We start from the raw sequence: 47241 nt of genomic DNA on the forward strand, positions 1-47241 counted from the left end.
CAATGGTGCCGATGTTGCAGTGCGGTTTACTGCGCTCAAACTTTTCCTTAGCCATCTCGGGCGCCTTCTAATTTTGGTGGGGCCACATTGGCCCGTTTTCCTCTACCGCGCGCGACATATGGTGTTACGCGCCAAAAATCAAGCGTGCATTATCCCTGGCTCGCTTGTTGCTCCTGCAGCCGTTGCCGCATTTCCTCGTTCTTGTTGTCTTTCCAACACTTGGCGAGGTCTGCCGCCGCCACATCATCCACCAGACAGGCGCTGTTTTCATGCATCCACTTTTCGATCTGCCGCGCCGCATTGTAGGTCAGGTTGGCCATCTGCTCTTCCGCGGTCATCGAGAAGCCGCTGGAGGCGATCAGCGAGGAGCCCGTGAAGGATTCCAGCACAAAGATTTCCTTGGCCTCTTCGTTGAACTTCGCTCCGGCCCGGTCATCCCAGGCGGTCACGGTGATGATGATCGCAGACTTTGGCTGCAGGATCAGCGGCACGCCCTTCTGGGCCAACGCATAGCCGTTGATGTTCACGCCAAAATGCACCAGCCGCGTGCCATTATAGCGCGACGCGCCCATACGGGCATCGATGGCATTCTTCATGCTGGCAATAAACGCCTCAGTGTCCGCTTCACGCGACAGCGGCCCCTTCTGGATGTCCGGCGCGACCACGATGTTATGGCCCAGCACAAAGTCGCCCAGATCCAGCGGCTCGTCGGTGACCTCTTTGGTGGGCGCCGTACAAGACACCAGCGCGGCCAACGCCGCGATGCATGCAACCAGTCTGAACATGGGCATTATTCTCCGCCACTCTTCCTCAATAAGTTGCCGTTGGCATATCGGATTGCCTGTGTCCGCGCAATCAAAGGCTTTGTGCACTCTGATCCCTCGCCTATTCTGCTCCGTAAGGAGAACCATGATGTCTCATCTCGCACCAGCCCCTGACGCCCCAAAGCGCCCGCTGCCCGTGCATGCCGCCTTGGCCACCGAGCCACTGGGCCTGTTTGGCTCGCTCAAAGCCGCCCGCAGCAATCTGCTCTCGATCCTGCCGGAACTCGCCGTGCGCCAGCCCATGGTTTCCGGCCGCACCGGATTGCGTTGGCACATGGTCATGGACCCGGGCGCGATCCGCCGCATTCTTCTCGAAAAGGTAGACGACTACCCAAAGTCCAAAGCCACCAAGAACATCCTGCGCCCGGCTATTGGCGACAGCCTGTTCATCGCCGAAGGCGCCCATTGGCGGTGGCAACGCCGCGCCGCAGCCCCGGTGTTCACCCATCGCAACATTGCCAATCTCGCCCCAGTCATGGCACAGGCCGCCGAGCGCGCCGCCAGCCGTATCGCGGACCAAGCCCCCCACGCCGTCGATATGATGAGCGAGATGGTGCAGACCACCTTTGACGTGATCAGCGAAGTGACGTTCTCCGGCGACGGCAGCTTTGACAGCTCCAAAGTGCATCAGGCCATCGATGACTACATCGCCGAGGCCGGCAAAATCTCGCTCCTGGATATGCTGGGTGTGCCCGACTGGGTGCCGCGTCCCGGCCGCATGATGTCCGGCAACGCCGTGGGCGACATGAAGCAGGTCGCCGACAGAGCCATTGAAGCCCGAAGGGCGCGCGGGGCCAAAGACACGCCAGACTTACTTGACCTGCTGCTCGCCGGTGTCGATCCGGAAACCAAGAAAACCATGAACACCGCAGAGCTGCGCGACAACCTGCTGACCTTCATTGTGGCAGGCCACGAAACCACCGCGCTCACCCTCGCCTGGGCGCTTTATCTTTGCGCCTTTGACCAAGACGTTCAAGACAAGGCCCGCGCCGAAATTGCCGACATCTGCGATGATGGTGCGATTACCGGCGACCAGGCCATGCAGCTGACCTATGTGCGCCAAATCATCGACGAGACCCTGCGCCTCTACCCACCGGCGGGCATCATCTCCCGCACCGCGCAGACCAATGACATGCTCTGCGCCCGCGAAATCCGACCCGGCGACACCGTCATGATCCCGATCTACACCTTGCAACGCAATCGTCTGCTCTGGGACGATCCCGACGCCTTCAAGCCGGAACGTTTTGCCGACCGCAAAGCCATCGACCGCTACGCCTACCTGCCTTTCGGCGACGGACCCCGCATCTGCATCGGCGCCAGCTTTGCCATTCAGGAAGCGGTGATTGTGCTTGCCACTCTCCTAAAACGCTTCCGCTTTGATCTGGTTGAGGGCAAACCGCCCAAGCCAGTGATGATCCTCACTCTGCGCCCCGAAGGGGGCGTTTGGCTGCAAGCGTCTCCACTCGACTGAACACACACCCCTTGCCGGATCACCATCCCTTACCGCACACTCATTGGTAAGGGAGGCCCATGTCATGACATCCGAGACCACCAAGCCCAGCGCGCCGGAAAAGCTGCCCCCACGGCCACAGCTCATCCCCGGCACCAACAAACTGTCGGCGCAAGACGTCACTGACGCGCTCAAATCCGGGTTTGACGACTTCCTCGCCCATCCGGTGATGAGCGGCTTTTTCGGCCTGTTTTATGCCGCCTTCGGCATCCTCTTTGTCTGGTGTCTGGCGTGGCTTGGCAAAATCTGGATGATCATCCCGGCCTCGGTTGGCTTCCCTCTGGTCGCACCCTTTGCCGCCGCAGGCCTCTATGAAATGTCACGCCGCCGCCAAACAGGGCAAAGTTTCACCTGGTCCGACATCTTCACCGTCATGGACCGCCAGCGCAAACGCGAGATGGGCTGGATGGCCTTTGTCACGCTCTTCATTTTCTGGGTCTGGGTCTACCAAGTCCGCCTCTGGCTCGCGATCATCCTACAAGACGCGTCTTTCTCTGACTTCGCTGGCTTTCTGAACGTGGTCTTCCTCACGCCTGAAGGCTGGACCTTCCTCGCCATCGGCACCTGCGCCGGCGCCCTGCTCTCCGCCGCGCTGTTTTCGGTGACCGTAATCGCCATGCCGATGCTGTTAGATCGCGAAACCGATTTTGTGACCGCTATGCTGACCTCTGTGCATGTGGTCAAAGAGAACCCCGTGGTCATGCTGACATGGGCCGCAATCATCTCCGCCACCATGCTGCTGTCGCTGGTCCCTGCATTCTTGGGGTTAATCTTCACATTGCCAATTCTGGGCCACACCACCTGGCATCTATACCAACGGGCGGTGGAGTCACAATAACCTTGAAGCCACGCAAATTCCGTTCCGACAGCACATTGTATCCATAGGAAAGAACTGCATACATACAGAAAACCATCCATAGATATGGAGCACTCAAGTGACACCCCCAAGCGTGGACAACATCATGAGAGAAGGCGGTCGGTCGCTGCGTGGCCCCCTTCGATGGGGCAATTTGACTGCCTTATATGCCTTTCTTGCTGGATGCATCGGCTTCCTTGTGAACCAGTTTGGCTACAATTTTCTGCTCCATGCTGACTACACCGACAGCACCCTTTCGAATGTGGTTCTCACAGGAGCTGGCGCGGTGGGTCTGTTCGGTGCGTCTTTCGTTGTCTTCTTTGATCGCAGGGCGCACAATGGACGTTTTTCTTGGCACCCCAAAATGCTTGTCCTGACCGTGGGCATATTCCTTATGTACAGCTTAGGCACCAGGGAACTTTTGCACTCTGGCCTGCTGGCGTCGGCCGCAATTAATGGCAGCACTGTTTCACACGAGCATATTGTGACTGGAAAAATCCGAAGCCAAAAAACGTGCAAGAGAGGACTGACATTTGACGATCTCCCCGCGTTCTGGAACCGTCTTTGCGGTGTCTCTGAAGATCAGTGGAATGCAATTGAGGTCGGCCAAAAACTCATCGTGACAGGCACCGGAAATCAGTTCGGAACCATTCCCAAAACCTTCCGTTACGCCAACTGAAGACCACATAAGGCTTGTATGCCCCTCAAGCACACTTATGCCCCTCAAGCACACTGCCAGGCACTCAACCCAAACGCGCAGAATCGCTACAATTCGTAGCCGCACCGACCGTTGCGCCCGTCGCTTTTCATCAAAAACGCGCACCTCCGCAAAACAGTCGTGATACCGACACAATACCGACGTGACATTTCAATGAAAAACGGAGGCGCAACGGCCCCCGAAATTTATTTGTCGAACTTGTAGTCTTTGGGGAAGCCATAGGGCGCTTTCTTGCCCACCCCGGCCCGTTTCCCAAGCCAATCTGACAGGTCTGGCTCGTGCCGCGTTTTGCCACTGCCGCCCATCGACCAGGTCAGACCATTTTCCCATTCAAAGGTGGTGATATCGGACAGCCCGCCGTCCAGCTCCAGCGTACCCTGACGCCCGCGCGCCATGTTATACTTCTGAATTCGCACACCTTTTCCGCGCCCAAGCTCTGGCATCTCGGAAATCGGGAACACCAAGAAACGGCCGTTTTTGGACACCACAGCCACATGATCACCCGACACAGGCTTACAGATCATCGCGCGAATGTCGTCTTTCACGTTTAGCACCTGTTTGCCCGTCCGCGTCTGCGCAATCACGTCTTTTTCCGGCACCACAAACCCGTCACCCGCGCTGCTGGCCACCAGCAGCTTGCGATCCGGCTTATGCACAAAAATGTCAATGATTTCAGCCTCATTCGGCAGATCCACCATCAACCGCACAGGTTCCCCCATGCCACGCCCGCCCGGCAAATTCGCCGCGCTCAGCGTGTAGAACCGCCCATTGGAGCCAAACATCAAAAGCCGGTCCGTCGTCTCCGCATGGAAGATGAATCGCGGCCCGTCACCATCCTTGAACTTCAGCTCCCGCTTCAGATCAATGTGGCCAGACATGGCGCGAATCCAGCCCATCTGAGAGCAGACAATCGTCACCGGCTCACGGTCGATCATCGCCTCAATCGGCACCTCTTCAACTTCCGCCGCCTCGGCAAACACCGTGCGCCGCGCACCAGCTTCATAGCCCTTGCCGAAGGTCTTCTTCGCTTCTTTCAGCTGCTCGGAAATCCGCTCCCACTGCAGGTCGTCGCTGCCCAAAAGCGCAACGATTCCAGCGCGTTCTTCCTGAAGCGCATCCCGCTCCCGGATCAACTCCAGCTCTTCAAGACGCCGCAAGCTGCGCAGGCGCATGTTGAGGATCGCCTCGGATTGCACCTCGGTCAGCTGGGTGGCACCAGAGCCCGGCAACGGAGATTTGTAGTCCTTTTCATCCAGCGCGCGTGGGTGGTCCTGATCCCAGTCCTCCGCCATCAACGCCTGCTTCGGCGCATCGTCATAGCGGATGATGTCGATCACTCGGTCCAGGTTGAGGAAGGCGATGATGAAGCCTTCCAAGACCTCCAGACGGTGGTCAATCTTCTCCATCCGGTGCTTGGACCGGCGAATGAGAACCTCGCGACGGAAGTCCAAAAACGCCCGCAGAACCTCTTTCATGGAGCAAACTTTTGGCGTCACCCCATCAATCAAGACGTTCATATTCAAAGAGAATCGAATCTCTAGATCACTGCTGCGATAAAGCATGTTCATGAGCACATCCGGCTCAACATTCTTGCTCTTCGGCTCCAGGATCACGCGAATGTCATCGGCCGATTCATCGCGCACATCCGCAAGAATAGGCACCTTCTTGGTCTGGATCAGCTCCGCCAGCTTTTCGATCAGCTTGGACTTCTGAACCTGATACGGGATCTCAGTGACCACAATCTGCCACTGCCCGCGCCCAAGGTCTTCTTTCTCCCACTTACAGCGCAGCCGGAAAGAGCCACGCCCCGTGCGGTAGGCCTGCGCAATGCTTTCAGGCGGCTCAACAATCACGCCCCCGGTCGGGAAGTCCGGCCCCGGCACGTAGTTCAGCAACGTGTCATCGCGCACATCCGGCGTCTTGATCATGTGCAAGCAGGCGTCGCACAGCTCGCTGATGTTATGCGGCGGAATATTGGTCGCCATACCCACCGCAATCCCGGAGGCACCGTTTGCCAGAAGGTTCGGGAAGGTCGCCGGCAGAACCACCGGCTCGCTCAGCGTGCCGTCATAATTCTCTCTGAAATCAACAGCATCCTCATTGAGGCCTTCCAGCAAGGCTTCCGCCACAGAGGTCATCCGCGCCTCTGTGTATCGGCTCGCCGCCGGGTTATCCCCGTCGATGTTGCCGAAGTTACCCTGCCCGTCGACCAACGGATAGCGCACGTTGAAGTCCTGCGCCAAACGCGCCATCGCGTCATAAATCGCCGCATCGCCGTGCGGGTGATAGTTGCCCATCACGTCGCCGGAAATCTTCGCCGATTTCCGGAAGCCGCCCGTCGCGCTAAGCTTTAGTTCACGCATCGCATACAGAATACGGCGGTGAACGGGTTTTAGCCCGTCCCGCGCGTCCGGCAGCGCCCGGTGCATAATCGTACTCAGCGCATAGGTCAGGTAGCGATCGCCAATCGCCCGCCGCAGCGGCTCAGTAACATTCTGTGTAGGGAGTTCGTCGTCATCGATCAGGTCAGTCATACCCCGCTGATAGCTTTTGCCGATGCGCCGGTAAAGCAGATGCGAGGGAACACTCGCGAATTTTTCCCCGACGTGTTATGATGTGCGCAGTGTAAACCTTTGTTTGATCCTGTAATGCGACAGTGTTGTGAGTACGGGTGATTCTCTCGGGGGTTGATTAAGTGAACAAGTTTGTAATTATCAGTTTTGCATTTCTAGGCTTTGTATTTTGGGAGCTCAGCGGCGGGTCAGATTTCGAACCCAAAACGCGGGTTCAAACGGCCGACAAGAAGGCTCCACAGCAAGTTGAAGACGCGCCGGTTGTGGCGCGGGCGGCTTTGTCTGTGCCGATCATCAAGGCGTCTGCCACGCCTGCAGATACACAAAGCGCTGCCACGCCTGTCTTGTTGTCTGCAGAAGCAACCAATTTGCATGAAGCCGACACAACGCAACCGGCGCAACCGGTTGTCGTGGCTTCGCTTGTTACGGGACTTGAGTCTTTTGCCACACCGGGCGCGCCAGTGCTTGTGAAACCGACCGTGACCGACGCCGACGTGCAGGACACGCTGGCCTTGGCTCTGGAATCGCAAAGCGCACCCGACCTACGCCGCGTACGTGGTTCTCGCGTTAACATGCGCGGCGGTCCAGGCACATCTTACAACGTGCTCGTGGTCCTACCGCGTGATCGCGAAGTGGAAGTCTTGCGCGAGAATGGCTCCGGCTGGGTCAAGCTCAAGGATAGCGAAACAGGTCGAATCGGCTGGATGGCCAGTAAAATGCTGGTGGCATCGAACTGAACTGCTCCCTAAGTTGCAAAAAACTCATTTTGCGACGGGGCGTCGATGTCACAGAAATCCATTTTAATCACCGGCTGCTCGTCCGGAATCGGCCTGGCAGCAGCACATAGCCTGCGCGCCCGTGGTTGGCGCGTGTTTGCTTCGTGCCGCAACCCCGACGACTGCAAACACTTGGTTTCGGAAGGCTTTGACAGCCCCCGCATTGAATTGCGCGATGCTGAAAGCATCCACGCTGGCCTACAAGAGGTTTTGGCGTCCACAGGGGGCACGCTGGATGCCCTCTTCAACAACGGTGCCCGCGGCATGCCCGGCGCAGTCGAAGACCTCCCTGCCGATGGCCTGCGCGACCTCATGGAAAGCAATGTCATCGGCTGGCATGACCTCACGCGCCAAGTGATCCCCGTCATGCGGGCGCAGGGCCATGGCCGGATTGTTCAAAACTCTTCGGTCCTAGGCTACGTCTCGATGCGGTATCGCGGCGCCTACGTGGCGAGCAAACATGCCATCGAGGGCCTCACTGACAGCCTGCGCATCGAGCTGCGCGACACACCCATCCACGTCAGCCTGATTGAGCCCGGCCCGATAACCTCTGACATGCGCAAGAACAATGCGGCGCAGTTCTTTGAGTGGATCGATTGGGAAAACTCCGCCTTTGCGGAGGACTACAGACACGGGCTGGTCAAACGGTTCACCGAGAAGCAGGAAGGCCTGGACCCGTTTGAGCTCCCCGCAGAGGCCGTGTGCAAGAAACTGATCCACGCGGTGGAGGCTAATCGCCCGCGTGCGCGATACCGCGTTACTACCCCCGCCCACATCATGAATGTGTTTCGACGCGCCCTGCCAACGTCCTTCCTTGATTGGGTGATCGCCAGGGCTTGATGCGACGTAGTGTCAGAGGTGGTTCAGTTTTGGGCAATGACCCGCTACACCAGTGCCACCGCTGAACATGGAGACCCCTATGGCAAACGATCCCCTCTTCTGGCTTATCGCAGTCACCTGCCTGGCCGTGCTGTTCATCCTTCTGGTTGGCATCGGAGGATTTGCCAAAGGTGGCGAGTTTAACAAAAAATATGCCAACAAAATCATGCGCCTACGTCTACTCGCGCAGTTCATTGCGGTCATTCTGATCGTTGGTTTTGTCTGGCTACGCAGCGGAGGCTGAGCACATGGTTGTTCTCAACAAAATCTACACGCGCACCGGAGATAAAGGCACCACAGCCTTGGGCAATGGCGACAGAGTCGCCAAACATGACGCACGCGTGGCCGCCTATGGCACCACCGACGAGCTCAACGCTTTCCTCGGTGTCGCTCGTCTGCATGCCGAAGGTGACATGGACGCGGCGCTCGCTCGCATTCAGAACGACCTGTTTGATTTGGGCGCAGATCTGTGCCGCCCCGACATGGCCAAAGATGCCGAGGCCGAGTACCCGCCGCTGCGGGTGGTTGCCAGTCAGGTCTCCCGTCTTGAAAACGAAATTGACGACATGAATGCCCAACTGGAGCCTTTGCGCAGCTTCATCCTGCCCGGCGGCTCTGCACTGGCTGCCCAGCTGCATGTGTGCCGCACGGTTGCCCGACGTGCAGAACGGTTGTCCGTAGATCTGGCGCAATCTGAGGACATCAATGCTGATGCGGTGACCTATCTCAATCGCCTCAGCGACTGGTTCTTTGTGGCAGCGCGCATCGCCAACCATGAAGGCCGTGCCGACGTGCTTTGGGTTCCTGGCGCGAATCGCTAGATGGTTGAGTGAGGCCGTTAGCGCCAACAAGGTAGTTGACGCAAATTCCCCTTACGTAACTTTTCTGCGCCGCGGAAACATTCTTGCAAAAAACGTGGCGTGAAAACGCTGATACGCGACGTCGTTGCGCCTAAACGTGACGATTTTGCTCTGTTTCGCCAGCGTTGCACACTATATCAACGCGGTGAGAGCATTCCGATGAGCTGCCTTTAGGCGGCTTTGACAAACTTTGAGGAGTCCTACGCCCATGAAGGTACTAGTACCTGTCAAGCGCGTGATTGACTACAACGTGAAGGTCCGCGTGAAAGCGGATGGCACAGGTGTCGATCTCGCCAACGTGAAAATGTCCATGAACCCGTTTGATGAGATCGCCGTTGAAGAGGCCATCCGTCTGAAGGAAGCGGGCAAAGCGGACGAAATCGTCGCAGTTTCCATCGGTGTGAAGCAAGCTCAGGAAACCCTGCGCACCGCTCTTGCCATGGGTGCCGACCGCGCCATTCTGGTTGTTGCTGCTGACAGCGTTGACCAGGACATCGAGCCACTGGCCGTTGCCAAAATCCTCGCCAAAGTAGTTGAGGAAGAGCAGCCAGGTGTTGTGCTCTGTGGCAAGCAAGCGATCGACAACGACATGAACGCCACCGGCCAGATGTTGTCTGCGCTGCTGGGTTGGTCCCAGGCGACCTTTGCTTCCGAAGTCGACATCGACGGCGACAAGGCTGTTGTAACCCGCGAAGTGGATGGCGGTCTGCAGACCATCAAGGTCAACACACCAACCATCATCACCGTGGACCTGCGTTTGAACGAGCCGCGTTATGCGTCCCTGCCAAACATCATGAAGGCGAAGAAAAAGCCGCTGGATGAGAAAACCGCTGCCGACTACGGCGTGGATGTCACTCCGCGTCTGGAAGTTGTGAAGACTTCTGAGCCATCTGAGCGTGCCGCCGGCATCATCGTAGGCTCCGTCGACGAGCTGGTTGAGAAACTCAAAGAAGCGGGGGCTGTGTAATGGCTGTTCTTCTTCTCGCAGAAGTCAACAACGGCGAACTGGCGTTGGACGCCACCGCCAAAGCTGTCACCGCTGCCAAAGCACTGGGTGATGTAACCGTTCTGGCTGCTGGTGCCTCTGCTGCCGCAGCTGGCGAAGCCGCTGCCAAGATCGACGGTGTTGCCAAGGTTTTGGTTGCCGAAGACGCATCTCTGGGCCACCGCCTGGCGGAACCAACAGCTGCGCTAATCGTTTCCCTCGCGGGTGACTACAGCCACATCGTGGCCCCAGCGACCACCGACGCCAAGAACGTGATGCCACGCGTGGCCGCGCTTCTGGACGTGATGGTGCTGTCGGACGTGACCGCAGTGGTTGACGCAGACACTTTCGAGCGTCCGATCTACGCCGGTAACGCGATCCAGACCGTGAAGTCTAACGACTCCACCAAAGTCATCACCTTCCGGACGTCGACCTTCGACGCGGCAGGCGAAGGCGGTTCCGCTTCTGTGGAAACCGTTGGCGCAGCCGACAATCCAGGCCTGTCCGAATGGGTTGAAGACAAAGTGGCCGAAAGCGATCGTCCAGAACTGACCTCCGCAGGTGTGGTTGTCTCCGGCGGCCGTGGCGTTGGTTCTGAAGAAGACTTCAAAATCCTCGAAGCCCTGGCTGACAAGCTGGGCGCAGCTGTTGGTGCATCCCGTGCCGCGGTTGACTCCGGCTACGCACCAAACGACTGGCAGGTTGGCCAGACCGGTAAGGTGGTTGCACCAGAGCTTTACATCGCAGCGGGTATCTCCGGCGCAATCCAGCACCTGGCCGGCATGAAAGACTCCAAGATCATCGTTGCGATCAACAAAGACGAAGAAGCGCCTATCTTCCAGGTTGCTGACTTTGGTCTGGTTGCCGATCTGTTTGAAGCAGTGCCAGCGCTGACAGACAAACTCGGCTAAACTCCGGCCACTCACAAGACATGAAGGCCCGCCTTTTCAGGCGGGCCTTTTTCATTGGGCGTGTGGCGTGGTCTTAGGTCAGCTTCGCCAGCGGCTTTTGCAACGCGTCAGCCGCCTCCTGATGGGCTGAAACACCCAGCATCCGTTGCGCCGCGACACGTTCCATATCTGTGCATTGCATACCTGTGATGCCCTGCGCTTGCGCGTCCTCGCTCACCACCACTTCGACAATGTCATCCACCATAGGGCGCAGTTCTTCGATCATCAGCCGGTCTACAAACAAGGGGTCTGGTCCCAAACCGCTTGTCCCCATGGCCGTTTCCGGCGCATGGTCCGCCACCCAGAGCAGGACAATCTTGCCGCCAATCGTGTTCAGCAACAACTTCATACGTGCGCTCCACGCCATGCGCAGTTCGTCCCGCACCATGGCGTAACGGTCCGGCGCCCGCGCGCACAGTGTACCCAGCATATGTCGGGTAAAATGGAACTCGCTAAAGTCGATCTCGTTGAACACCATCTGCATCATGTTGGAAGCGCCAATAAAGCGGTCGTTCCGACGCGGGTGCACCTTGTAATACCGGTTGGACATATTCTGCGCGCCCATGACCTGAACAACGGTCACTTCGGATTGCTGCGCAATATGCAACACCGACGGCTCCGCAAGAAACGCGTCGATACCCGCATTCACATACCCAAAGTTCACACAATTGATCGGCAGCGCCTCATCCAGCAGACTGACAAACGGCTGCGGTACAAACTTGCCGTAGGTTTCCGTACCCCCAAGAAACGCAACAAAGGGCTCGTCGAGCGCCTTCTGAGGACCACGAAACAATAATCGCGATTCCCCGTATTGGCACGGCTCATAATTGAGCTCGGTGCCAGACATCTTTTCGTAAGACATTTTCTCACCACTAATTTTCTCACCCAGTAGAGAGAATCGCCGAAAGCCCTTGCGAAAAAGCTAATGCGCGATTTTGTGGCAAGTTTTAAAGGCCTTATCCACTTGCAGCTACTACGTGCGCGGGCCTATGGTCAGCCAGGGATTTTGAGAGGATTTCACTTATGGACATCAAGTCGATTGGCGTCGTTGGAGCAGGCCAGATGGGCAACGGTATCGCGCATGTAATGGCGCTGGCCGGATATGATGTTCTTCTGAATGATATCAACCAGAACGCGCTGGAAGCAGCCGTTGGGCGCATCGACAAAAACCTCGAACGGCAGGTGAGCCGCGAGATGATTTCCGCCGAAGAAAAAGCCGCCGCAATGGGGCGGATAGAGACCACATTGGAGCTGCCAGCACTTGGCGGAACCGACTTGGTAATCGAAGCGGCCACAGAGCGTGAAGAGATCAAGCATCAAATTTTTGATACTTTGAAGCCCCACCTTGGCCCCGATACCCTCCTCACGTCAAACACATCATCAATTTCCATCACGCGACTCGCGTCTCGTACGGATCGTCCGGAACGCTTCATGGGTTTCCACTTCATGAACCCGGTGCCGATGATGAAACTGGTCGAGCTGATCCGCGGCATCGCCACCGACGAAGACACCTACCAGACGTGTCTGGGCATCGTGGAGCGCCTCGGCAAGACCGCCGCCAGCGCCGAGGACTTCCCGGCCTTTATCGTGAACCGCATCCTGATTCCAATGATCAACGAAGCCTGCTACACGCTCTATGAAGGCGTTGGCAATGTGGCTTCCATCGACAACGCAATGAAGCTGGGCGCGAACCACCCGATGGGCCCTTTGGAGCTGGCCGACTTTATTGGCTTGGACACCTGCTTGGCGATTATGAATGTGCTGCACGACGGCCTGGCGGACACCAAGTACCGCCCATGTCCTCTGCTTACCAAATATGTCGAAGCGGGATGGCTTGGCCGCAAAACCAAACGCGGTTTTTATGACTACAGAGGCGACGTACCGGTGCCAACGCGCTAACACAAAACCAAAAGCAAAAACGCGAGGTTCCGACCTCGCGTTTTTTTGTTTTGAGCCATCTAAAGAGAAATCAGGCGTTCTTTCCGAGGTCCAGCGTGTGCTGGCGCAACCACGCCATAAATCCACGTGGATCAGATTGGAGCTGCTCCATTTGCTCATCTGTCAGCGGCGCACCAACGACAGGTGCCTGCGGCTTGTCGCAGGATCGAACAATCTCGTGTAGCAGCAACCCCTGCCGCAGAATTGGCGATAGTTTGTTTGCGATCTGATAGGCACGGCTGTTTTGACCAGGGTAGAAAATCGGAACCACGCGTGCGCCAGAACGGCGGATCATCTGCGCAGTGAAGACGTTCCACTCTTGTTCAATGGCCGGTCCAAACCAGGTGTCCGAGCTCATGACAACACCCGAGGGGAACAGTGCAACGACGCCCCCGTCTTTCAAGTGCGCCATCGCCTTGCCGCGCATTTCAACCATTTTGCGCTGCGCGTCGGGGTCGTGCGGAAAAGGCACTGGGATCATGAAGCTGGACGCGGCTTCATCAAGCCCGGTCAGCACGGAGCGCGTCAAAATACGATAATCTTGGCGTACACGGCCGATCAAATCCGCAAAAATCATGCCGTCCACCATCCCGTGCGGGTGATTGGCCACAACCACGACAGGACCTTCTGACGGAATGTTCTGGAGTTGCTCGAGCGGCGTTTGCAGCTCAATACCCATCACATTGAGCGCGCCACGCCAGAACTTCTGGCCGCGGTATTTCTCATTGTCGCGTTCAAACTTGTTGACCATGCGCAAGATTTTTAACTTGCCGGTCATCCACTCGATTGCGCGAATTGCAAACGAGGTCCAGCGGTCATCAAAGGAATTGGCATAGGTCAACGTGCGGCGATCATAGACCTGACCTTCCGTCTCTGATGCAGGCTTTGCGACCTGCGCCTCTGGCACCGTATCTACCAAATTCGTCTTCCTACGCCGTGGCCCTTGTCAGAATCCTTCACCGAACTTGTCTGCGACAAGCGCCTCAATGGCATCGGCCAAGGCCTGTGCATCCGGCCCGCTGGTTTCCACTGCAATGCTGGTACCCTTGGAGGCCGCCAACATCAGCAACCCCATAATACTGTCACCACCCGCACTCAAGCCATCCTTTGACACTTCTGCCGAAGCGTCAAAGCCTTCGACAACCTCAACAAGCTTTGCGGATGCGCGTGCATGCAGACCTTTTTCATTCACGATTTGCATCGTGCGTTGGATGACATCACTCATCTGCTTACCCTGTTTGAATATTTTGGCTATCGATATATTTGCGGCCAGCTTCCAGCGCCGCTCTGACCGCATCCGCTACGTCCAAGTGGCGGCTTTTGGCCAGTTTAATCAACATCGGCAAATTTGCACCATAAAGGATGCGCCGATTGGCTGGGGCACAGGCACGCAAGCTCAGATTGGACGGCGAGCCACCAAACATGTCTGTAACCACCACAACGCCGTCCCCGTGGTCCACGGCATCGGCCGCGGCACAGATTTCACGCTGTTTCTGGCTGCGATCATGATCGGGCTCAATAGTAATCGCGCTGACGCCGTTCTGGGCGCCAACGACATGTTCCATGGCGGCCAAATATTCATTGGCCAAACCACCATGTGCCACGATCACGATACCGATCAAGCTATCTATTCCCCATCTTCTGCGATCTGCGGACGCGCGCTTAGCACTGCGTACCGATTGAGTTCGCGATGTCTTATAGACACCCGCCAGCCCCTATTTGCAAGGGATTCGGCAATTGTCTCGGTCATGAATACGGAGCGGTGTTTGCCACCAGTACACCCAAAGGCGACGTGAAGATGACTGCGCCCCTCGCGAACATAGCCAGGCAACGCGTGCTCCATCATATCCTTCAGGTTGGAAACAAATGGAGCGTAGCCCGGATCGGTCGCTATGTATTCGCCAACGGGCTCATCACCACCATCCATGACGCGAAGTTCGGCTTGCCAATGCGGATTGTGCAAAAATCGGCAATCAAAGACCAAATCTGCCCCCTGGGGAATGCCACGTTTGTAGCTGAAAGACTGAAGCGTCAGACCAATCGCCTGATCATCTTGTGGCGCAAACCTGCTTTGCACAGCATGGCGCAGTTCATGTGGTGTGAGCTCCGAAGTCTCAATCAACACGGTGGCCCTGCCCCGCACCTCTTGCAGCAACGACAGCTCAGTCTCAATTCCCGCGTTGGGATCTTCCTGCCGATCCAGAGGATGGCTACGCCGGGTCTCATTATAGCGACGGCGCAAGACTTCCGCGCGGCAATCCAGGTACAACAACTCCGGCGCCACATTGGGCAACTCATCCACCAGTTCCAACGCGTCCAGAATGGCCGCCGGAGAAAAGTCCCGATTGCGGACATCCAGGCTCAGCGCCATAGGCCGCTTGAGCGGTTGACCGGACAAAAGTCTCGGCAGCAACCCCAACGGGAGATTGTCAATGGTTTCAAACCCTGCATCCTCTAGTGCTTTGATTGCCGTAGAGCGCCCGGCACCTGATGGACCAGTGAGCAGCACCAAAGGTACTGTGTCCTGCGTGATGTCAGAGATCATTCAGGCGTTCCTTCCATGACGCAACAGCTGCAATACGGCAGCGGCAAAATAAGGGGCATCTACCCCCAAAAGCATGGGAAGTTCCTGCCCCAACACTTGAACTTGCCTTGGATGCGGCAACCTCTGGTCTTCCGTTTGGTCCAAATCGATCACCAAGTGCAATGGAATATCCTGCACAGGATTAGCGCGCAAAATTCCCACTGACCGCGCCTCGATCAATCCGCGAGTGGTATCTGGTGCTGACGCCAGAAGTCGCCCTTCAGAGAGACGAACAACGGTTTGGTCATCCGACACAAGCTCCGCACCATACGCCATGAGCTGCAGCGCCAGGCTCGATTTTCCACGACCCGCAGCCCCCCTTATCAGAACTGCACGCCCGTCATCGGCCACGCAGGACGCATGCAACAGGGTTTCTTCAACGGCGATGTCCGACTGTGCAGAGAATAGATCGTCCGCCTGCGTCATGGCTTACACCGGCAACCCCACAACGAAACGTGCGCCAAGAGGCTCCGAGGTCACATCCGCATCGGTTGGCCGGATGTTCTCCGCCCAAATGACGCCGCCGTGCGCCTCCACAATTTGCTTAGAGATGGCCAGCCCCAAACCGGAGTTATTTCCAAACTGGGATTCAGGCCGATGTGAATAGAACCGGTTGAAGATTTTGTTCAGTGCCTGCTCTGGAATACCTGGGCCAGTATCTTCCACAACCACCAACACACGGTTTTCGCGCTTGCGGGCCCACACACGGATTGCGTCCCCGTCCTCACAAAAACTGATCGCGTTGGTGATCAGATTCACAAAGACCTGCGCAAGACGCGCCTCCAAGCCGGTGATGTCAATCGGCGCATCAGGCAAGTCCGTGATGAAGTCGATACCTTTTCCTTTGGCATCTTCGCCCAAATACTGCGTCAGATTGCCAACCATCCCAAGCAGGTCGAAGGTCTCTTCTTCTTCCTTGACCAGTTCGCTGTCCAAGCGCGATGCATTGGAAATATCGCTCACCAACCGATCCAAGCGGCGTACATCATGCTCGATCACATTGAGCAGCTTTTCCCGGTGTTCTTCCTTTTTGACCATACGGAGCGAGCCAACCGCAGACCGCAAAGACGCCAATGGGTTTTTAATTTCATGGGCAACGTCAGCAGCGAACTGTTCGTTACTGTCTATCCGTTCATAAAGGGCTGAAACCATGCCGCGCAAAGCTCCAGACAAACGTCCGATTTCATCTGGTCTTGCCGTTAAATCCGGAATGCGCACACGGCCCGGATTCACTTTGCGGCTATCGCTGTCTCTGCCCAGCTCTGCCGCAGCTGCCAGATCAGAGAGCGGGTTTGAAATGGTGGACGCCAACACCATGGACAAGCCCACAGACACCACTGTGGCGATCAGGAACATCTGCAAGACGCGTTCCCGCTCGGAACTCACCATGCGATCAAGCTCACCGGAGGCACTTGTCAACACCACTGCGCCAACGACACTGTCGTTTTGCTCAATGGGGACAGCCATCGCGAATACATGTCCACCATCAGCCGCGACAAGCGTCTCCAAGGTTTCCTTGCCGGCCACGGCAGCCTGAGCCATCGTTTGAAGCTGACTATTCAATTGGTCCGCCGAAGCTTCCGCAGCACCGTCCTTGCCAGAAATCGAACTCCAAATCTTATTGAGCGCAGATGTGAGCGGCGCGCCTTCTGGGCGCTCTGCCAAAACCTCGGCCGCCTCCGCAGACGCTTTGCCTTCTTTTGAACCAGCCGTTTTTCCCGCCGCGTCATAGACATGCACGGTTGTGCCAACTTGCAGCGGCAGCTTTTCAAGCGTTGAACCAACATCAACACCGTCATTTGTGGCGAGGTTGACAGGCGCGCCTGACGGCAACTGGGCCTCGAAAGCTCCAGCAATCAGCCTAGCCTCGGTCACAAGCCCAGTGGCGCGCTGCACCGCGAAGCTGTCACGGGCGCTGTTGAGAAATAGAATACCTGCGACCAACACCAAGAGTGCGATCATATTAAAGGTAATAATTTTGCGTGTCAGCGGGGACTTCCCCAGAGGTAAAAGCCGGCGACGTTCGCGCCGGCCTTGCAACTCATCTTCGACGTTGGCTTCAGGGGCGACCCAATCATCGCCCAAAACAACGTCCCCGTCCCGCCCTTGGGCCATGTCTTGCACGTTGGTCCTTCCGGCCTTGTGTCGTTACTCTTCGTTGTACCTATAACCGATGCCGTACAGCGTCTCAATTGCGGAGAAGTCACGATCTACGGTCCGCATTTTCTTGCGAAGACGTTTGATGTGGCTGTCGATCGTGCGGTCGTCAACATAGACTTGATCATCATATGCGACGTCCATCAATTGGTCGCGGCTTTTCACAAAACCGGGTCGTTGCGCAAGCGCCTGCAACAAAAGGAATTCAGTCACGGTTAGCGTGACATCCTGCCCCTTCCAACTCACCGAGTGGCGCAGCGGATCCATGGTCAATTCACCACGTTCCATGATTTTTGTGTCTTCGGTTTCGCCAACAATATCGCCATCGACGGCTTCTTGGCGGCGCAACAGCGCGCGAATGCGCTCCACTAGCAAACGCTGGCTAAACGGCTTTTTGACGTAGTCATCTGCGCCCATGCGCAATCCCAGCACCTCATCGATCTCATCGTCTTTGGAGGTCAGGAAGATCACCGGCATACTGGTCTTCTGACGCAGACGCTGTAACAGATCCATACCATCCATGCGCGGCATCTTGATATCCAGAACAGCCATATCCGGGAGTTTTTTGTTAAATGCATCCAGCGCCTGCTGGCCGTCATTATATGTCTCGACTTCAAACCCCTCCGCCTCAAGGGTGATAGAAACCGACGTCAGGATATTCCTGTCGTCATCCACAAGGGCAATTTTCGACATGGGATCGGTCCTTATTACTGCTCTTATTATGTCTGTTTTTTGCGGCATTATGCGCAATTCAGACTGGGGCAATCAACGTAAAAGTGCGATTCGGGTAACAAACCGGACTTATTTGGCCAGAAATTCCTTGAGCAATGGCTAAATTGTCTCACTTTTGGCGACAATCGCAGCACGCCCTTTCCTATCGGAACACTTGATTGCGCTAACCTGCATTTGGTTGCGCTAACTGCGCCAAACCGTCCTGTTCTTATCAATAATTGGCATGTTATGAGGCCCATGTCGCACTTCGGGGTGTTTTGACGCGCAAGAATATTTCGCCCCGAGGACTTTCAAGGACCGCCGCAACAGGACACGCGGCTACAGGAGTAAGATAATGACATTTGGACGGGTAAACCCGCAATTCCGCCTGCAAGATCAAGGGATCGAAGGTCTGGGAAATGTCTATTACAACTTTATGGAGCCTGCCCTCATCGAGTCCGCGCTGAAGCGCGGAGAGGGCACTCTGGGCAACGGCGGCACCTTTTTAGTGAGCACCGGCGAATTCACCGGCCGGTCTCCTAAAGACAAGTTCACCGTCCGTACCCCGATGACTGAGGACACCATTTGGTGGGAAAATAACGCCCCGATGGAGTCCGACGCCTTTGATCGCCTGCATGCCGATATGTTGGAGCACATGAAAGGCCGCGACTACTTTGTACAGGACCTGACCGCAGGTGCAGATCCGACGCACGCCATCAATGTTCGTGTTGTGAACGAACTGGCGTGGCACAACCTCTTTATTCGTCACCTGCTGCGCCGCCCGGATCGTAACGCACTGGACAGCTTCGTGGCGGATTACACCATTATCAACTGCCCAAGCTTCAAGGCAGATCCTGCGAAGCACGGATGCCGGACCGAAACTGTGATTGCTGTGAACATCGAGAAAAAGATGATCCTGATCGGCAACACTGAGTACGCCGGCGAAAATAAGAAGTCTGTCTTTGGCCTGCTGAACTACTTGCTGCCGGAAAAAGGCATCATGCCGATGCACTGCTCCGCCAACCACGCTAAGGACAACCCTGTCGACAGCGCTGTGTTCTTCGGCTTGTCCGGCACCGGCAAAACCACGCTGTCCGCTGACCCGAACCGCACTCTGATTGGTGATGACGAACACGGCTGGTCCGATCGCGGCACCTTCAACTTCGAAGGCGGCTGCTACGCAAAGACCATCGGCCTGAACCCGGAAGCCGAACCGGAAATCTACGCCACCACAAAGATGTTCGGCACCGTCATTGAGAACATGGTTTTCGACGAAGAAACCAAAGAGCTCGACTTTGAGAACAAAAGCCTCACCGAGAACATGCGCTGTGCGTACCCGCTGGATTCGATCCCGAATGCATCGGACAATGGCCTTGGTGGTCACCCTAAAAACGTGATCATGCTGACATGCGACGCCTTTGGTGTGCTGCCGCCAGTGGCCCGTCTGACACCAGCGCAAGCAGAGTACCACTTCCTGTCCGGCTTCACCGCCAAAATGGCAGGCACCGAGCGCGGCCTGACGGAGCCAACGCCAGCCTTCTCCACCTGCTTTGGCGCGCCGTTTATGCCGCGTCGCCCTGAAGTTTATGGCGCACTGCTGCGTAAGAAGATCGCTGAGTTTGGCACCACATGCTGGTTGGTGAACACCGGCTGGACCGGCGGCGCTTACGGCACCGGCTCTCGCATGCCGATCAAAGCCACCCGCGCGCTGCTCACTGCGGCCTTGGATGGCTCGTTGAACCACGTGGAATTCCGCAAGGATGCCAATTTTGGCTTCGAAGTTCCGGTCTCTGTGCCAGACGTAGACGACACCCTGCTGGATCCACGCGGCACATGGGCAGACAAAGACGCCTATGATGCGCAGGCCACCAAGTTGGTCGGGATGTTTGCTGACAATTTCGAGCAATACCTGCCCCATATCGACGCTGACGTGAAAGCAGCGGCTATCGGTTAAAAGCTCTAAGCGCCATTTTTTTGAAAGCCCCGACAGCCGTCGGGGCTTTTCTTTTGCCGTGCAGATTGATGCGCGCTCACGCCCAAAAGCCTTAAGTCCATTGCCGTCGCGCTTTCGTTTTTGACGCAAGCTTCAAGAAACAAAAAACCTGCTCTTTTGATGCGATTTCTCTCTTGACCCCACCCCAGGAAGAGCCTAAATCGCACCTCACTTACGGCGGTATAGCTCAGTTGGTTAGAGCAGCGGAATCATAATCCGCGTGTCCGGGGTTCAAGTCCCTGTACCGCCACCAAGAATTCCAAAGCCCGGATGGATCGCCATCCGGGCTTCATTTTTTGTACATGCGCACACGAAAAAAGGCGGCGGACATTTCTGCCTCACCGCCTGCCTATTTCAGTCGAGCCGCTCTCAGACTTTCGCCGACAACATGGTTTCCAGCATCATAGCACTCTTGCGTACGCCCTCCGCGGTTTCCTCGCGCACAATGCCATAGCCGCGAATTTCCTTCGGCGCAGTCAAAAGCGCCCAGCACGTGTCGCGGTCCTTTTCGCTGTATCCGCGCTCGACGAGATCCAATACGCACTCAAACCACTCAAGCAGCTCCTGATCCAGTTTTCGGTCCGCACTGAAACGGAGCGGATCCAGGAACGACCCACGCAACCCACGCGCCTTGGAAAGCGCCCCTAGCAGGGGCTGCATCCATGGCCCCAGCTTGACCTTTTTAGGACGCCCTAGTGCATCACGGCCCAAAGGCAGCATCGGGGGCGCCATATGGTAGTTCACTTTGAAGTCACCTTCGAACTCCTCGTTCAAGCGAGTGGCGAACGCTGCATTCATATGAAGGCGCGCAACTTCGTACTCGTCTTTGTAGGCCATGAGCTTAAACAGAGACTTTGCCGCCTCAATCAGCAGATCCTCTGGCAGCACTTGTGCCAGTTTCTTCATGCGGGCCTCAAACCGCGCGGCATATTTGGCATTTTGGTAGTCGGCCAAAAACGCACCCCGCTTGGCAATCAAGGTGTCCGCCGTTTCCGCAACACGGGGCTTTTCCAGCGGGATGGCCTCAGGATCATGTGCCAAAACACGGCCTATATCGAAAGCCTTGGCATTTTTCTCCACAGCAACACCATTGAGCAGGATTGCCTGCTTCAAGGCCACTTCACTCACTGGCACCAATCCCCGCTGATACGCAAATCCAAGCATCATCACGTTGGCAAACACGCTGTCGCCCATGACCTTTTCAGCCATTTTGTTCGCGTCCAGCGCGCGCACATTGTCGGTGCCCACTGCTTTGCGAATGACCTCTTCTCGCACGCCCACTTTCAGGTCGGCGTCTCGGTTCAGGACCAGATCACCGGTTGGCATCTCTGCGGTGTTGAGCACCACCTGCGCGCCTTTGCGATAATGCACACTGGCTTTGGGCGCAGAGCTCACAACCACATCACAGCCGATAACAGCATCAGCCGCGCCGCTTTCAATACGCACCTGGTTGACTGCAGCAGGGCTCGTTCCGAGACGGATATAGCTCAGCACTGTGCCAAATTTCTGCGCGAAACCAGTGAAGTCGAGCACCGAACTGCCCAGCCCTTCCAGATGCGCTGCCATGGTGATCAAAGCGCCGACGGTCACAACCCCTGTGCCGCCTACACCGGTCACCAGAAGGTCAAATGGCTTGTCCAGAGAAGGTACGCTGGGCGTGGGGACGTTAGACAGCAGGCCAGCGACATCGACATTCGCGCCATCCTTTTTGCGCCGCTTGGCGCCGGTCACAGTCACAAAGCTTGGGCAAAACCCGTCCACGCAGGAGAAATCCTTGTTACAGGTGCTCAGGTTGATCTTCCGCTTGCGCCCAAACTCGGTCTCTACCGGCTCCACGCTCAAACAATTGGACGCTTTGGAACAGTCACCGCAGCCCTCACAAACCAACTCGTTGATGAAGGCAAACGTATCGGGGTCTTCCATCTTTCCGCGTTTACGTCGGCGACGCTTTTCCGTGGCGCAGGTTTGCTCGTATATAAGCAGGGTCACGCCTTCGATGTTACGCAGTTCGCGCTGCACGGGATCCATATCCCTGCGATCGTGGAAGGACGTGTCGGGCGGGAAATCCGCTTTGGAAAACTTGGAGATGTCGTCACTGACCAAGGCGATCCGTGCAACACCTTCGGCGCGCGCATTCCAGGCGATGCCGTGTACTGACACCGGACCGTCCACAGGCTGGCCTCCTGTCATGGCAACCGCATCATTGAACAACACTTTGTACGTGATGTTAGCCTTGGCGGCGACAGCTTGACGGATCGCCAGGGAGCCCGAGTGATACCATGTGCCTTCTCCAAGGTTCTGGAAGATGTGTTTGTTGCCGTTGTACTTTTGCGCAACCGCCACAGGCACGCCCTCGCCGCCCATCTGGGCATAGCCGCCCGTCTCCCGGTTCATCCAGCTGGCCATAACGTGGCAGCCAATGCCGCTCATGGCTTTGGAGCCATCCGGCAGCTTGGTGGATGTGTTGTGCGGGCAACCGGAACAGAAATATGGCGTGCGGTTTGCTCCCGAAACATTCAATACAGGCGGCTTTTCCTCGGTGAGCGCTGCGGCCTTCTCAAGCAGACCTTCATCTGGGAAAAGACGCGCCAGACGTTCGGCCACCACCGGCACCAGCATCTTTGGAGAGAGCTCCCCAGTCCAGGGCAAGAGCGGATCGCCAACGGCGCGGTGTTTGCCGACCATCTTCTCCGGTTTATCACCAGGCCAATCGTAGAAGTATTCCTTGAACTGGCTCTCAATGATGCCGCGCTTTTCCTCTACCACCAACACCTCGGTCTTGCCGCGCACAAAGGCCAGTGCATCGCGGCGCGCCAGTGGCCAAACCATGCCAACCTTATAGATGTCGATACCAAGGCGACGACAAGCCGCCTCGTCGAGCCCCAAGAGACGCAGCGCCTCCATCAAGTCCAAATGGCCCTTGCCTGTGGTCACGAACCCGAACGTAGCCTCCGGAATGTCATAGATACGCTGGTCAATTGGGTTCGCTTCAACAAAAGCCTCAACGGCACGCAGCTTGTGCCCAATTCGGGTCTCGATTTCAGGGCTGGGCAGATCACTCGGGCGCACGTGCACGCCGCCCGCTGGCATGTCGAAATCTGGCGTTACGAACTTGCGGTCAGCTTGCAACTCCACAGACCGGCCTGACTCGACCGTCTCAGAAATCGCCTTAAAGCCAACCCAGGTGCCACTAAATCGGCTGAGCGCAATGCCGTATTCGCCAAAGGCAAGGTATTCGTCCACGCTCGCCGGGTTCAGCGTTGGCATAAACCAAGACATGAAGGCCACATCCGATTGATGCGGCATCGAGGAGCTGACACATCCGTGGTCGTCACCCGCCACAACCAGCACTCCACCTTTGGGGGAAGAACCATAGGCGTTGCCGTGTTTGAGCGCGTCGCCAGAGCGATCAACGCCTGGGCCTTTGCCGTACCACATGGAGAACAGCCCCTCGACGTCGCAATTCGGGTCCAGCGTGGCTTGCTGGGCTCCCAAAACGGCTGTGGCGCCAAGGTCTTCATTCACGGCGGGCATGAAGGTGATGTTTTGCTCTTTGGTGCGATCGCGCTCCCGCCAGAACTCCAAATCCAACCCGCCCAAAGGAGAACCACGATACCCGGACACAAAGCCACCGGTGTTGAGCCCGGCGTCGCGGTCGCGCCGCGCCTGATCGAACATGATCCGCACAAGGGCTTGCGTGCCGGTCAGAAACACCCGCCCCTCTGTTTGGTCATACCGATCCGATAGGGCATAGCTTTGAAAATCGTGGCTGGCTTGGGTCATCGCGCGCTCCTCCTGAATTGTGGTATTCTCTCACATGACAGGCGGTTTCCCGTTTCAGTTCTCCTAGATTCTGACCGAATAACGAATTACTGTTTCGCATGGAGTCGGAAAATCGGAACTGAATGCCATGAATCTCGATTCGAAAGATCGCAAACTGCTCGCCCTGTTGGAAAAGAATTGCCGCCTATCCAATGCAGATTTGGCAGCCGAAGTAGGCATGTCGACCTCCGCGTGCTGGCGCCGCATTCGCGCCTTTGAAGAGGCCGGCTTGATCGAAGGATATGGCGCGCGCCTCAGCCAGGAAGAGCTCGGCTTCACGTTCCACGCCATTGTGCATGTTCAACTCACCCGCCACGATCCCGCGAACCTAAAACGCTTCATCGAAGCGGTGACCGCACGCGAGGAAATCCGCATGTGTTTTGCCACCACAGGCACCGCAGATTACCACATGCGCGTGCGCTGCACCGACATCGAGGCCTACAACCGCTTCCTCGAGGACTTCCTCTTCACCCTGCCTGCGGTAAGTTCGGCACAGACCAATGTTATCCTGCGCGATCTGAAGTCCTAATTCTTGCTACTGCACCAGATTTTCGGCTAGCTCAGGACCGACAACAGAAGTGAGCCTCTGCCATGAGCAAGACAATCTACATCCTGAACGGCCCGAACCTGAACCTTCTGGGGAAACGGCAGCCGGAGATTTATGGCCATGACACGCTCGCCGACGTAGAGGCCAACTGCGCGAAGGTTGGCCAGGAACTTGGCCTAGCGGTGAAGTTGATGCAGTCAAACCACGAAGGTGAAATTGTCGAGATGATCCACGACGCGCGCGGCGACGCCGCTGGCATCATTATCAATCCGGCCGCATACAGCCACACCTCTGTGGCCATTCTGGATGCGCTCAACACCTTTGATGGCCCCGTATTGGAAGTGCACATTTCCAACATCCACAAACGCGAAGAATTTCGCCATCACAGCTTTGTCTCTGCGCGCGCGGAAGGCGTGATCGCCGGATGTGGCGTGAACGGCTATGCACTTGCGATGCGCCATATGGGCACGCTGCTCAACTAAGCCAAACGCTCAAAGCGTACGAAAAAGGCTCGGACAAAACTGCCCGAGCCTCTCACTTATTTCTTCCGCATCGCATCCAGCAACGCCGCGCCCAGCGCTCCATTGCCGCCGTCCTGCTGTTTTGGCTTGGCGCTGTAGTTGCCACCACCGCCGCGCGGTCCTTTGCCTCGCGGGCCACCTCCAGGACCACCACGCCCCTTACTGCCAAATCCAGACCGCGCATTGCGATCTTCCTTGGCAGAGGCCCCGCCATCCTTACGCATCGACAAACCGATACGCTTGCGGGGAACATCCACTTCGGTGACCGCGACTTTCACCACATCTCCGGCCTTGACCACTTCATGCGGATCTTTCACAAACCGATCCGCCAACTGGCTCACATGCACCAATCCATCCTGATGCACGCCAACATCCACAAAAGCCCCGAAGGCCGCCACGTTTGTAACGGTCCCTTCCAAGGCCATGCCCGGCTTCAAGTCGGAGATTTCCTCAACCCCATCGGCAAAGGTCGCGGTCTTAAAGGAAGGCCGCGGATCGCGTCCCGGTTTTTCCAATTCGGAGAGGATATCCTGCACAGTTGGCAGACCAAATTGTTCAGAGACAAAATCCTCCGCGCGCAAACGCTTCAGCGCCGAACCATCGCCCATCAATGTGCGCACATCCCGCCCACAGGCTGACACGATTTTACGCGCCACGTCATAGGCTTCCGGGTGCACCGCACTGGCGTCCAGCGGCTCATCCCCTTCGTTGATGCGCAAGAACCCAGCGCATTGCTCAAACGCCGCGGGCCCCAGCCGTGTCACATCCAACAAAGCTTTGCGTGAGCCAAAGGCCCCGTTGGCATCGCGGTGCGCCACAATCGCCTCAGCCAAAGGTGGCCCAAGTCCTGACACATGCGCCAACAGCGGGGCGGAGGCCATGTTGAGATCCACCCCAACCGCGTTCACCGCATCTTCAACTACAGCTTCCAGAGACTTGCCCAGACGATGCTGGTCCACGTCGTGCTGATATTGGCCCACACCAATCGACTTGGGCTCAATCTTCACCAGTTCAGCAAGCGGATCCTGCAGGCGGCGTGCAATCGACACTGCACCGCGCAAAGACACGTCCAACTCCGGGAACTCCCGTGCTGCCAATTCACTGGCCGAATACACGGACGCGCCGGCTTCGCTCACCACAACTTTGGTGGGCACTTTCACGCCTTTAGGCAAAAGCTTCAGCGTTTCCCCCACCAGCTTTTCGCTCTCGCGGCTCGCTGTACCATTACCGATCGCGACCAACTCAACGCCGTGCTTGGCAATCAACGCCAAAAGGGTCGCCTCAGCACCACGCACATCATTCTTGGGCTGGAAGGGATAGATCGTTGCGGTGTCCAACAACTTGCCGGTGGCGTCTACCACTGCCACTTTGCAGCCGGTACGAATGCCTGGATCGAGTCCAAGTGTCGCTTTCGCGCCCGCCGGCGCCGCCAATAACAAGTCTTTGAGATTGCGTGCAAACACCTGAATCGCTTCTTCCTGCGCCCTCGCGCGCAGCTCCCCCATCAGGTCGACCGTCATGGTCAGACTCAGCTTCACTCGCCAGGTCCATCCGGCAATCTTGCGCAGCCATTCGTCGCCAGGCCCGTCGGTGCGAGTATCTAGATAGCTTGCGACCATCGCCTCGGCACGTTCCTTACCACCTTCAGGATCAGGCCCAATATCCAGCGTGATCACGCCTTCTTTGGACGCCCGCATCATCGCCAGCGCTCGGTGGCTTGGCACTTTCGACCACGGCTCAGAATGTTCAAAATAATCAGAGAACTTGGCGCCTGCCTGCTCCTGCCCAGCAATGACCTTGGCCGCCACAATTGCCTCATCCTGCAAGAACTTGCGCAACTCTCCCAACAGCGCCGCGTTTTCGGTCAGCCCTTCGGCAACAATATCCCGCGCGCCGTCAAGCGCTGCCTTCACATCCGCAACCGCCTCGGTCACGAAGCCCGCCGCCAGCGCTTCCGGGTCTTTGGAACGGTCTGCCAAAATAGCTTCCGCCAAAGACTCCAGCCCGTTCTCACGAGCAATCATCGCCTTCGTACGCCGTTTCGGTTTGTAAGGCAGGTAAATGTCTTCCAACGCCGCCTTGGTCTCAGCCCCGACAATCGCCTTGGCCAAGTCGTCGGTCATTTTGCCTTGCTCAGTGATCGAGGCTGCCACAGTCTCACGTCGTGCTTCGAGCTCACGCAAATAGGCCAGGCGATCCGCCAGTGTCCGCAGTTGCGTGTCGTCCAATCCGCCGGTGACCTCTTTCCGATAACGGGCCACAAACGGCACCGTTGCCCCCTCATCCAACAGTTTCACAGCGGCACCAACCTGATCGGGTTTGGCGGCAATCTCGCCTGCAATGGTGCGGAAAATGCGGGTGCTGGTGTCCACGGAAACTCTCTCCTGATCTGCCTTGGGATACCCTTCTTACCACCGTGCCCCGTCGCGCCAAGCGCCGAATGTGACCACGCGTAAAAACTTGCCGATGCCTAAATCCGTCTGCGCGAATTCGAACACAGCAGTATCTATACGCACCGAATTTAACAAACCTCCACAGTCGCATATTGCAAACAGACAAAGGAGACAGACGATGCCAATCACCCACACAGACTACAAATCCTCAGAAACCTTTGATTTCCTCGGTGCCATTACCCTGCGCATCTTGCTCACGGGTGAGGACACAGGCGGGGCACAGGAAGTGTTTGAAGACATCGTGCAACCGGGCGTCGGCCCCGGGCGTCACATTCACCACGACCAAGATGAAACCTTCTTTTTCTTAGAGGGCGACTTCATCGTCGAAATTGACGGTGTGGTGCAAGAGATGTCGCCAGGCGACGTCGCCTTTATCCCGCGCGGCAGCGTGCACGCCTTCAAAAACGTCGGCACCAACGAAGGACGGCTGCGCTACATTTTCTCGCCGGCACTGCAAATGGAAGCCATGTTCCGCGCCTTTCACAAAGCGGCGCAAGGCGGTGAAATCACCGAAATCCAAATGTCAGAAATTGCATCCGCCCATGGCCAGACCTTTGTCGGCCCGCCACTCTAAACGCATCGCCCCGGCTGCGCGCCGGGGCCATGTATTATGTGTTATCCATCGAGCCCAAGCTGCGCCAACAACGTCCCCATCACGACGCGCTCATCATCGTCCATGTCCGCTTTCCGACTTTTGAACAGGGTGGCTTGGGACTTCAGAACCAACGCGTCACTCAAAATCTTGAGGTGGTTGGCCCGCAGGGTATCACCAGTCGAGGTGATATCCGCCACGCCCTCAGCCGTCAGATTTTTGATGGTGCCTTCTGTGGCACCTTGGCTGTCGACCAATTGATAATCCGCAACACCGTTGTCCTGCAGAAACTCCCGAACCAAACGGTGATACTTGGTCGCAATCCGCAAGCGGAATCCGTGCGTGCGCCGGAACGCAGCCGCAGCAGCATCCAGGTCTTCCAACGAGTCCACATCAACCCAGCAACCGGGCACCGCGATGATCAGATCCGCATGCCCAAAGCCAAGCTCGGCTTTCTCTTGCACCTGTTGCTCCCACTGGCCCAGCTTTTCGCGGACCAAATCAGTGCCGGTCACACCCAAATGAATGCGACCCGCAGCCAACTCACGCGGGATTTCACCTGCTGACAGCAAGACCAGTTCAACACCCTCAACCCCCGCAACAGCGCCTGCATACTCGCGGTCCGACCCGGTCCGGCTCAGGGTCACCCCACGTGCGCCAAACCAATCAAAGGTCTTTTCCATCAGACGCCCTTTGGAGGGCACACCCAGTTTGATAGTCATGCCACATCCTCCAATTGCACCAAGATGCCGGGGCGAATGACACCACCAACCGCAGGGATTTCACGTCCTTGGCCAAGCACTTGCGTCAAGGCATCGTACCGCCCGCCCGTGGCCACCGGAGGCAAATCCGCGCGACCTGGCACATAAAAGCCAAAGACGAAGCCGTCGTAATATTCCATAGACGTGCGGCCGTAGCTGGCTTCAAACTCTAGGGATTCCACATCGACTCCACGCGCCTCCAGCGCATGCATGCGATCGCGCAAGCGAAAGGCAGCCTCGGTGATGGCAGGCATATCCACCGCCAAATCGCGGATGTGCTCCAATGCGTTAGGCAGAGTCTCACGCACATTCAGAAGCGCTTCGATCAATTCAACCTGCAACGGCGAAATCGGGTCGGCAGCGGCATCTGCGCGTAGCCCATCGATACGCTCAGCCACTTCGGCTTGCGACCGCAAGCCAATATCCGGATACTTATGCGCCATGGGATCGTCTGCCGCCAACAACGCAGCGCGGCTTGCAGGCATTTCCGCCTTGCCGGAGTAACGATCCAGAAGCGCCTTAAACTTGCGCGGCCGCCAGATATGACGCGCCAACGCACGCTTGCGGCGCTCGGTGGTTTCCAACCCGGCCACCGCCGCTGCCAGAATGCCAATATCTCCTGTCGCGGCCCGCAGTTCGACACCTTTCAGTGCCTCCTGCATCACAGCAAAGACCTCAGCATCGCTTGCGGCAGGGTTCTCGCGGTCAAAAACCTCATAGCCGACCTGCATATACTCATTTGCGCGGGTCTGGTCTTCTTCCTGTCGACGAAAGACTTCCCCCGCATAAGTGTAGCGCGCGGGTTCCGCACCATGCGCCATGTGCATCTGCACAACCGGCACCGTGAAATCGGGGCGCAGCATCTGCTCCCCGCGCAAGGCGTCAGTCGTCACATAGGCCCGCCCACGAATGTCCTCGCCATAAAGGTCGAGCAAGGCTTCCGCGGGTAGCAAAACTGGTGTTTCCACCGCCACAGCGCCAGCAGACTCAAAGCCGGAGGCCAAGGCAGCCGCCCGGGCTCGGATTTTTGCTTTTTCAGACATGGGTCCGATTATCCTTCGCTCTGGCTGGCCAGAATTTCACGCACCTTCGCGACCAACTCGCCACGTGGCACCTCAAACTGACTTGGGCGCTCTTTCCACTCTTCGTGCGTTGCCGTTTCTGCAATTTTGGCGCCGAGGATCAGATCCTTGATTTGAACCACACTACGGTCTTTCTCGTCACCGCCTTCGATCACAGCGACCGGCGAATTGCGTTTGTCCGCATATTTGAGCTGATTGCCAAAATTCTTCGGATTGCCAAGGTAGACTTCGGCGCGAATACCCGCGTTGCGCAGCTCTGCAACCATCGCCTGATAGTCCGCCATGCGGTCGCGATCCATCACGGTCACAACAACCGGTCCAACAGACGCGCCGCCCATGCGACCCTTCTCGCGCAGAGCCGCCAACAGGCGATCCACACCAATCGACAGGCCTGTCGCAGGAACAGCCTGACCGGTGAAACGTTTCACCAAGTCATCGTAACGGCCACCTCCGGACACGGAACCAAACTGACGCTTGCGGCCTTTTTCATCAAAGATTTCAAAGGTCAGCTCGGCTTCAAACACCGGCCCGGTATAGTAGCCCAGACCGCGCACGATGCTCGGATCAATCTCGATCCTGTCACTGCCATAGCCACCCGCAGCCAGCAGATCCCCGATCTGCTCCAGTTCAGCAATCCCTTCAGCCCCCACAGCAGAGGCGCCAACCGCCCCACGCAGGTTTTCAAAGGTCTTTGACACGTCGCCCGCTTTGGAGGTCAAAAACGCGATCACCGGCTCGATTTGGTCGTCGCTCAAACCAACGCCATCGATGTAGGCGCCAGAGGCATCCAAACGACCCTTACCGAGCAATTCGCGCGCGCCGCTCTCGCCCACCTTGTCGAACTTATCGATGGTGCGCAGCACGTTGTCTTTGGCCGCTTGATCTTCGCCAAGCCCCATAACTTCCAGCACGCCGTTCATGACTTTGCGGTTGTTCACCCGCACAAGGAAATCCCCGCGCGGAATGCCGACGGTTTCCAACGTGTCCGCAAGCATCGCGCAAATCTCGGCATCCGCCGCCATAGACGCTGTGCCTACTGTATCCGCATCACATTGATAAAACTGACGGTACCGACCGGGCCCCGGCTTCTCATTGCGCCACACTGGCCCCATTGCGTACCGGCGATAGGGGTTGGGCAAATCATTGCGGTGCTGCGCATAAACACGCGCCAACGGCGCGGTCAGGTCGTAGCGCAACGCCATCCAGTCGCCGTTGTCTTTCTCGTCAAACTCCTGCCAGGCAAACACGCCTTCGTTGGGGCGATCCACGTCTGGCAGGAACTTTCCCAGCGCCTCAACGGTTTCCACCGCGCTGCTTTCCAAAGCTTCAAAACCATAGCGATGATACACCCCAGCGATCTGATGCAGCATCTCGGTGCGCTCGGTCACCTCAACACCAAAATAGTCGCGGAAGCCCTTCGGCGTGATTGCCTTAGGACGTGGGGCTTTCTTCTGCTTGGCCATCGCTATGGTCCTTGTGAAATAATTACGTCAGTGCCTTTAGCGAATGGGGTGCCAATGGGCAAGGAGAGGCTCCTCTTGGCGACCAAAACGTCACACAAACATCAAAAAGCCGCGCTCGATCAAAAGCGCGGCCTCAAAAGGTTCAAAATCCAAATGTTTCTGACTTAATCGCCCAGCTTGGCGTGCACCTCATCCAGGTCAATTTCGCCAATTGGCATTTTGTTACCCGGGTTTTCGAAGTCATATTTGAACAGCTGGAAGTCGCGCTTGTAGATCTCATAGACCAGATGCATCGACAGATCGTCGAAGTAATCTTCCACCGGATGTGCCCGCTTTGGCCCATGCCCTTCGGACTCGTTGAACCGGGGAATTTGTGTCAGATCAACAACATGGGGTGTTTCGATATGGTCCAAAACGCCTTGCATCCCGTCGTTAAACTGCTCGGTCCAGAAGATTTTGTCGTAGGTGCCGCCGTTTACGATGAAGGTCGACACGTGGCCGGACATGGCGGACCAATGAATGTCGGGATCCATTGGTCGGCGCCAGCGGATGGTGTCGCGCGCAAACAACAAGAACCGGCGGAAACTTTGAATCTGGTCAAACTCCTGCTTGCCGTCATCGCCACCAACCTCAATCCCATATTTCTGGATCAGCATCGGCACAAGGTTACCACGGTAGCGTTTGCCGTTCCGCTGGATGCCGCAAATCTTGTCAAAGAATGAGGACAGGATCCGCGTGTATGGGTTACGCACACAGGTAAACGCATAGGACCGGTGCTCACGCACGTTATCGGTGATCGGCTGATGGCTTGCTTCAATAGCCCACTTGTGCATGCCACCTTTGGCGTCGTGGATATCGCCGTCAAAAAACTCGCCATGATCCGAGTAGAACATGATCTGACCGATGGTGGAGCATGCGCATTTTGGCACAACTCGATACACCACACTTTCGCTTTCCGTCATCCAAGTGCCGGGAAATCCCATGTTTCTGCCTCCATAGCCGCCGTGGTTATTGCTTTGGTCACGGTCTGAGCGCGTGTCAAAAAATTCCGAACAAAGCCTGTTTATTCAACGCGCTTTCATCTTTAAATGGATAAACACAGGACGTCAAAGTAGGGATCGAAGAAGCTAGATGGCGAGAATTGCTTACATTCTTCTGTGCCACAAGGATCCTGAGGCGATCATCAAGCAGGCAGAACGGCTTACCGCAACCGGGGATTATATCTCCATCCATTTTGATGCCCGCGCCAAACCAGAGCATTTTGCCTTGCTGCAAGAGGTGCTTGGCCCAAACCCAAACGTGGCGTTTTCTGAAAAGCGCATCAAATGCGGCTGGGGTGAATGGAGCCTGATAGAGGCCACGCTCTACGCAGTGCAAACCGCTGTTAAAAAATTCCCGCGCGCCTCGCACTTCTACATGCTGTCTGGCGACTGCATGGTGATCAAATCGTCGGAATACATCCACGAATTTCTTGATGACAATGATGTCGACTTCATTGAAAGCTTTGACTTTTTTGAGAGCGACTGGATCAAAACCGGTATGAAGTCAGAGCGGTTGATCTACCGCCATTGGTTCAATGAACGCACCCAAAAACGACGCTTTTATGCGACCTACAACTTGCAGAAAAAGCTTGGCCTGACGCGCGACATTCCTGCGGACATTCAAGTGATGATCGGCAGCCAATGGTGGTGCCTGCGTCGACAAACCATTGAAGCGGTTCTGCATTTCACAGAATCCCGCCGCGACGTGATGCGCTTTTTCCGCACAACCTGGATTCCGGACGAGACCTTTTTTCAGACCATCGTCCGACACTTGGTGCCCACCAATGAAATTCGCACGCGCACCCTAACGTTCCTAATGTTCACCGACTACGGAATGCCGCTGACATTTTACAACGATCACTACGACCTTCTGATCAGCCAAGACTATCTTTTTGCCCGAAAAATCAGCCCCGACGCTTTGGATCTCAAGGAGCGGTTGGGGCAACTTTACGCCGAAGAAGGTGTGAACTTCCAAATCTCAGCAGAAGGCCCAAGCCTATTCAAGTTTCTCACCGGACGCGGTCGGCAGGGCAAACGCTTTGCCAGCCGGTTCTGGGAAACTGAAAGTACGCTGGGGCGCGATCGCGAACTGATGCTGATCGTTTGCAAAAAATGGCATGTTGCCAAAAGGTTACTGGAAAAGATCGACCAAGTCACGGATCTTCCCACGATTGCCTATCTCTTTAACGAGGAAAGCACCCCGCTTCCCGACCTCGGCGGCATCCAATCGACCTTGAACAAACGCACACGACACCGTCGCGCACTGATGCGCATGCTGTTTGACTACTACGACACCAACCGCCTTGTGGTCTGTCTCGACCCCAGCGCCATGGACCTGATGCAGGACTTCTTTGGCGATCGTTCGACCACTAGAATGTTGGAAATACAGTGTGATTTCTCCGATGAGTATCTCACGGGCCATGCCATTCGCATTGGTTTGGCGGGAGAGCAAACCTCGCCGGAAACATTGGAACGGCTGCTGCCAACCATTCGGCGCGACATCCTGAGTGAGAGTGATCGTATTCGGGACGCGGAGTTTGAAAACGTAAACCGTATGGTGCAATCCGGCAGCGAAGAGGAACATGTGGCAGCAGTGATGAACTTCCTGCACATCTCAGAGGAACAAGCCCGCGACATCGCGCGGACTGAGTATCTTTTTGCCGACTGATTGAGCTGGTTTAGGCAGCCAATTTGGCTGCCAAAAGTTCCACACAGAGCCTGATCGCACGGGTGGATGTCGCAAGATCCATGGACGCGCCATACTCCTCCAAGCCGCTCTTTTCCGCAATATTTTCAGGCGACTGCGGAAGGTGCACAAACCCACTTCGCAGTGCAATTCCGCGCTGCGCCGCCATGTGCGCAAGCGTGTAGATCAGCTGATTACAGAGGTGTGTCCCAGCCGAAAATGACAGGGCGGCGGGGATGTGGTTGGCGCGGAGGTGGGTGACCATCTCGACGCATGGGAGGGTGGCGTTGTAGGCGGCGGGGCCGTTTTCGACGATCGGGGTGGCGCGGAGGTGGGCACCGGTGACGTCGGGCACGCTGAAATGGCGCCAGTTGATACCCACCATTTCCGGCTGCACCACCGCTGCGCCGGACACGCCAAGACCGATCCAACCGTCGGGTTGATGCGTATCCAGAAGGCGATTTATGTTATCCTGCAGGGCGTTAGTGTCGACATCCAGCTCAACCGCCACAAGATCGCAGCACTCAAACTCTTCTTGTCCAAGACGCGCCGCGACCAAAGCGGCTGGGTTGTTTTTGGCTTTGGCCCAGGAGCCGTATCCGGACACCAGGATGGTTGGCTTATGTGTCATTCTGCCTCTCAAAGGACGCCCCAAATGTACGAATTTGGGACGTCGGTATTACGTCTGTATCGCGACTGTATCACGGAGGTGCGTATTTTGGCGCTTAGAGCGCGCCAAAACCACCGCCACCGGGCGTTTTCATCACAAACACGTCGCCCACTTCAAGAGACGCCTGGTCGTTGCCTTTCAGCTCCAACACGGCGCCATCTGCGCGCACGACGCTGTTTTCCCCAACCGCGCCAGCTCCACCGCCTTGTGCGCCATGGGGTGGCACCACGCGATGCGAGGACAGTACAGTGACAGTCATTGGCTCGTTGAACCGCAAGCGGCGCACAATGCCGTTGCCGCCGGAGGTCTGCCCCTGCCCGCCGGACCTGTGGCGGATCGAAAACTCATCCACCCGCACCGGAAAACGGGTTTCCAGAACCTCGGGATCGGTCATCCGTGTGTTTGTCATGTGGCTGTGTACGGCGCTGGTGCCATCAAAGCCGTCGCCAGCGCCGGTGCCGCCACAGATGGTTTCGTAGTTCTGATGCGTGTCGTTGCCATAAACAAAGTTGTTCATGGTGCCTTGGCTGCCAGCAATCACGCCCAGCGCGCCGTAGAGCGTGTCACAGATCGCCTGACTGACTTCGGTGTTGCCGGAGATCACGGCCGCTGGATACTTCGGATTGATCATGCTGCCTTCGGGCACAATCAGGCTCAATGGCTTCAGACAGCCTTCGTTCATCGGGATGTCGCTGCCCACCATGGTGCGGAAGACATAGAGCACCACCGCTCGACAGATCGCCATGGGCGCGTTGTAGTTGAGCGGGCTTTGATCGGAGGTGCCGGTAAAGTCGATGGTGGCGCTGCGCGCGACCTTGTCGACGGAAATGGCCACCTCGATCTTGGCACCGTCGTCCAGCGGATAAGAGAAGCTGCAATCATGCAGCACATCGAGCACACGGCGCACGCTCTCTTCGGCGTTGTCCTGCACGTGGCCCATGTAAGCCTGCACCGTGCCGTGGCCGAATTGCGTGGTGATCTTGCGCAGCTCGGTTGCGCCGGTTTCGTTGGCCGCGATCTGTGCGGCGAGGTCGGCCATATTCTGATCGACGTTGCGACAAGGATATGGGCCTGACGCGAGCAGGTCTCGCGCGTCCTCTTCACGCAAAGTGCCGCGATCCACCAACAGGAAGTTGTCGATCACGATACCTTCTTCATCAATCGTGCGGCTGTCGGGCGGGGCGGAACCCGGGGTCTTGCCGCCAATGTCGGCGTGGTGGCCGCGAGACGCAACGGTGTAGAGGATGTTTTCCCCTGCCGCGTCAAACACAGGTGTGATGACGGTCACGTCCGGCAGGTGGGTGCCGCCGTTGAACGGGTTGTTCATCATGAACACGTCGCCGGGACGGATTTTGTCTGCGTTGGCGTGCAAAACGGTGCGTACGCTTTCGGACATGGAGCCAAGATGCACCGGCACGTGGGGCGCGTTGGCCACCAGATCGCCGTTTTGGTCAAAGATCGCACAGGAGAAATCATAACGCTCTTTGATGTTCACCGAATACGCGGTGTTGGCCAGAGTGGCGCCCATCTGTTCGGCAATCGACATAAAGAGGTTGTTGAACACCTCCAGCATGACCGGATCAACGGAAGTGCCAATCGCTTCTTTGCGGGCCAGAGGCACAATGCGTTTCAGCACGAGGTTGCCGCCCGCGGCACAGGTCGCCTGCCAGCCGTCTTCGATCATATTGGTGCCGGTGGTTTCGGTCAGGATCGCCGGGCCGGTCACGCTGTCGCCCACGGCCAATGTGGTTCGGTCAACCAACGGGATGTCCTGCCACGCGCCGTTCAGGTGGAACGGCACAGTGGCATCGGTCCGCGCGGCGCCAGCTGGGTTTGGCATGGTCACCGGCTCGCCGGTTTGGCCCACGGCCTCGGCCTCCAACACGTCGATGATCAGATCATCGGTGTCGGGTGCAAAGCCAAAACGTTGTTTGTGGGCGGTGACAAAGTCAGCACGCATTTTGTCCGCATTGCCAAACGCCACCGGCAGGCTCTGCTGTGCGCCCTGCGGGCGGATGTGGGCGCGTTGTTCCACGATGATGTCAGCCTCGGCCACACCCTGACTGGCGACCTCGGCTCGGGCGGCGGCGGCAATATCGGCCAACTGCGCCGCGGCGTTGCTGTCTTCCAGCGCGCAGCCCAGTTGCGCCTCACGCATGGCGCGGATGTCGGCCAGCCCCATGCCAAAGGCAGAGAGCACGCCGGCAAAGGGGTGGATGAAGATGCTTTCCATGCCCAGCGCATCGGCCACCAGACAGGCGTGTTGACCGCCAGCGCCACCAAAGCAGTTCATGGTGTAGCGGGTCACGTCATAGCCACGCTGCACAGAGATTTTCTTGATCGCGTTGGCCATGTTTTCCACGGCGATACGCAGGAAGCCTTCGGCCAGGTCTTCCACCGATTTGTCGGTGCCAATTTCGGCCTTCAGCGCTTCGAACTTGGCGCGCACGGCGTCCGCATCCAGCGGCAGGTCGCCGTTGGGGCCAAAAACGTGCGGGAAGTGATCGGGGTGCAGTTTGCCCAGCAAGACGTTGCAATCGGTGACCGTGAGTGGACCGCCCCGGCGGTAGGCGCAGGGTCCGGGATTTGCTCCGGCGCTTTCTGGACCCACCTGCATACGACCGTCGCGGTAAGTGAGGATCGAGCCGCCGCCTGCCGCCACCGTATGGATCGACATCATGGGCGCGCGCATACGCACACCGGCGACTTCGGTTTCAAAGGAGCGTTCGTATTCGCCCGCGTAGTGGCAGACGTCGGTGGAGGTGCCGCCCATGTCAAAGCCGATGAGTTTGTCAAAACCTAGTTCGGCCGCAGAGCGCACCATGCCGACAACGCCGCCGGCGGGACCGGACAAAATAGCGTCGCGGCCCTGAAACAGGCTTGCGTCAGTCAGGCCACCGTTGGACTGCATGAACATCAGACGGTCACAGCCGCCTTGGTCGGTACCCAGCGCATCGGCGACCTGATCCACATAGCGGCGCAGGATCGGCGAGAGGTAGGCGTCCACCACAGCGGTGTCGCCGCGACCCACCAGCTTGATCAGCGGGCTGGCCTCGTGGCTAAGTGAGATTTGAGAGAAGCCGATCTCCTCAGCCAGTTTGCCAAGACGCTGTTCGTGATCCGGGAAGCGGTAGGCGTGCATGAGGGCGATGGCCACAGAGCGGAAGCCTTTGGCGTGGGCCTCGGCCAGCGCGGCGCGGGCAGCGCTTTCGTCCAGTTCGGTGATGATGTTGCCGTCCGCATCCAGACGTTCGTCAATTTCGATGACCTCATCATAGAGGAGTTCCGGCAGTTGGATGTCGAGGTCAAAAAGTTTCGGGCGATTCTGGTACCCGATCCGCAGCAAATCGCGCAGGCCTTTGGTGATCAGCAGCACCACCGGCTCGCCCTTGCGTTCCAAAAGTGCGTTGGTCGCAACCGTGGTGCCCATTTTTACAGCAGCGATTTTACCTTCGGGAATCGCTGTGTCGGCGTCCAGTTTCAGCAGCGTACGAATGCCATGCACCGCCGCGTCCCGATAGATTTCCGGGTTTTCGGACAAGAGCTTATGGCTGTGCAGCGCACCGTCCGGGGCCTTGGCCACGATGTCCGTGAACGTGCCGCCACGGTCGACCCAAAACTGCCACTTCTCTGCTGGTTGCGTGGACATGCCGTTCTCCTCGAATCAACTTTATTGTTGCTTTATGTTTATAACGCTGACAATTTGTCAACGTTATGTGATTGTAAGAATCAAGAAAACGAACAGGGAGCAACCTATGAAACATGTAATCGCCTTTTCGGCGGCGCTGGCCTGCGCCGCGCCTGCATTTGCTGATGCCTGGGACATGCCGACGCCTTATGGCGACAGCACCTTCCACACCCAGAACATCGCGCAATTTGCCGATGATGTGCGTGAAGCCACCAATGGCGATCTGGACATCACCCTGCACAGTGCCGGCTCGCTGATCCCACATGCGGAGATTAAAAACGCCGTGCGCTCACGTCAGGTGCCTGCTGGTGAGTTCTTCCTGTCCCGCCTGTCCAACGAAGACCTGGCCTATGGCATCGACAGCCAGCCGCTGGTGGCGACCTCTTACGACGAAGCCAAGAAGCTCTGGGATGCGCAGAAGCCGGTTGTGACTGAACTGCTGGCCGAGCAAGGTCTGGTGCCGCTGTTCTCCGTGCCATGGCCTGCGCAGGGTCTCTACACGAACGGTGAGATTGCCACTGTGGACGACCTGAACGGTCTGCGGTTCCGCGCTTATAACGCGGCGTTAGAAGAGTTTGCCACGCTGGCTGGTGCCGCGCCGGTGCAGGTTGAGGCTTCCAACATTCCGCAGGCGTTCTCCACCGGTCAGGTACAGGCGATGATCACCTCACCGTCCACTGGCGTGAACTCCACCGCGTGGGATTTTGTGACCCACTACAGCCCAATCAACGCCTGGGTGCCAAAGAACATCGTGGTTGTGAACCAGCGTGTGTTTGACAAGCTGAGCGATGACACCAAAGCGGCCGTTCTGGCTGCAGCGGCCACGGCGGAAACCCGCGGCTGGGAGATGTCTGCAGCGGAAGCTGAGGCGAAAACTGCCGAGCTCGCAGCAAACGGCATTACCGTTTACGAGCCAAGCGCAGAACTGGTCGAAGGCCTGCAGGGCATCGGCACCAAAATGCTGGACAACTGGAAAGCCAATGCGTCTGACGCCGCGCTGTCGATCCTGACCACGTACCAGCAATAACCACCACTCACGAGAGACCGGCGACACCCCGTGCCGCCGGTCTTTTTGTGCCACCAAACCGATGGGGAGAGGTTTGTCATGCGCCGAATTCTAAACGCAACCTACAAGGCCGCAGGGATGCTCAGCGCCTTTCTGATCCTGGCGATATGCCTGTTGATCAGTGCGCAGATTGTGCTCAACGGTATGGGCCGTTTGATGCCCGGCGTGTTGCCCTCAACCATTCCGTCCTATGCAGATTTCGCAGGCTTTATGCTCGCAGGCGCCACCTTCCTGGCCATGGCTTACACATTGCGCTCAGGCGGGCACATCCGCGTGAACCTAGTGGTGCAACGCCTGTCTCCCCGCGTTGTACTGATCGCCGAATTCCTCGCCCTCACCGTCGCCAGCGTCTTTGTTGGTTACGCGCTCTACTTCAGCGGCGCGCTGGTGCTGGAAAGCCTGCACTACGGCGATGTGTCCAACGGCATCATCCCCGTGCCGCTTTGGCTGCCACAATCCGCCATGACCTTTGGCATGGGGCTCTTGTTGATCGCCCTGCTGCACTCATTGGTCGACCTGATCACCACCGGCACCTCGGTGCTCAACACCCCAGATGAGGTCTAAGCCATGGCTGATCCGTTGATTGCTCTGATCCTTTTGGGTCTTTTGTTGGTTTGTCTCGCCGCGGGCCTATGGGTGGCAATTTCGCTGGGCGTGGTCGCGCTTGTGGCGCTGTTGGCCTTTTCTAACGCTCCGGCTGGACTGGTGCTGGCGACAACCTTCTGGGGACACTCCCACAGCTGGGCGCTGACCGCCCTGCCCTTGTTTATCCTGATGGGAGAAATCCTGTTACGCTCGCGCCTGAGCAACGACATGTTCTCCGGTCTAGCCCCTTGGCTGGGCCGCGCGCCGGGACGGCTTTTGCATGTGAACGTCTTTGGCTGCGCTATCTTTGCCGCCGTGTCTGGCTCTTCTGCTGCCACAGCCGCCACGATTGGCCGGATGTCCGTGCCCGAGCTGACCGAGCGCGGCTATCCACAAAGCCTGATCCTAGGCACATTGGCGGGTTCGGCCACGCTGGGCCTTTTGATACCGCCGTCGATCATCCTGATCGTCTATGGGGTGGCCACGGAGCAATCCATTGCCCGCCTGTTCATTGCGGGGGTGTTGCCGGGCGTGATGCTGATCACCCTCTTCGCAGGCTATGTGGCCGTGCGCGCCTGGATGAACCCGGAATTGATCCCACAAGAGGCCAAACAGTTCAGCTTTGCAGAGCGCATCAAAGCCTCCCGCAATCTGATCCCGGTGGCTCTCCTGATCATTGGCGTTATTGGCTCCATCTATACAGGTTTGGCATCTCCTACAGACGCAGCCGCCTTGGGCGTGGTTCTGGCAACATTGCTTGCATGGCTCTCCGGCGGGTTTAGCTGGAAGCTGTTCATGGATGCGCTGCTGTCTGCCACGCGCACCTCCTGCATGATTGCCTTTATCCTGCTTGGCGCGGCTTACTTGTCTGTGGCGATGGGCTTCACCGGCCTGCCTCGCAACCTCGCGACCTGGATTGCTGAGATGAACCTCTCTGCGCCTATGTTGCTCTTGGCGCTGACCATCTTCTTCATCATCCTTGGCTGCTTCTTGGACGGGATTTCAGTGGTGGTGCTGACCACCTCCATCATCATGCCAATGATCGCCGCCGTTGGCATCGACCCGCTGTGGTTTGGCATCTACCTCGTGATCGTGGTGGAGATGAGCCAGATCACCCCACCGGTGGGCTTCAACCTGTTTGTCATCCAAGGCATGACCGGCATCAACATCCTTGAGGTGGCCAAAGCGGCCTTCCCCTTCTTCCTGTTGTTGCTCGTTGGTGTGGGTCTGATCGCGGTGTTCCCGCAGATCGTGACCTACCTGCCCGAACTGATGAGCCGCTAAAGCGAGGCGGCGGCCCGGCTGGCCTGATCATATTGGCCGGACAACAAACGCAGACTGGAGGCGATGTCGCGCATGTCGTCTCCGGTCATATCCAAACGCGACAGCCCTTCGACAAAACAGCGATCGCGCACGGTGCGATAGCCTTCACATAGCGCAATCCCAGCCTCAGACGGGCGATAGAACACTTCTTTGCCGCGTTTCTCGGATTCAATCAGCCCCATTTTCAACAGCTTCTTGAGCGCGTAGTTGACGGTGTGGCTGTCCTCGATATTCAGTAGAAAACCAATATCTGTCAGACGCTTATCCCGATCCCGATGATTGAGGTTGTGCAGCACCAGAATCTCCAGCGGCGTCATATCGGCATTGCCCGCCGCCGCCATGCAGCGGGTCATCCAGCGCGAAAAAGCATTGTAGGCAATGATCATGCCGTATTCGACTTCCGAGGCTTCCCAACCGTCGCCTTCAGCAAGGTGGCGAGAGGAGACAATGCGTCGTTTTTCCATGGTTTGACCTCATCATATCGGTAAATTGCCAGCGTGTTTTCAGCGTACACGACCTATTGCCTGACATGCAAATGCGCAGTTTCTTTGAATTTTTCCCAACGATAGACGCACCTCACGCGGCCGGTTGCCAGCCCAAGATCGCACGTTATGCTGCCACGACACGCACTTTTGGCCTGTATTGGGAGCCGAAGCGGACGTGTTAGGGGGAGACTAGGTGAGACTTTCGGGAACACAATGGCGAGGTATGCGAAGCGGCAAGACCGCTTTGGCCGCGCTGGTGGTGAGCCTTCTGGGCACGCAACTCTATGCCCAACAGCTCCGGGTTTTGACCTCCATGCCACCCGGTTTTTATCAGCCGTTTGTGGCCGCGTTTTCCAAGCAGCATCCCGACGTGGACGTCATCACGCTCAACAAAAATACCAACGCCTCGGTGGATGAAATCCTGCGCGGCAACGAGCGGCAATTTGATGTGTTCTGGTCCTCCTCACCGGAAGCCTTTGAGTTGCTGCAACAGAACGGGCATCTGGCGGCTTTACCAGCCACCGGTGCACCCGATGTGCATTCTTTTGCGTATTCGGCCCTGGGGTGGACCCAAAAACAAAGCCGCGCAGCTGCGGCCTCCGCAGGTTGGGATGCGCTCTTGGCACCGGAAAACGCGGGTGCAATTGCCATGGCCCGTCCTTCACGGTCGGGGTCCACGCATATGGTGCTGGAACGTTCCTTGCAGGTGCGCGGCTGGCAGGAGGGTTGGGCCTATTTGCTGGAACTCGCGGGCAATCTTAGCACCATCACCGCGCGCAGCTTCACTGTCCTGGATGGCGTGGCAAACGGGCGGTTTGACATAGGGCTGACCATCGATTTTCTCGCCCATTCTCGCGCGGACGAAGATCTGAGTTTTGTCTATGGAACGCCGGTCATGGTCACCACCGCCCGCATTGCGGTACTGGCGGATGGCAAGACACCGGAACAGGCCCGGGCCTTTGTGGACTTTGTGATCTCTGACGCGGGGCAGCGGCTGTTAATGACGCCGGAGATTGCGCGCACGCCACATGCGGCGCATATCCGGGCTGAGGCCACGGCACTCTATCATCAGGTGCTGGAAGATGCGTTGACATTGAACTGGCTGGAGTATGATGCGGCGCTTGCGAGTGAACGGTATTGGGCGGTGAACGCGCTGTTTGATGCTTTTGTGTTTGAGATGTTTGACACGCGCCGGGAGGCGTGGCGCAGGCTGCGGGCGCTAGAAGCCGAACAGGCGGCGCCTACCGTGGCAATGCATGACATTCGCCGGCTGCTGACCACCATGCCAATTGCAGAGGACGCTGTGGGCAACGAGGGGCGGGCGACGAATGCCAATGCCTTTGCCACATTGTCTGAGCGGCAAGAGGCCAGTTTGCAGGAGTGGCGCGCGGCGTCGCAGGTTTTGCTGAGCGAGGCGGGCCGCTTGCTGCGGGTGTTGGAAGCGGAACGGGCCAACGCCTTGGTGCGCGACGAATGAGACTGCCCCCTGTTTTGACCCGCGCGTCGGTGTGGAACCGACTGCTACTCACGATCTCTGGCATCATCCTGACGGTGTGGCTGGTGCTGGCGGTGTCGATCCTGTTTTTCCTGAAGGCGCAGCGCGATTATGCGGCGATTGCGTCTGAGCAAATCCCGGCACTGGCGGCAGTGAGTGCATTGGCGGAGTATTCGGCGCAGCTGTCCACTGTGGCGACGCAGATTGTGGGGCAAAGCGGGACGCCGGACATGGCGGCGCAATTGGAGTTGGGAGAGATTGTTTCTGGTCTGACGGCCAGTCTCACCCCGATTTCACAGACAGAAGGCACTGGAGAGGCGCCGGAGATTGTTGCGCGTGTGAGTGAAGGACTGTCGGAGATCCAGAGGCTGCAGGGGGCGATTGGGCAGTCGGAGCGTGAGATGGGCGCGCAGCTCAATACGCTGCGGTGGTTGAATGCGGATGTGCAGGATGAGGTCGACCCGCTGCTGAGTGACTTTGCCTTCAACATTTCCATTGCCATGAGCAGTCTGGTGACCAGTGCGGACCCGGATTTTCGTGCACGGCAGGCGCGGTTGATCGAAAACGAAGGCCAACAGCGCGATACCGTGCGGCGACTGGGGGACAGCACAGCCAATACCGTGACGTTGATTTTTCAGGCGGCGGTGGCGGAAAACCGGCAGCGGCTGGCGCAGTTACAAGGGCTGACGGACGATGCCTTGGTGCGCATTGCTGGTCTTCGGACCCAGCTTGACGACAAGCCCGAACTGACCACTCTCCGGCAATCTGTGGAAGCCTTGGTGCCAGTTGCGACCAGCGAGACCGGCGTGTTTCGCTTGCGACTGGCGTGGCTGGACGCGCAAGCCGATATGCTTGCAAGCCTAGCGGCGCTGCAAACCGACCTGGGCAATTTGCAACTTGTGCTGTCGGCTGCGGGTCAAGAGCAGCGGGCGCGGATTTTGGCTCAGACTGAGCGGTCGCGGCAGGACACAACCTTGGCCATCAGGTGGTTGATTGGCCTAACCGCGCTGGCGGCGATGATCGGGTTTGGCGTGTTGTTTGGCTATATCCGGACCGGGATTGTGCGCCCGCTGCGGCGGATGACCAAACGGTTGAGTGACATCGCGCAGGGTCAGAACCTAATGCTGCCACCCAACAAAGAAGACGATGAAATTGTGCAACTGTCCGTGGCGATTTCCGAGTTTGAACGCTCCATTCAAACCCGCGATGCGGCGCTGATGTCCCTGGAAACCGAAGTGCAGGAACGCCGGCGCGCCGTTGAGACCCTCAAACAAACGCAGATGGAATTGATCCAGGCAGGGAAGATGGCCGCACTGGGACAGATGTCGGCCGGGATTGCGCATGAACTGAACCAGCCGCTAGCCGCAATGCAGCACCGTTTGCAATTGCTGGAAGACTATGTGACCGAAGGCGATGCCGAGATGACCGCGCGGCAACTGGCCCGTCTGGACGGTCTGATTGATCGCATGACCCGCACGATCGCCTACCTGCGCAATTTTGCACGGCGCTCCGAATTCAGTGAGGACAGGCTGCCTCTGGATGAACTGGTGAGTGACTCTCTGGCGCTCTTGAAAGCACGCATCACGCAGGAGGCCACCGAGATCACGGTGGCGAACGACCTGCCCCAGTTGACTGTGATTGGCGACAAAATTCTGATCGAACAGGTGCTGGTCAACATCCTGTCCAACGCTCTGGACGCCACCCAGCAAGCAGAGCGGCCCGGCCAGATCTCCATCAGCGCGCAATTGATCGACAACGCCGTGCATCTCGCGGTGCGCGACAATGGTGCCGGGTTTGACCTGATCCCTGCCGCCGAAGCGCTGGACCCTTTTGTGACCACCAAGGAGGTTGGAAAGGGGCTGGGACTGGGCTTGTCGATTTCCTACAACATCATGAAAGACCTGAACGGCGACTTGCAACTGAGCCCCAACACGGATGGGCCGGGTGCAACGGCAACGCTTGTTCTACGCACAGGGGGAGCAGATGCAGCCGCAGATAATCTTGGTGGATGACGACGACGATCTGCGCGAGGCGGTTCTGGACACCTTTGAAAAACACAAACTGGCCGCGAAAGGCTTTGCCCGCGCAGCGGATGCGTTGGAAGCTTTGGACCCCGAATGGCCAGGAGTGGTGCTCAGCGACATTCGCATGCCCGGCATGGACGGGCTGGCCTTTCAAGAAGAGGTCAAACGGCTTGCGCCGGATGTGCCTGTGATCCTGTTCACCGGCCACGGGGATGTGCCGGTAGCAGTGCAGGCGATGCGCAACGGGGCCTTTGAGTTCTTGGAAAAACCGGTGCATCCGGATCACCTGCATCAAGTGGTTTTGCGGGCCTTGAAAATGCGCAGTCTTCAGGTGGAGTTGACCAACCTGCAACATAAGACCCGCGATACGCTGCCGTTGGACGAACGGCTTATGGGGCGCTCCAAAGTCATGCGGTTTGTGCGGCGAGACCTGCAGGCGGTGGCGCCTTTGCAAGTGGATGTGTTGTTGTGGGGGCAGGACGGCACCGGCAAGACCGCCGCCGCGCGGGCGATCCACGATTTGTCACCCAATGCCGGCGGTGCATTTGTTGTGGTGAACTGTTCCGCCGTGTCGCAAGACACCATTGAGCGCACGTTGTTTGAGGACGGCGGCGCGGTGGCGCGGGCATCAGGCGGCACGCTACATTTGCAGGACGTGGAAGCCCTGTCCGATCAACTGCAGGCGCAGTTGCTGCGGATTTTTGACAGCGCCGATGCGCCGCGCGTTGTGGCCTCTGTCAGTCAGAAGCCGGAGGAACTGCTCGCCGAGGGCAAGCTGCGCAGCGATTTGCTGTACCGGATCAATGTGGCCCAGATTGAAATGCCGCCGCTCAAAGAACGTGGACGGGATGTGTTTGTCCTGCTGGATCATTTCATTCAGCGCGCCGCCGCGCGCCATGGAAAATCCCAAAAGGCGTTGCCGGTGCCGGATCTGGATGCACTTGGCAAATACACCTGGCCTGGCAACGTGCGGGAATTGCGCAACGTGGCTGAAAAGCTGGTGGTGGGCTTGACCGTGCGTTTGGACGAACGGGCCTCGGCGGCTGTCACGGAAACCTATGACGAGGCCATGCTGCGACACGAACGCGAGCTGCTCAGCAACGCACTGATTCAAAGTGGTGGACGCAAGGCGGCGGCGGCAGAGTTGCTCGGCATCCCGCGCAAACGGCTTTACCTGCGCCTGAAGCACTGCGGCATCGACTAAAAACCGGTCAAATTTGACACAATTTCACGTGTCAAAATTGACCCAAACCCACAATCAAAACGGTTTCGAAATCATCCGTTGAGCCTTTTGAGATTGGCTCGCTAGGGTTTGGCCATTGTTGGGCTATACTTGTGTGGCCCATCCATGGGAGGAAAATATGAAACGAACTTTTCGCGCATCTGTGGCCGCTCTGGCCCTGAGCTCCGCATCCGCAGCCTTTGCGGCGGACAAGGTGGTTGTGGTCACCTCGTTCCCCAACTCGATGACCGGCCCAATTGAGGCGGCCTTTGAAGCGGCCAACCCGGGCATTGATCTGGAGATCCTGAACAAGAAGACCTCCGCAGGTGTGAAATACATTCAAGAGATTTCGGACGCCAACACGGCGGACATCTTCTGGGCTTCCGCGCCTGACGCATTTG

General features: G+C 57.5%; 40 protein-coding genes, 1 tRNA gene and 1 pseudogene. 23 read left to right on the forward strand and 19 right to left on the reverse strand.

Features of this window, described 5'->3' with window-relative positions:
- Positions 1-149 precede the first annotated feature (149 nt).
- Complete coding sequence (locus tag MK208_RS19995) at positions 150-785, reverse strand: hypothetical protein (protein ID WP_294119448.1); 636 nt, start codon at positions 783-785, stop codon at positions 150-152.
- Between the two features lie 127 nt (positions 786-912).
- Here MK208_RS19995 and MK208_RS20000 point away from each other — a divergent pair, with 127 nt between their 5' ends.
- From MK208_RS20000 to MK208_RS20010, 3 genes are all read left to right on the forward strand, one after another.
- The gene (locus MK208_RS20000) at positions 913-2295 is read left to right on the forward strand and encodes a cytochrome P450 (RefSeq protein WP_294119449.1); all 1383 of its coding nucleotides are present in this window, start codon (positions 913-915) and stop codon (positions 2293-2295) included.
- A gap of 64 nt (positions 2296-2359) precedes the next feature.
- The gene (locus tag MK208_RS20005; protein ID WP_294119451.1) at positions 2360-3172 is read left to right on the forward strand and encodes a DUF2189 domain-containing protein; all 813 of its coding nucleotides are present in this window, start codon (positions 2360-2362) and stop codon (positions 3170-3172) included.
- A gap of 112 nt (positions 3173-3284) precedes the next feature.
- Positions 3285-3869 (forward strand): hypothetical protein, encoded by a 585-nt coding sequence (locus MK208_RS20010; protein WP_294119453.1) that lies wholly within the window; start codon positions 3285-3287, stop codon positions 3867-3869.
- Positions 3870-4093: 224 nt separating this feature from the next.
- Here the strand turns inward: MK208_RS20010 and MK208_RS20015 are convergent, their stop codons facing one another.
- Positions 4094-6442, reverse strand: coding sequence for a DNA topoisomerase IV subunit A (locus tag MK208_RS20015; protein ID WP_294119454.1), 2349 nt, complete (start codon positions 6440-6442; stop codon positions 4094-4096).
- Between the two features lie 161 nt (positions 6443-6603).
- Between MK208_RS20015 and MK208_RS20020 the strand changes: the two genes are divergently transcribed.
- From MK208_RS20020 to MK208_RS20045, 6 genes are all read left to right on the forward strand, one after another.
- Positions 6604-7218: an SH3 domain-containing protein gene (locus MK208_RS20020; RefSeq protein ID WP_294119456.1), complete on the forward strand. Its 615-nt coding sequence runs from the start codon at positions 6604-6606 to the stop codon at positions 7216-7218.
- Positions 7219-7263: 45 nt separating this feature from the next.
- Positions 7264-8097 carry an SDR family NAD(P)-dependent oxidoreductase gene (locus MK208_RS20025; protein WP_294119457.1) on the forward strand — a complete coding sequence of 278 codons (834 nt, stop codon included), beginning with the start codon at positions 7264-7266 and terminating at the stop codon, positions 8095-8097.
- Between the two features lie 79 nt (positions 8098-8176).
- The gene (locus tag MK208_RS20030; protein ID WP_294119459.1) at positions 8177-8380 is read left to right on the forward strand and encodes a twin transmembrane helix small protein; all 204 of its coding nucleotides are present in this window, start codon (positions 8177-8179) and stop codon (positions 8378-8380) included.
- A gap of 4 nt (positions 8381-8384) precedes the next feature.
- Positions 8385-8957, forward strand: coding sequence for a cob(I)yrinic acid a,c-diamide adenosyltransferase (locus MK208_RS20035; RefSeq protein ID WP_294119461.1), 573 nt, complete (start codon positions 8385-8387; stop codon positions 8955-8957).
- 247 nt (positions 8958-9204) lie between these two features.
- On the forward strand, positions 9205-9963 hold the full coding sequence (locus MK208_RS20040; RefSeq protein WP_294119476.1) for an electron transfer flavoprotein subunit beta/FixA family protein: 759 nt from the start codon (positions 9205-9207) through the stop codon (positions 9961-9963).
- Positions 9963-10892 carry an FAD-binding protein gene (locus MK208_RS20045; protein ID WP_294119477.1) on the forward strand — a complete coding sequence of 310 codons (930 nt, stop codon included), beginning with the start codon at positions 9963-9965 and terminating at the stop codon, positions 10890-10892. The genes MK208_RS20040 and MK208_RS20045 overlap by 1 nt, the downstream gene beginning before the upstream one ends.
- Before the next feature lie 73 nt (positions 10893-10965).
- Here MK208_RS20045 and MK208_RS20050 read toward each other — a convergent pair whose 3' ends face one another.
- Entirely contained in the window at positions 10966-11793 is an 828-nt protein-coding gene (locus tag MK208_RS20050; protein ID WP_294119478.1) for a DUF6473 family protein, read from the reverse strand.
- A gap of 161 nt (positions 11794-11954) precedes the next feature.
- Here MK208_RS20050 and MK208_RS20055 point away from each other — a divergent pair, with 161 nt between their 5' ends.
- Positions 11955-12830 (forward strand): 3-hydroxybutyryl-CoA dehydrogenase, encoded by an 876-nt coding sequence (locus tag MK208_RS20055; RefSeq protein ID WP_294119479.1) that lies wholly within the window; start codon positions 11955-11957, stop codon positions 12828-12830.
- Between the two features lie 70 nt (positions 12831-12900).
- Here the strand turns inward: MK208_RS20055 and MK208_RS20060 are convergent, their stop codons facing one another.
- The 7 genes from MK208_RS20060 to MK208_RS20090 are packed head-to-tail and all read right to left on the reverse strand — an operon-like array spanning position 12901 to position 18303.
- Positions 12901-13788, reverse strand: coding sequence for a lysophospholipid acyltransferase family protein (locus MK208_RS20060; RefSeq protein ID WP_294119480.1), 888 nt, complete (start codon positions 13786-13788; stop codon positions 12901-12903).
- Positions 13789-13815: 27 nt separating this feature from the next.
- Positions 13816-14094 carry an HPr family phosphocarrier protein gene (locus MK208_RS20065; RefSeq protein WP_294119481.1) on the reverse strand — a complete coding sequence of 93 codons (279 nt, stop codon included), beginning with the start codon at positions 14092-14094 and terminating at the stop codon, positions 13816-13818.
- Positions 14095-14098: 4 nt separating this feature from the next.
- The gene (locus tag MK208_RS20070) at positions 14099-14491 is read right to left on the reverse strand and encodes a PTS fructose transporter subunit IIA (RefSeq protein ID WP_294119483.1); all 393 of its coding nucleotides are present in this window, start codon (positions 14489-14491) and stop codon (positions 14099-14101) included.
- A 5-nt stretch (positions 14492-14496) separates the two neighbouring features.
- On the reverse strand, positions 14497-15414 hold the full coding sequence (rapZ, locus tag MK208_RS20075) for an RNase adapter RapZ (protein WP_294119484.1): 918 nt from the start codon (positions 15412-15414) through the stop codon (positions 14497-14499).
- The gene (locus tag MK208_RS20080) at positions 15415-15879 is read right to left on the reverse strand and encodes an HPr kinase/phosphatase C-terminal domain-containing protein (protein WP_294119485.1); all 465 of its coding nucleotides are present in this window, start codon (positions 15877-15879) and stop codon (positions 15415-15417) included. It lies immediately after the preceding gene.
- A 3-nt stretch (positions 15880-15882) separates the two neighbouring features.
- Positions 15883-17568 carry a sensor histidine kinase gene (locus MK208_RS20085; RefSeq protein ID WP_294119514.1) on the reverse strand — a complete coding sequence of 562 codons (1686 nt, stop codon included), beginning with the start codon at positions 17566-17568 and terminating at the stop codon, positions 15883-15885.
- Between the two features lie 33 nt (positions 17569-17601).
- Positions 17602-18303, reverse strand: coding sequence for a response regulator transcription factor (locus MK208_RS20090; protein ID WP_294119486.1), 702 nt, complete (start codon positions 18301-18303; stop codon positions 17602-17604).
- Positions 18304-18676: 373 nt separating this feature from the next.
- Between MK208_RS20090 and MK208_RS20095 the strand changes: the two genes are divergently transcribed.
- Both MK208_RS20095 and MK208_RS20100 read left to right on the forward strand, forming a co-directional pair.
- Positions 18677-20275, forward strand: coding sequence for a phosphoenolpyruvate carboxykinase (locus MK208_RS20095; RefSeq protein ID WP_294119487.1), 1599 nt, complete (start codon positions 18677-18679; stop codon positions 20273-20275).
- Between the two features lie 215 nt (positions 20276-20490).
- A tRNA-Met gene (locus tag MK208_RS20100) sits at positions 20491-20567 on the forward strand.
- Positions 20568-20683: 116 nt separating this feature from the next.
- On the opposite strand, the gene MK208_RS20105 is transcribed toward MK208_RS20100, so the two are convergent.
- Positions 20684-24097: an indolepyruvate ferredoxin oxidoreductase family protein gene (locus MK208_RS20105; RefSeq protein ID WP_294119489.1), complete on the reverse strand. Its 3414-nt coding sequence runs from the start codon at positions 24095-24097 to the stop codon at positions 20684-20686.
- Between the two features lie 127 nt (positions 24098-24224).
- On the opposite strand from MK208_RS20105, the gene MK208_RS20110 reads away from it, so the two are divergent.
- Together MK208_RS20110 and aroQ are read left to right on the forward strand one after the other, a co-directional pair.
- Entirely contained in the window at positions 24225-24665 is a 441-nt protein-coding gene (locus tag MK208_RS20110) for an Lrp/AsnC family transcriptional regulator (RefSeq protein WP_294119491.1), read from the forward strand.
- A 62-nt stretch (positions 24666-24727) separates the two neighbouring features.
- A complete protein-coding gene (gene aroQ, locus MK208_RS20115; protein ID WP_294119492.1) occupies positions 24728-25165 on the forward strand; it encodes a type II 3-dehydroquinate dehydratase in 438 nt (145 codons plus the stop codon).
- A 56-nt stretch (positions 25166-25221) separates the two neighbouring features.
- Here aroQ and MK208_RS20120 read toward each other — a convergent pair whose 3' ends face one another.
- Complete coding sequence (locus tag MK208_RS20120) at positions 25222-27576, reverse strand: Tex family protein (RefSeq protein WP_294119493.1); 2355 nt, start codon at positions 27574-27576, stop codon at positions 25222-25224.
- Positions 27577-27775: 199 nt separating this feature from the next.
- Here MK208_RS20120 and MK208_RS20125 point away from each other — a divergent pair, with 199 nt between their 5' ends.
- Positions 27776-28231: a cupin domain-containing protein gene (locus MK208_RS20125; protein ID WP_294119495.1), complete on the forward strand. Its 456-nt coding sequence runs from the start codon at positions 27776-27778 to the stop codon at positions 28229-28231.
- Between the two features lie 41 nt (positions 28232-28272).
- On the opposite strand, the gene hisG is transcribed toward MK208_RS20125, so the two are convergent.
- From hisG to MK208_RS20145, 4 genes are all read right to left on the reverse strand, one after another.
- Complete coding sequence (gene hisG, locus MK208_RS20130; RefSeq protein WP_294119497.1) at positions 28273-28971, reverse strand: ATP phosphoribosyltransferase; 699 nt, start codon at positions 28969-28971, stop codon at positions 28273-28275.
- Entirely contained in the window at positions 28968-30053 is a 1086-nt protein-coding gene (locus MK208_RS20135) for an ATP phosphoribosyltransferase regulatory subunit (RefSeq protein WP_294119499.1), read from the reverse strand. The genes hisG and MK208_RS20135 overlap by 4 nt, the downstream gene beginning before the upstream one ends.
- A gap of 8 nt (positions 30054-30061) precedes the next feature.
- Positions 30062-31555, reverse strand: a complete 1494-nt coding sequence (gene hisS, locus MK208_RS20140) for a histidine--tRNA ligase (RefSeq protein ID WP_294119501.1) — start codon at positions 31553-31555, stop codon at positions 30062-30064.
- Positions 31556-31719: 164 nt separating this feature from the next.
- Positions 31720-32538: a sulfotransferase family protein gene (locus tag MK208_RS20145; protein WP_294119503.1), complete on the reverse strand. Its 819-nt coding sequence runs from the start codon at positions 32536-32538 to the stop codon at positions 31720-31722.
- A 148-nt stretch (positions 32539-32686) separates the two neighbouring features.
- On the opposite strand from MK208_RS20145, the gene MK208_RS20150 reads away from it, so the two are divergent.
- A complete protein-coding gene (locus tag MK208_RS20150) occupies positions 32687-34264 on the forward strand; it encodes a DUF5928 domain-containing protein (RefSeq protein ID WP_294119504.1) in 1578 nt (525 codons plus the stop codon).
- 10 nt (positions 34265-34274) lie between these two features.
- On the opposite strand, the gene MK208_RS20155 is transcribed toward MK208_RS20150, so the two are convergent.
- Both MK208_RS20155 and MK208_RS20160 read right to left on the reverse strand, forming a co-directional pair.
- Positions 34275-34913 carry a hypothetical protein gene (locus tag MK208_RS20155; RefSeq protein WP_294119505.1) on the reverse strand — a complete coding sequence of 213 codons (639 nt, stop codon included), beginning with the start codon at positions 34911-34913 and terminating at the stop codon, positions 34275-34277.
- A 94-nt stretch (positions 34914-35007) separates the two neighbouring features.
- Positions 35008-38601, reverse strand: coding sequence for a hydantoinase B/oxoprolinase family protein (locus MK208_RS20160; RefSeq protein ID WP_294119506.1), 3594 nt, complete (start codon positions 38599-38601; stop codon positions 35008-35010).
- 106 nt (positions 38602-38707) lie between these two features.
- Here MK208_RS20160 and MK208_RS20165 point away from each other — a divergent pair, with 106 nt between their 5' ends.
- The 3 genes from MK208_RS20165 (at position 38708) to MK208_RS20175 (ending at position 41575) form a co-directional block, all read left to right on the forward strand.
- A complete protein-coding gene (locus MK208_RS20165; RefSeq protein ID WP_294119507.1) occupies positions 38708-39667 on the forward strand; it encodes a TRAP transporter substrate-binding protein in 960 nt (319 codons plus the stop codon).
- Between the two features lie 78 nt (positions 39668-39745).
- Positions 39746-40270: a TRAP transporter small permease gene (locus MK208_RS20170; protein ID WP_294119508.1), complete on the forward strand. Its 525-nt coding sequence runs from the start codon at positions 39746-39748 to the stop codon at positions 40268-40270.
- 3 nt (positions 40271-40273) lie between these two features.
- Entirely contained in the window at positions 40274-41575 is a 1302-nt protein-coding gene (locus MK208_RS20175) for a TRAP transporter large permease subunit (protein WP_294119509.1), read from the forward strand.
- On the opposite strand, the gene MK208_RS20180 is transcribed toward MK208_RS20175, so the two are convergent.
- The gene (locus MK208_RS20180) at positions 41572-42078 is read right to left on the reverse strand and encodes a winged helix DNA-binding protein (protein ID WP_294119510.1); all 507 of its coding nucleotides are present in this window, start codon (positions 42076-42078) and stop codon (positions 41572-41574) included. The two genes, MK208_RS20175 and MK208_RS20180, sit on opposite strands and share 4 nt — an antisense overlap.
- 244 nt (positions 42079-42322) lie before the next feature.
- Between MK208_RS20180 and MK208_RS20185 the strand changes: the two genes are divergently transcribed.
- The 4 genes and pseudogenes from MK208_RS20185 to MK208_RS20200 form a co-directional block, all read left to right on the forward strand.
- A complete protein-coding gene (locus MK208_RS20185) occupies positions 42323-43576 on the forward strand; it encodes an extracellular solute-binding protein (protein ID WP_294119511.1) in 1254 nt (417 codons plus the stop codon).
- Complete coding sequence (locus MK208_RS20190; RefSeq protein ID WP_294119512.1) at positions 43573-45606, forward strand: ATP-binding protein; 2034 nt, start codon at positions 43573-43575, stop codon at positions 45604-45606. Before MK208_RS20185 ends, MK208_RS20190 begins: the two co-directional genes overlap by 4 nt.
- The gene (locus MK208_RS20195; RefSeq protein WP_294119513.1) at positions 45578-46822 is read left to right on the forward strand and encodes a sigma-54 dependent transcriptional regulator; all 1245 of its coding nucleotides are present in this window, start codon (positions 45578-45580) and stop codon (positions 46820-46822) included. Before MK208_RS20190 ends, MK208_RS20195 begins: the two co-directional genes overlap by 29 nt.
- Before the next feature lie 157 nt (positions 46823-46979).
- Positions 46980-47241 (forward strand): annotated as a pseudogene (locus MK208_RS20200) (ABC transporter substrate-binding protein); the annotation flags it as partial.

It is taken from the genome of Shimia sp. (genome assembly GCF_022448905.1).
GTDB lineage: Bacteria > Pseudomonadota > Alphaproteobacteria > Rhodobacterales > Rhodobacteraceae > Shimia.

What these genes read in the sequence shown, in the direction of transcription:
- MK208_RS20110 (WP_294119491.1), top strand. Translation starts at nt 24,225, where the DNA reads ATGAATCTCGATTCGAAAGATCGCAAACTGCTCGCCCTGTTGGAAAAG.
- MK208_RS20055 (WP_294119479.1), top strand. Translation starts at nt 11,955, where the DNA reads ATGGACATCAAGTCGATTGGCGTCGTTGGAGCAGGCCAGATGGGCAAC.
- MK208_RS20150 (WP_294119504.1), top strand. Translation starts at nt 32,687, where the DNA reads ATGGCGAGAATTGCTTACATTCTTCTGTGCCACAAGGATCCTGAGGCG.
- MK208_RS20065 (WP_294119481.1), bottom strand. Translation starts at nt 14,094, where the DNA reads ATGAGTGATGTCATCCAACGCACGATGCAAATCGTGAATGAAAAAGGT.
- MK208_RS19995 (WP_294119448.1), bottom strand. Translation starts at nt 785, where the DNA reads ATGTTCAGACTGGTTGCATGCATCGCGGCGTTGGCCGCGCTGGTGTCT.
- MK208_RS20045 (WP_294119477.1), top strand. Translation starts at nt 9,963, where the DNA reads ATGGCTGTTCTTCTTCTCGCAGAAGTCAACAACGGCGAACTGGCGTTG.
- MK208_RS20035 (WP_294119461.1), top strand. Translation starts at nt 8,385, where the DNA reads ATGGTTGTTCTCAACAAAATCTACACGCGCACCGGAGATAAAGGCACC.
- MK208_RS20095 (WP_294119487.1), top strand. Translation starts at nt 18,677, where the DNA reads ATGACATTTGGACGGGTAAACCCGCAATTCCGCCTGCAAGATCAAGGG.
- MK208_RS20170 (WP_294119508.1), top strand. Translation starts at nt 39,746, where the DNA reads ATGCGCCGAATTCTAAACGCAACCTACAAGGCCGCAGGGATGCTCAGC.
- MK208_RS20050 (WP_294119478.1), bottom strand. Translation starts at nt 11,793, where the DNA reads ATGTCTTACGAAAAGATGTCTGGCACCGAGCTCAATTATGAGCCGTGC.
- MK208_RS20185 (WP_294119511.1), top strand. Translation starts at nt 42,323, where the DNA reads ATGCGAAGCGGCAAGACCGCTTTGGCCGCGCTGGTGGTGAGCCTTCTG.
- MK208_RS20135 (WP_294119499.1), bottom strand. Translation starts at nt 30,053, where the DNA reads ATGTCTGAAAAAGCAAAAATCCGAGCCCGGGCGGCTGCCTTGGCCTCC.
- rapZ (WP_294119484.1), bottom strand. Translation starts at nt 15,414, where the DNA reads ATGATCTCTGACATCACGCAGGACACAGTACCTTTGGTGCTGCTCACT.
- MK208_RS20090 (WP_294119486.1), bottom strand. Translation starts at nt 18,303, where the DNA reads ATGTCGAAAATTGCCCTTGTGGATGACGACAGGAATATCCTGACGTCG.
- MK208_RS20025 (WP_294119457.1), top strand. Translation starts at nt 7,264, where the DNA reads ATGTCACAGAAATCCATTTTAATCACCGGCTGCTCGTCCGGAATCGGC.
- aroQ (WP_294119492.1), top strand. Translation starts at nt 24,728, where the DNA reads ATGAGCAAGACAATCTACATCCTGAACGGCCCGAACCTGAACCTTCTG.
- MK208_RS20145 (WP_294119503.1), bottom strand. Translation starts at nt 32,538, where the DNA reads ATGGGATTTCCCGGCACTTGGATGACGGAAAGCGAAAGTGTGGTGTAT.
- MK208_RS20030 (WP_294119459.1), top strand. Translation starts at nt 8,177, where the DNA reads ATGGCAAACGATCCCCTCTTCTGGCTTATCGCAGTCACCTGCCTGGCC.
- MK208_RS20160 (WP_294119506.1), bottom strand. Translation starts at nt 38,601, where the DNA reads ATGTCCACGCAACCAGCAGAGAAGTGGCAGTTTTGGGTCGACCGTGGC.
- MK208_RS20080 (WP_294119485.1), bottom strand. Translation starts at nt 15,879, where the DNA reads ATGACGCAGGCGGACGATCTATTCTCTGCACAGTCGGACATCGCCGTT.
- MK208_RS20175 (WP_294119509.1), top strand. Translation starts at nt 40,274, where the DNA reads ATGGCTGATCCGTTGATTGCTCTGATCCTTTTGGGTCTTTTGTTGGTT.
- MK208_RS20155 (WP_294119505.1), bottom strand. Translation starts at nt 34,913, where the DNA reads ATGACACATAAGCCAACCATCCTGGTGTCCGGATACGGCTCCTGGGCC.
- MK208_RS20040 (WP_294119476.1), top strand. Translation starts at nt 9,205, where the DNA reads ATGAAGGTACTAGTACCTGTCAAGCGCGTGATTGACTACAACGTGAAG.
- hisG (WP_294119497.1), bottom strand. Translation starts at nt 28,971, where the DNA reads ATGACTATCAAACTGGGTGTGCCCTCCAAAGGGCGTCTGATGGAAAAG.
- MK208_RS20165 (WP_294119507.1), top strand. Translation starts at nt 38,708, where the DNA reads ATGAAACATGTAATCGCCTTTTCGGCGGCGCTGGCCTGCGCCGCGCCT.
- MK208_RS20005 (WP_294119451.1), top strand. Translation starts at nt 2,360, where the DNA reads ATGACATCCGAGACCACCAAGCCCAGCGCGCCGGAAAAGCTGCCCCCA.
- MK208_RS20190 (WP_294119512.1), top strand. Translation starts at nt 43,573, where the DNA reads ATGAGACTGCCCCCTGTTTTGACCCGCGCGTCGGTGTGGAACCGACTG.
- MK208_RS20015 (WP_294119454.1), bottom strand. Translation starts at nt 6,442, where the DNA reads ATGACTGACCTGATCGATGACGACGAACTCCCTACACAGAATGTTACT.
- MK208_RS20085 (WP_294119514.1), bottom strand. Translation starts at nt 17,568, where the DNA reads ATGGCCCAAGGGCGGGACGGGGACGTTGTTTTGGGCGATGATTGGGTC.
- MK208_RS20000 (WP_294119449.1), top strand. Translation starts at nt 913, where the DNA reads ATGTCTCATCTCGCACCAGCCCCTGACGCCCCAAAGCGCCCGCTGCCC.
- MK208_RS20180 (WP_294119510.1), bottom strand. Translation starts at nt 42,078, where the DNA reads ATGGAAAAACGACGCATTGTCTCCTCTCGCCACCTTGCTGAAGGCGAC.
- hisS (WP_294119501.1), bottom strand. Translation starts at nt 31,555, where the DNA reads ATGGCCAAGCAGAAGAAAGCCCCACGTCCTAAGGCAATCACGCCGAAG.
- MK208_RS20125 (WP_294119495.1), top strand. Translation starts at nt 27,776, where the DNA reads ATGCCAATCACCCACACAGACTACAAATCCTCAGAAACCTTTGATTTC.
- MK208_RS20195 (WP_294119513.1), top strand. Translation starts at nt 45,578, where the DNA reads ATGCAGCCGCAGATAATCTTGGTGGATGACGACGACGATCTGCGCGAG.
- MK208_RS20105 (WP_294119489.1), bottom strand. Translation starts at nt 24,097, where the DNA reads ATGACCCAAGCCAGCCACGATTTTCAAAGCTATGCCCTATCGGATCGG.